A 57,671-nucleotide genomic window follows, 5' to 3' on the forward strand; every position below is an offset into this window, starting at 1 on the left:
ACTGTTTCCGGGAACCTGCGCAGCGTGCCGGGAATGCCGCCATGCACAACCAACACGCCCCATTCCGGCAGGCGCAGGAACGGTATGGCCGTGGCAAGGAAAGCGCGGTCGGCAACGGACAGTTCGGCGTCCAGCGCCGGCAGCTCAAGCGCATCCGCGGCCATCTCACGGGCCACTTTCGGACGCTCGATCGTGTTGATGTGATAGCGCCTGTGCCTGTCTTCATGATTGCCCTCGATGAGGATCACCTCAAAGGGGGCTGTCTCGCTCAGCTGTCGGACAAATTTGACCACGCCTGCCGGGTCCGGCCCCTTGTCGACAAGGTCTCCCACAAAGACCAGCCGGTCACCGGCGCCAAGCCTCAGCTTCTCCACCAGCGCGTCCAATGGCCCGAGCGCTCCGTGCACGTCTCCGATGATGGCTGTATTCACTTGAGTGCCCTTCTTCAGCCTGGACGTAGCAGCCTCAGCGAGCCCCGTGAAGTACGGGGATCAGCCTGTCGTTGAAGCCGAACGATCACATACCCCACGAAAGTTGAATGATGGAGAAATCGCCCTCCGAAAACCATCCGGCAGCGCTTCCATAATGTATTTTATTCCACATAATAAAAAGCTCCTCCGGATTGGAGCATGAAATGAAACCCGGCCTGATAATCGCCTCGCTTGCTGCCACCGCGTTGACTGTATCGGGATGCGCTACGAAGTCTGAACGCACCTTCCGTCAACCCGGCTATGCCGAGCTCCAGGTCCCGCGATCCATTGGCGCCGACTATGTGAAAAGCGGCGACCTGCGCAAAGGTGACTGGATGGGCCGCGGACGCCGCTCAGCAGGCATGAACGGAGTTGCGCGAGAAAAGATACTTATCCTGAACGCTGCGCCTTATATCAGTGAAGACTCTCGCGCCTTGCTGAGCGAAGCGCGGATTTTGGCTGCGCCAGCACCGGACGGGCTGTCAATCCGGACTTCACTTGCCGAAATTGCTGACCCCGTCTCCGGCGCATTCGTAGGCGCCGGTCTTGTTGCCGAAGCGTTTGCAGAAGACTGGCCCGACATGCGCGGGTGTGAGGGAGACCCAATCGGAGGGCTTGTCTGCGGCTTGTTCATCACCTCGGTGATCGTCACCGTCGCGGCCGGTGCAGCGGTCGGCGCCGCTGTCGGCACTGCGGAGATGGTGGAAGAGAACAACCGGAAAAACCTTGCCGAAGATATCAAACGGGATCTGGGAGATATCCGCCCGCTCGCTGAACTGATTGCCAAACTCGAGACCGAATTGGCGTCTCTTCCTCAGGACGCTCCTTCCGTCGACACCGGGCACCCGGGAGAAGCAGAACCGGCGTTCGTTCGTAGCAAAGCCTACAGTCAATGGCTGGTCGCTGGCACACCTGTGATCGGCGCGGACCAGCTTTCACCCGAGGCAACCCTGTCCAAAGCGGCCCTCTCCGCAGTTCCGCCGCCGGGAGAAGAGCACGGACCGGTACTTGCTGTGGGCATCGACAAATTCGGCCTCTACCCTGTGCGCGAAGACGGAAAGCTGTACTACAGCCTGGCAATCGTCTCTGAGCTGACTTTCGCAAGGCCCGTCACCCAGGATTTTCCGGCCAAAGGAGATGAGATCGTACTGACCGGAGGGCAGCATCCCGGGGCGGTGGACTATGTGATCCAGCACCGGAAGTTTCCAGTGATCCAGCCAACATACAGTCTCGAACACTGGCGGGACAAAGGCAGCCCCCTGTTCGCATCGGAACTGGAAGATGCCTTGAAAAGAGCGGCCGAAAGGATGGTGGATTACACCGCCCGGCTCTATCGGCACAGTACCAGAACTGAAGGAGGGACTGCCTATCGCCTTGTTGCGGTGGCGCCGTCCAACAAGGTCGCGACGTTTGGTGACGATCTGGTCTGGGCGCTGAACCCGCTTAATGCATCGGGCACCCCGCCATCGGACAAAAGGTTCAATCCCAGCGCATGCGTGCCAGCGCGTGTTGAGACCAACACGCCATCGTTCAGCTGGCAACCGGTACCCGCAACTCGCAGTGGTGACACGCTTGCAGTGCCGGAGGGTTCGCTGCAGTACGACTTCCGCATATTCGACGATGGCTTGCGGGAAGTTCACCGGGCAGACGCTCTCGACACACCCGACTACATCCTGCCCGATCCGCTTGAGGCAAAAACGGTTTACTACTGGACCGTCAGGGCACGTTTCGAACTGGATGGTGAAACGCGCGTGACGGACTGGGCAATGTGCGGACAGCACTCAGACTATCCGCACGTCCTCGATGAGGCGGTCGAACTCTACTACCCCATCCGGATACGCTGACGGCAGCGGTAACAGTCGCAAATTACAGCGGAATGTTATCGTGCTTCTTCCAGGGGTTTTCCAGCTGCTTGTTCTTCAGCGTGCGCAGCGACTTGGCGACGCGGCGGCGGGTTGAGTGCGGCATGATGATGTCGTCGATATAGCCCTTGCGCGCGGCGACATACGGGTTGGCAAAGTTGTCTTCGTACATCTTCGTGTGCTCGGCGATCTTCTCGGCATCGCCGATGTCTTTGCGGAAGATGATCTCGACCGCGCCCTTGGCGCCCATCACAGCGATCTCAGCCGTCGGCCAGGCATAGTTCACATCGCCGCGCAGGTGCTTGGAGCTCATCACGTCGTACGCGCCGCCATAGGCCTTCCGTGTAATGACGGTGACTTTCGGCACGGTCGCCTCGGCATAGGCGAACAGCAGTTTCGCGCCGTGCTTGATGAGACCACCATATTCCTGCTTGGTGCCCGGCATGAAGCCCGGCACGTCCACGAAGGTGACGATCGGGATGTTGAAGCAGTCGCAGAAGCGCACGAAGCGCGCGGCCTTGCGCGAGGCATCGATGTCCAGAACACCGGCCAGCGTCATCGGCTGGTTGGCGACGAAACCGACGGTCGAGCCTTCGATCCGGCCAAAGCCGCAGAGCACGTTGGCGCCGAATTTCGGGCTGATCTCGAAGAAGTCGCCTTCGTCGGCCACCTTCTCGATCAGCTCACGCATGTCGTAAGGCGAGTTCGGGTTCGGCGGGATCAGCGTGTCGAGGCTCTCGTCGATGCGCTCCACATCGTCGAACACATCGCGGACCGGAGGGTCTTCGCGGTTGGAACCCGGCAGAAAGTCGATCAGGCGGCGCATCTGCACCAGCGCTTCGATGTCGTTCTCGAACGCGCCGTCCACCACGCCGGACTTGGCCGCGTGCACGGAGGCACCGCCGAGCGTCTCGTGGGTGACTTCCTCATTCGTCACGGTTTTCACGACGTCCGGGCCGGTCACGTACATGTAGGAGGTATCTTTCACCATGAAGATGAAGTCCGTCATGGCCGGGGAATAGACGTCACCGCCGGCGCACGGGCCCATGATGACAGAGATCTGCGGGATCACGCCGGAGGAGAGCACGTTCTCCATGAAGATGTCAGCATAGCCAGCCAGCGAGTCGACGCCTTCCTGGATACGTGCGCCGCCAGCATCGAAAATGCCGATGACCGGCGCGCCGACACGGGCCGCAGCCTGTTGCACCTTCACGATCTTCGCGGCGTGGGCCTTGGAGAGCGAACCGCCGAAAACGGTAAAGTCTTTAGAAAAGACATAGACGAGGCGGCCATTCACGGTGCCCTGGCCGGTGACGACACCGTCACCCGGGATGCGCTGGCTTTCCATGCCGAAATCGGAGCACTGGTGCTCCACGAACATGTCGTACTCTTCGAAGCTGCCTTCATCGAGCAGGACAGAGATCCGCTCGCGGGCTGTCAGCTTGCCTTTGGCATGCTGGGATTCGATCCGCCGCTCGCCGCCGCCGAGGCGTGCCTGTTCCCGTTTCTGCTCCAGCGCTTCGATCACGTCCTGCATCCGACCCGGTTCCTTGCCAAAAGAGTGTCACATGTATTGTCCGAAGTGCTTGATAGTCGCACCACATGACTTGGCAAGGGCATGCTGTCGGCTATCTGGTCGCTGCCCTCGCGGATTGCCCTTGCGTCAGCGCTATTTGGCCAGATTTCCCGGCGGATACAATCGATCCACATCGTCAGGAACAATTGCCCAACCATCCGCATTTCCGGCGCGGCCAGCCTGGCGAATGGAAGGCGATTGCCCGCGTTTCGGTCAACCCAGAGCAAATACAGCATTCACTTTAAATCGACGAACAGGGTTTGCGCGTCATTTGCCCCCACAATCCGTTACGCAAGGGAAAGCCGGATTAAGCCGGTCGCGGGTACCAAAACGCCCCGGATGTTCGGTCCGGAGCGTTTCAGCTGTTTTGGTGCGAGGCATGGACGAGATTTAATAGCGCCTTCTGCGTCCTTCAGAGCGAGGTCCACCACCGCGGTGGGGTATCCCCTGAATGTCCGTCACCCAGCCATTTCTGACGGTGCAGCTAACGCTCCTGTCGAAATCGTGCCGCCGACCTTCGAACTCCACCTCGCGGAAGCGAACCGTGTAACCGCGCCGTCCGAAAGGCTGGGCCCAGGCACGACTGTCAAAGTCAACATCACGGAATCCCAATCTGTATGCTTCCCTCTTGATGCCTTTCCGGCATGCCTGGATCGCATCTCGGCTCATACGGTCACGATAGTTGGGAGCGTAACCACGTGAGGCGCCGCGATAACTATATGCGGCCGGACGATAATCATCGCCGCGGTGTCCGATTTCGATGAAGAGCGTAGAATTGTCACCGATACTGGTGCCGATGGCAGCACGGACCGGCGGGCTTTCCGCTGCAGCGGGCAGAGCGAGGAGGGACGACGCAGCAAGGGCAACGGCGGCCGCTCCAGAAGTCATGACGTGTTTCATCATGGCTCTCAGAAATCATACCGCACCAGAACCGTGTCTGAAATGAGCGTTCATTTCCCGTTGTCGGATGAATTTGGTATCGCCGCTTTCGTTTCGCTACCGAAACCTACTGCTTCATCCAAATTCGTGCATCAGGCGAACAAAGCAGCACGTAAAGGACGCAGAACTGCAATTTTTCAAACCATTCCGATAATTAAGGTGACGAAACTCCGTGACACAGGCATGCGGGTGACTAAACCGACAATCCAGAACGGATGGTGGAGCCATGAAGAAATCATTGGCCTGGAAAGCTACAGCTGTATCCCTCGCGGTACTGATGACTGCATGCGGCGGTGGCAGCAGCGGCACGAGCAGCGGTGGAGACACCGGCGGCAGCGTAACAACGCCTATTTCTCCACCTCCCCCACCTCCTCCGCCGCCTCCGCCACCGCCGGCCACGCAGGGAGATTCCGGCTTCGCGACACCGGAAAGCACATCCCGCTTTCTGACCCAGGCAACATTTGGCCCGACAACGGAAGATATCGACGCGTTGACCGGCACCAGCGCCTCGGACTGGCTCGTCAAGGAATTCGCCAAGCCAGCGAGTCTTAACCTGAACTGGGTCATCAACTACATGGAAGTGCCCAGCTCTCGAACGGTCGAAGGCTACATCAATGGTCGCGGCGGTGCCGCACCAACACACTCTTTCTGGATCAACGCAATAACGGCCGACGATCAGCTGCGCCAGCGGGTGGCCTACGCCCTTTCACAGATCATTGTGGTTTCCCACCACGACACCTCCACCATGACCCGCAATCGCCCGCGCGCAGTCGCCTATTACCAGGACATCCTTACACGGAATGCCTTCGGAAACTACCGGGATATCCTGGAAGAGATCACCTACTCTCCCGCCATGGGCCTCTATTTGACCTATTTCCGCAGCGAGAAGGAAAACCCCGTCACACAGCGCATGCCAGACGAAAACTATGCGCGCGAAATCATGCAATTGTTCACGATTGGACTCAACGAGTTGAACCATGACGGCACGGAAAAGATCGGCGCCGATGGCCAGCCAATCCCGACTTACGACAACACCGACGTTACCGGTCTCGCAAAAGTGTTTACTGGCCTCAGCCTCAATACCAACGACTTCTACGCCTCCCTCTGGAATGAACCCGAGAGCCTTCAGTCGACACCCATGAAGATGTTCCCTGCCTATCATTCCACATCGGAGAAAACTTTCCTCGGCACCACGATTCCGGCCGGCACGAGCGGAACGCAAAGCATTGAGATCGCACTCGACACGCTGTTCCAGCACCCGAACCTCGGTCCCTTCCTCAGCCGCCAGATGATACAGCGGCTGGTGACCAGCTCCCCTTCACCTGCCTATGTCGACCGGGTGGCAACGGCATTTGAAACCGGGCGGTATACGCTGCCGGATGGCACTGCCATTGGCGACGGCCGGCGCGGCAACATGCAAACCATGGTGGCAGCCATCCTGATGGACGCTGAAGCACGGTCAGATCAAATGCTTGCCTTCGACACATTCGGCAAGGTCCGGGAGCCTGCCATTCGCTTTGCCCAATGGGCACGCGCCTTCGATGCCTCTGCGGTGACGCCGCAGGATTCTTTCGATCCCTTCACTCCGGCAACAAGCGCCGAACTCGGCCAGTCCCCTTATGAATCCCCCTCGGTGTTCAACTTCTATCGCCCCGGATATGTTGCACCAGGCAGCCTCACCGGCTCTGCGGGCATGACCGTACCGGAACTCCAGATCACGAACAGCGCAACTCTGGTAGGATACGCTAACTTCATGGCGTACTACGCCTTCGCCGAAGCGCTCAACGGCAAAGCCCAATACAGCTCGAGTTTCATTCCGAATTACGCAGACGAGCGGGCCCTGGCCAACAACCCCGCAGCCCTGTTGGATCACCTCGATCTGCTATTGGCATCCGGTCAGCTGAGCGACACAACCAAAAACAATATCGTTCAGACGGTACAGTCCATACCGCTGACCAATGAAAACGTTGCCGGTTATGATGGTCCATTGACCCGGATCGGGACCGCCGTCCTGATGGTCATGACGTCCCCTGATTATCTCGTGCAGCGCTAGGAGACGGACATGAAGCTTTCCCGCAGGCATCTCCTCAAGGGTATCGGCGCTGGCGCTTTTGGCGCGGCAACCCTCACAACGCTCGGCAATGCCATGAACGGCTTCCAGGCCGCGAATGCAGCTGAGGTTACGGGTTACAAAGCGCTCGTCTGCATATTCATGCTGGGCGGATGTGACACGCACGACGTGCTGTTACCCTATGACCAGAGCTCCTATGACAGTTTCCGGAATATCCGCACATCGATGTTCAGCGGGTACAATGGCAGCCGCGACCGGAACCAGTTGCTGCCGTTGTCACCGGTCAATTCCGGGGATTTTGGCGGACGCCAGTTCGCAATGCCGCCTGAAATGAGCGGCCTGCACGGTCTGTTCCAATCCGGCGATGCGGCGTTCGTTGCCAATACCGGCCCTTTGATCCGTCCGCTCAATCGAACACAATGGCAAAACAACTCAGCACAGATTCCCAAGCGGCTGTTTTCACACAACGACCAGCAGTCCACCTGGGTGGCGAGCGCCCCTGAAGGAGCCCAGTACGGATGGGGCGGGCGCTTTGCCGATGCAGCGATTGTGTCCGGAGCAAACTCGAATCGGGAATTCAGCACGATCACAGCCGTGGGCAACGAACTTTTCCTCACCGGGCAGGAAGTACTTCCGTACCAGGTCGGCCTCAATGGTGCCGACGAGATCGGACTACTGACCGAGTTCAATAATTCCAACACGTCGAATCTTCTTCGCCGGCATTTCTCTGCAGCAGACTACGACCAGAGCAATTTTATTGGCCGGGACGTTGCCAGGATTGCCGACAAGTCGGTGGTTCTGAATGAATCCTACAACCAGGCTGTAAAGAACCTTGTCCCGCTTTCCACGCAATTCCCGAAAACCTATCTCGGGTCGCAGTTGCGTGCGATTGCAAACGCAATTGCGATCCGTGACAGCCTGTCAGTACGCCGCCAAGTCTTCTTTGCCGCTACCGGTGGATTCGACACACACTCCTCCCAGGCAGCAAATCTACCGGAACGCCTGTCAGAGGTCTCTGAGGCGATGACCGCATTCCATTCCGCCATGCAGGAGCTGGGGATCGGAAACAGCGTGACGACATTCACAGCCTCGGACTTCGGGCGCACATTGGCTGCAAACGGAGATGGTACAGACCACGGATGGGGCTCGCACCATTTGGTGGTCGGCGGGGCCGTCCAGGGACAACGCATCTACGGCGATGTTCCGCCCCCTGCGTTTGATCATGAGCAGGATTCCGGCCATGGACGCCTGATCCCGACGATATCCGTGGAACAGTATGCTGAACCGATGGGAAGGTGGTTCGGATTGAACGACAGCGAAATCGCCGCGGCATTGCCGAATCTGAGCAATTTCACCGCCGCCAATCCGGCCCGGAATATCCTGTAATATGATCTTTAAAGCAGATAGTGATCGCCCGCAGCCCGAACGGTGACTTCCCCGACTGATACGCCCCATGGCTGGTCTATGGCGTGCAGCACTTCGCGCGCAATAAAGGCCGGGTCGAGAACCAGATAGTCGATATTCTCCGGATCGAGTGCCAGGCCATCAAGCTTGCCTTCGCGCAGAGCGCCAACAGCCGTGCTGAATTCCATGATGTTCTGACCGACGATACCGACAACCGCGTCAGGATTGATCACGCCGGCACCAAGCCCGGTCCCCGGCACGCCCGTGGGCTTCACAATCGTCACCTTGATCCGGCCACGAGACTCCATGCGCAGGGATTCCGAGAGGAAGTTCACAGCCGCCTTGGTAGCACCGTACACGCCGGCTCCGACGACCGGGAAGTTCCCATAGATCGACGAGACATTGATGATGTGCCCGCGTCCCTGCGACAGCATCTGGTCGTGCACCGCCACCATGCCGTTCAGTACACCTCGGAAATTGATGTCGATGCAGCGGTGCCAGGCGCCGAGCGCTTCCTTGTGATCGGCAAAGAACGCAAGCGGCATGATCCCCGCATTGTTTATCATCACATCGATCTGGCCAAACGTCTCGACCGCTTTCGCCGCCAGCGCGGCCATATCCTCGGCGGACGTCACATCTGCTTTCACAGCGATCGCTTCACCTCCGGCAGAGCGCACCAGCTCTGCCGTTTCTTCAGCCGCCTCGATGTTGATGTCGGCGCAGACCATTTTTGCGCCGCGCTCGCTGGCCTGTTGTGAAATCAGGCGTCCAAAGCCGCCGCCGCCGCCCGTAACGACGATGACTTTTCCGTCCACATATCCATTGTCCGCCATGTTTTCCTCCCATGCGGTTCAAATTGTCTTGTTTGAAATTTAGCGGAGCCCCCGCATCCAGGTCTCCAGAGCGCGCGCTTCCTTGCGGCGCGCTTCTGTGGCGGCTTTGGCTTCCTCATCCTCGCCCCACTGCTCGATCTGCCATGCCTCGTCGACGCGGGAGACTTCGAACGCGTCCGCTGCGGAGAGCTGGCCTTCGGCTACCGCCAGCGCGAGTAGCGCAGACCCGAACAGACCGCAGCCGAACAATGTCCCGGTCAGGCGGAAATCATCCATTTCCAACGCGACCATACGCGCGGCCTCCAGAGATGCATCCGGCTGCGGCGAGGCCAGAAGGCCCTCCACCGGCACGAGGAGGATGTCCAGTTCCTGCCCGGCCCAGTCGCGGACAGGGCGCCAGTAGGCCTCTTCCCGCTCGATCAACTCTTCCGGTCCTTCAGCGATATGGCACAGAAGGTCCGTCTCGCAGTAACGCGCCAGCTCGTCGGCCATTTCCTCACGCGTTTCCGGCGTGCGGTCGATGGCGACATTGGCAAGACGCGTCAGGTGCATGGCGGCAAGATCGATGATCTCGCCCTGCGCGTTCCACTCAGCGGCGATGGCACGGGCCAGCCGCTGGCTGGGCACGCAAAGCGCAGCGCGGGCGGGTGTCTTGATGGTGCGCCCGTCGAGGGCCACGGTCCAGCCACCTGGCATCTGCTCGGCGGCGGCTTCTTTGTAAAAGCGCTTAGGCTTGTCGGAAGGAGAAATCGTCATGGCCCGGCATGTACGCCGTGCGGCCACGGTTTCCAAGAGGCAACGGTGTCCCGGTCTACCGTTCCGCCGGAGCGGGAGCGAAATTCAAGACGCTCTCCTGCAAGGTGTTGAATTCATGGTGCACTTCGTGCGCGCCGGCCTCTTCCAGCTCATGCGCGGCACCAAAGCCCCAGCTGACACCAAGTGTGCGCACGCCAGCAGCGCGCCCCATCGCGATGTCATGGATTGCGTCGCCGATCATGAGGCTCGCATGGGGTTCCATGCCGAGCGCATCCATTGCCTGCAGCACCATGTGCGGGTGCGGCTTGCCGGGGCCGTCATCGGCACACCAGATCGTGTCGAAGAAATGCTCCAGCCTGTGCCGCTCGAACAGGCTGGCAATGCCCGCCCGCGTCTTGCCGGTGGCCATGGCGATCAGCCAGCCTTCGGACTGCAATGCTTGCAGCGTTTCCAGCGCGCCTTCGTAAAGCGGCTCATGAAAGTCGGCCCGGCCACGGGCCCGGACCCAGCTTTCCCGGTAGACCTGAACAAGGCGGTCAAGCTCGGCACCGGCAACTCCTGGCGCCAACTGGCTGCAGGCTTCATGCAGACTAAGACCGACTATACGACGTGTATCGTCATACTCCGGCGGGGTCAGTCCGGACTGGCGGAAAGCCTCCGTCATCACATTGTGGATCGTCTCGCGGCTATCGACGATCGTTCCGTCGACATCCCAGATGGCAAGGCGAAGATCTGTCATCGGCTTCCCGTATCAGACGAATGGAGCGAGCGGATCCTTGCCCGCCTCCTGCTCCAGGAAGCCGAGCGCTTCGAAGGTCTGCTTCATGTGCGGCGGCAGCGGCGCCACGACTTTCAGCGGCTTGCCGTTCGGGCGGGGAATGACCAGCGCGCGGGCATGAAGGTGCAGGCCGGGCGCGAGGCCCTGCGGCACTTCACGGCGGCACTGGTACTTGAAGTCACCCAGAATGGATGTGTTCATTTCCAGCATGTGGAAGCGCAGCTGGTGCATACGGCCGGTCGACGGTTTCAATGCGACCCAGGCGGCGCGCTGACCCGCGGTAGAAATGACCGCATAGTCGGTGATCGAGTGTCGCGCGCCTTCAACGCCCTGCGCGGAGCGGAACATTCGTTCGCGATCAGCATCCCGGCGGCCGCGCGCTTTCGGGTTCACGACGCGGTAGCCGTCTTCGTCGTTTTCATCCGGTACGCCTTTGACCATCCAGCAGCGGATCTGGCCGAAGGGGGGATTGGGGACGCCGACCGTCACCGCCCAGTAGATCTTGTCCATGTCGCGGCTGCGGAAGAGCTCAGCCAGACGGGCGGCCGATGCGGGATGTTTCGCGATCAACAGAACACCAGACGTGTCCTTGTCCAGACGGTGCACCAGAACCGGCCGGTGCGTGCCGTCGCTCAGCGATGCCAGCATGCCGTCGATGTGCTTGCCCTGCCCCGATCCGCCCTGCACGGCAAGACCGGCAGGCTTGTTGAGGGCGATCATGTCGTCGTCTTCGTAGAGGGTGATCTCGCGCAGGAAATCGCGGTCTTCCTTCGACACTTTCGCGGTCTTGTCGGGCGCCGGACGCGCCTCATCGGTGCTGAGGATGGGCAGGCGCACCTGCATACCCGCTGAGAGACGAGTGTTGGATTTCGCCCGCGCGCCGTCCACCCGGATCTGCCCGGTACGGAGCAATTTCTCAATCTGCCCCTGGGTCAGCTGCACGCGTCGCTTAACCCACCGGTCAAGACGCGCGCCCTCCTCCTTGGAAGTAACAGTTTCGGTGATGACCTGACCGCTCATGCGAACACCTTCCGGGCCAGCCACAAACCAATGAACAGTGCGATCAGGCCCAGGCAGACCGACAGGGCGGCATAAGCCGCCGCCCGGGTCATATCCCCAGCGCGGACGAAGTTCGCCACTTCAAGCGAAAAAGCCGAAAACGTGGTAAAGCCGCCAAGCAAACCGGTCGCCAGGAACAACCGGAGCTCCTGTGGTCCACCCTGCCCGCGAAACGCAAGCCAGCTGATCAGGAAGCCCATGAAAAAGCTGCCAATAATGTTCACGGCAAACGTGCCGTAGGGCCAATGGTCCGGCATGTGACGCACCGCAAACTGGCCCACCCCATGGCGCATGGCTGCGCCGAGGGCGCCGCCTGCCGCGACTGCAAGAAATCCGTTCATGGCCCGCCTTCTAGCCGCATCCGGCCCCGGGCGCCAGCGGCATGCCCAGCCCTCTTGCGCCGCAGCAGAAACGGGCTCAAATACCCTTCGGCGCGCGGGTGTAGCTCAATGGTAGAGCAGCAGCTTCCCAAGCTGACGACGAGAGTTCGATTCTCTTCACCCGCTCCAGTTTTTCTTTCATTATTTCAATGAGATAGAAGCCAGCAATGCTTTGGCCACGGAACACTTTCCTGTTCCAGCTAGAAACCAGCTAGAAAAGCACTTCTATCGATGGCCAATGGTAGGAAAGATAGAGAACCAAAGGCACATGCCAGACAGCAGCACGCCAATAGCTCCCTGTCCGGCTTCTCCGGCCCCAGCCAATGCTCAAGTGGAAATCCCCGGCGATTGACGCTATGAGGGAGAGAAGGATGCGGTGCGTATTGAACTCAGCTCAATCGCACTCTGGTCCGGACCGATCAGGATTGCCGGATGAAGCAAAGGGGGAAGTCCGTATGATCAGATATGCAGTTTTCGCCGGATCACTGGCACTTGCTCCTCTGGGTCTTGTGTCCTGTGCGCCAGCCTCACCCGTTTCACAGGAAGAGATCGCAGATCCGGATGCACTCGGAGCCGCGCTCGGCCCGAGGGTCGCACCAGCCTTTGGGTCGATCCTTTCGCTGGATTCCGCAAACCGAACCATCGAGATCACTCACACTCCGGTCAACGAAACCGGCTGGCCGATCATGCAGATGAACTTTTCCGTCGCGCACCATGTCGATGTCAGCGGATTTGCACCTGGCGACCCGGTCGAGTTCATTTTCGATTACTCGAATGAAGATGTTCCCGAGATTGTTGCCATAAGGCGCGTCAGCGCTCGCGAAGTAATCGAGGCACTGGTCCCCGACGACGAAGAGTCCTCCGGCAATGAGCCGAACTGAGTCAGACCTGAGGGTCTTGCTGCGCGAATGCGTAACAGTAGCCAACACGAATTGTTGGATACCGATATGCTTTCAAGACGACATCTGCTGCACTACACGCTGGGAGCAGGCGCTGCTCTCGGGGTAGCTGGTATGCTTCCAGCGTGGGCCCGCTCCTCCAGTGACGGAAACCTGGGAATTACTTCGGCCTCAGGTACCGCCTTCGATCTGGAGATTGCAGAGTTTCCGGTACGCATCAACGGTAAGACCGGAAAGGCCGTCGGCATCAATGGACAGCTGCCGGGCCCGCTGCTTCGCTTTCGCGAAGGCGAGACGGTGACGTTGAATGTCACCAACAAGCTTCAGGAAGACACGTCTGTTCATTGGCACGGCCTGCTTGTCCCGTTCCAGATGGATGGTGTACCGGGTGTTACGTTTCCAGGCATAAAACCTGGCAAGACATTCCGCTACCAGTTTCCGGTCCGACAGAATGGCACGTACTGGTATCATTCCCATTCCGGCCTGCAGGAACAACTAGGGCATTATGGCCCGATCATCATCGAACCGTCAGAGAGGGATCCCATCGCCTACGACCGGGAATACGTTCTGGTGCTCAGTGACTGGTCCTTCACAGACCCGCACCGGATTTATGCAAAGCTCAAGAATAATGCCGAAAGCCTGAACTTCCAGCGCAGGACCCTTCCCGACTTTTTGAGGGATGCCGCCAATAACGGATTCAGTGACACGCTGGAAGATCGCGCCATGTGGGGCAAAATGCGTATGTCCCCGCGCGATCTCGCAGACGTTGGGGCACCGACCTACACCTATCTCATAAACGGTCATTCCACCGCTGAGAATTTCAATATGGTGTTCCAGCCCGGCGAGCGCGTCAGACTGCGGATTATCAATGCATCAGCCATGTCGCTCTTCAATGTGCGCATTCCGGGTCTTCCAATGACCGTTGTGCAATCCGACGGTCTGAATATTCAGCCAATCGAGACGGACGAGTTCCAGATGGGCGTCGCAGAGACTTATGATGTTATCGTTGCTCCCGAAGATGATCAGACCTACGCCTTCGTCGCCGAGTCAATTGACCGTTCTGGTCAAGCCGTCGCCACCCTCGGCCCTCGACCCGGCCTGCGTGCGGCGGTTCCGGACCTGCGGCCTGTCCCATCACTGACGATGAAGGACATGGGCATGAGCCATAAGAGCATGGCCGGCATGAGCGATATGGAAAACAGGCCCACCATGTCCGACATGTCTGGTATGTCGAGCATGGATCACATGACACATGGGGATATGCCACGTACGGCTATGGGCCCGGATCCGCACGGCCCTCCAACGCAACTGGCGAGTGTTGAAGCGTCTCTCAAAAAGGGACCTGGCGTTGCAAACATTGCGGCCATGCCCTCAAGCCGGCTTGATGAGCCGGGCATTGGATTATCCGATCAGCCGCACCGTACACTGACCTATTCTCAGCTTCGCAGCCTCGAGCCGAATCCCGACTCCCGATCACCGCAGAGAGAAGTCGTCATACACCTCACCTCCAATATGGAACGCTATATGTGGTCATTCGACGGCGTGAAGTTTTCAGAAGTCACGCAGTCCATCCGGTTTCGCGAAGGCGAACGTGTCCGATTGACCCTCATCAACGATACAATGATGCCACACCCGATCCATCTCCATGGGATGTTCTTCGACCTCGTCAACGGAGGAGGAGATCATAAGCCGCGCAAGCATACCGTGGTCGTCAAACCCGCAGAAAAGCTGAGCGTTGACGTTTCGGCAGAACATGTCGGCGACTGGGCCTTTCACTGCCACCTGCTCTACCACATGCATGCCGGCATGATGCAGGTCGTGTCCGTCCTGCCGTCCACGGACAAGATGCCAATGGACCATGACATGATGGGGCATGACATGCCTATGGAGCACGAAATGCCGATGGATCACGATATGATGGACCACTCCGCCATGGGCCATGACAAGCCTGAGGAGATGAAGTGATGCGCAAGGTGATGTTCGCAGCGCTCGCCGCAATCGCCGTTACGACAAGCGCATCAGCGCAAGCACATGATGATCAGCCGCCGTCTTCTTCTGAAAAGCCCTGGTCACAGGCCGACGCCTATTACGGAAAGGAAACAATGGCTGATGCCCGCAGGGCGGTTCAGGCCGGAGGCGGCGCACAGAATTCCTTTTATGTTCTGTTCAACCAGCTCGAAGCGCAGTTTTCTGACGAATCGGAATCCCTGTACTGGAACGGCCAGGCCAGTTGGGGCGATGATATCAACAAGCTCTGGATAAAGTCCGAGGGACGTACTTCCCTGAATGGCGACGGTACCGAAGACGCCGAGCTCCAGGCGCTGTATTCCCGCGCAATCTCTCCCTATTGGAACCTTCAAGCCGGCGTGCGGCATGATTTCGAACCCCATGGCCTGACCCATGGCGTACTGGCGCTCCAAGGATTGGCACCCTACTGGTTCGAGATCGATGCCTCGGCTTTTCTCAGTGAAAAAGGTGACCTGACAGCCCGCTTCGAAGCAGAATACGAGTTTCTGCTGACGCAGCGTCTGATTCTGCAGCCCCGCATCGAGGCGAACTTCTCCGCGCAGGACATTGCCGAACGCGAGACCGGCTCGGGCCTGAATTCGATCGATGCAGGCCTGAGGTTACGATATGAATTCGTCCGGGAACTGGCGCCTTATGTAGGCGTCGAGTGGCAATCTGAATTTGGCGGTTCCCGAGACTATACCAGAGTAGCTGGCGGAGACCCGGACCAGGTGGTCGTGGTGGGCGGTATCCGCACTTGGTTCTGAAGCAGACCGGAGGATCGGATGGCAAACATGAATCACTGGATGCCCGGCGGTGTCGGCGGCCTCATCGTCTGGGGCGGAATCATTCTTTTTGCCGGTCTCCTGCTTCGCTCGCTCCCAGGCCGGAGGCGCGATCCCCCGTCTGATCCGGAAACACCGCTTGAAATTCTCAAACGCCGTTACGCCAGGGGTGAGATCAACCGGGACGAGTTCGAAAGGCGCAAACGCGAGCTCGATGATGCCGGGTGAACCGGTTTCGAGGGACATGTGCATCCGGCGCGTATCACCTGCCAGAATGAATGGGTTGCCGGCCGCATGCCGAAAGCCCTGACGACCCGGCAACAAGACAGGAGCCTTTCTTGGACGGCCTCATAGAACCGAATATTCACCCCATCCTGGTCCATTTTGCCTACGCCCTCAGCATGACGGCCGCCGCATCCTACCTCCTGTGTCGCGTGTTCCCTTCCGGCCGCTGGACCCAATCCTTGTGGCCCGCGGCAGACTGGTTGCTGGCTTTTGCGGCCGCTTCGATCGTGGTGACCATCGCCGCGGGCTTCCAGGCCTATTATTCGGTCGATCATGATGAGCCGTCGCACATTGCCATGACGACACACCGCAACTGGGCGGTGCCGTCGGGATCGGCCATTCTGCTCCTTGCGGTGTGGCGCTGGCGAACCCGCGCAAAATCTGCGTCGGTCCTGTTTGTCGGCGCACTTTCTGCCGCCGCCCTCGCGCTGACCGCGACAGCCTGGTGGGGCGGGAAGATCGTTTACGGATATGGACTTGGCGTGAGGAGTCTGCCCGAGGTCACAGGCCAAGGCCACGATCATCATCATGGTGGCAAGACAGATGAGGCGGCCATCGCTGCCGGGCATGATGAAATGGCGTCTGCGCCAGGCCATGAGCACTCCGATGACGAGATGGACGACGGGCACCATGACGAGATGGCGGAAGGCGGCCACATGGACGGTCCCGGCAGCCATCATGAGGCAGATGCCGGGAGGGTGTCCGGGGCAGCCCAGACCGGCACGCCCGAATTCGTGGCCGATGCCTTCTCGGCCGCCTTGCGGTCAGGTGATGAAGATGGCTTGCGCGCCATGATGGCACCGGACGCGGTCATCGCGGAGGGCGGACAGGCCGAGCTGTCCTTCGAGGAATATGCCGGCCATCACATGAAATCCGACATGTCCTTCATGACCATGATGAATGTTCAGCTACAGGACCGGAAAGTCTTCCAGGCAGGCGACATGGCGACCGTCATTTCGCAATCGGAGATGAACGGTACATACAAGGGTGAGGCCGTCCACCTCCGGTCCATGGAAACCATGGTTCTCATGCGGAATGAGGACGGTTGGAAAATCACGCATATCCATTGGTCTTCCAGCCCCCTGGATGAAAGCCATGCACACTGACAGGAACTCAACTCGGGGCAACCTGCCGTATCACAAAGGCTGACCCCGGAAAACTCCCATTGGGAACGGGACGAGGGCCACACGTCATGGAAGGAATGCCACAGGTGTTCCAAAGAAAGAGAAGGAGACAGCCATGAAAATCAAACCACTGGGGCATGCCCTATCCATATTCCTGGCCATGACATTTACCCTATGTATTGCCTGGGGCCTCGTCACACCTGCAAGCCTTCACATGCATGCTGCATGGGAATCCCTGCTGCCCGGATTTTCCTTTATTTCCGTTCCGGGTTTCTTCCTTGGACTGATCGAGTCCTATCTCTATGGCTGGTATATCGCGCTGGTTTTTGTCCCGCTCTACAATTATTTCAATCGCGGCAATGTGCGTTCCGGCTGAGAACAACTGCGGAGACTGGAAAGGTACGACACCCGTATTGCTTCCCGGTTCGAAAGACAGAGCGTGGCCATTCGCCGCCGCCTCGATTTTCTTTGGGAACACTGTAGTGTTGCGCCAAGAGAGGGTTTGAAAGGATGACGTCATGAAAAAATGGATTGGGGGCCTGTTGGGCGCCACGCTGGTTGCGCTGATTTCGGGACTGGCATGGCTGGCCATTAACTCCGGGACCGCCAGGGCCGAAACGATGACCGTCTACAAGACACCCTGGTGCGGCTGCTGCACAGCCTGGGTCAAACATCTCCGGCGGGACGGATTCGAAGTGCGTGTAGTCGAGCGGGAAGATCTCGCCCCCGTCCGCGCGTCGCTGAGCGTGCCGGACCGGCTTGCCTCCTGCCATACGGCGGAAATTGCCGGATATGCGATCGAAGGACATGTGCCGGCTGCGGACATCAGGCGCCTGATGTCAGAGCGCCCCGCTGCAGCTGGCCTGTCGGTTCCCGGTATGCCTCTGGGCTCTCCCGGCATGGAAATGCAGGGCCCTCCAGATGCCTATGATGTTATTCTGTTCGGAAGCGGAACTACCAGCACCTATTCGAGCTATGTCGGACGATTCCCGGCCAGCGAGACCAGCGAGCCATGACACCGGAGACTTATAAGGAAGGGTCGCTCAGTCTGGCCGGAACCGTTGCCATGGGCACCGGTGTGATGATCGGCGCAGGCATATTTGCCCTGACCGGACAGGTCGCCCAATATTCCGGCCCGGCCTTTCCGCTCGCCTTCCTCCTTGCGGCGGTCATCAGCGGGTTCAGCGCTTACACTTATATCAAGATGTCGGACAAATATCCCTCGTCCGGCGGCATCGCCATGATCCTGCAGAAGGCCTACGGGCCTACAACGGTCGCGGCCGCCAGCGCGCTCCTCATGACGATGTCGATGATCATCAATGAAAGCCTTGTCGCCCGGACCTTCGGCGCCTATTCGCTGCAATTGTTCGACATCGAAAATACGGACACGCTCGTCCCGCTCCTTGCCGTCGGGTTGATCGCGGTTGCATTTCTCGTCAATATTGCCGGAAATAGGATCATTGGCGGCGTCTCGAAGATTGCAGCCGTCCTGAAGGTTGGCGGCATACTGATATTTTCCGGTGCCGCCCTCTGGGCGTCTGGATTTTCCTTCGAAGCCGCGAGCTCTGCGACGGAAGATGGGACCGGTCCCGCCGGCTTCCTCGCCGGTGTCGCACTGGCGGTCCTTGCCTTCAAGGGATTTACGACAATCACCAATAGTGGTGCAGAAGTCAGGAACCCCGGCAGGAATGTCGGACGCGCCATCATGTGGTCTCTGGCGATTTGTCTTGTCGTCTATATGTCCGTCGCCTTTGCTGTGGGGTCGTCGCTGACGCTGGAAGAGATCGTCGCCGCAAAAGATTTCTCGCTCGCCGAAGCCTCACGCCCCGCCTTTGGTGATCTCGGGGTGGGTTTCACCGTGATTATCGCAATTATCGCGACGGCATCGGGCCTGCTCGCCAGCGTGTTCGCGGTTTCCCGCATGCTGGCAATGCTGACCGACATGAAACTCATTCCTCACAGGCACTTCGGCATGCCGGGCGGGATTCAGAAACACATGCTGGTCTACACCGTTGTTATCGCGGCCATTCTTGCCGCCTTCTTCGACCTCGGCCGGATCGCATCACTTGGGGCGATCTATTATCTTGTCATGGACATTATTATTCACTTTGGCGTGTTGCGCCATCTGCGCGCGGATGTTGGTGCGCGGGCCTGGATCCTTGTCTCGGCAATCCTGTTCGATGCGGCAGCACTCGGCGCTTTCATCTTCATAAAGGCGATAAGTGATCCCGCGATTATCCTCATTGCCATCGGATCCATGACGGCGATCTTTGCCCTGGAGGCTCTCTATCTTGGCAAGGTCCGCAACAAGGAAGTATCAGGTCATGAAAGTTCGCATGCCCATTAAGCCAGCCTGCCTTTATGGTGTATTCTCCCCATGATGTTGGCCATCTTTCTTACGGCCGCAACATTTATCCTGTCCGGCGCCCTTCACTACTGGATCATGTCCCGCTTCATCCGGCATGCTGATCGAATAACGCTTTCTCCTGGCGGCAGGCTCGTGCTCGTGCTCTGTATCTCGGGAATTGCACATCTTTCAGTCGTTGCACTTTATGCGGCCACCTATGGGGCTGGACTGGCGCTGCACCTTGGCAGCTTTGCCGAACTCAAGCCCTTGCGCGCGATGGATGTGTTCTATTTTTCACTCGTCAGCTATACCTCACTCGGTCTTGGCGACATCGTCCCAACCGGTCACCTTCGGCTGGTAGCCGGCGTAGAGGCCTTGAACGGCTTTCTACTGATCAGTTGCTCGGCCGCCTACCTGTTCCTGTTCATGAGCCATCAGGGCAAGGATGGCGCCAGATGATATCCGAGATTTCATCCGCCCTGACCACGGATAAGGAAAAAATGGTCGCAGCCCGGTCTTTCCGTCTGGGGCCGCAATTGCCCCCGGATCGTACCAGGCTTGCACAGGTTTCAGGATGCCTCGTTGTCGTGGGGACGATCCAGTACCCGTTCACTCCCCAGGCGTACAGCAATCGCCGTAGGCGCTGATGGCAGATACAGTCGAAATTCGAGTAACGGCTTTTGTCAATGACGATGTGGATCGCAGTTCGCGAAGAGTTGTAAGGAAGAGTTAGATATGTGCCTGTCACCAGAAGTCAGTTTCGTCGCCGCAGCCGGCCTGATTCCCGCAGGCATGGTCAGTATGCGTCAGGCGTGGCGCACGGACCGCCATTATCTTCCGCTTGCAACCTTGCCGCTCCTCTTTGGTATTCAGCAATTGGCTGAAGGGGTAGTCTGGGTTGCCGGCGCTGGCCAGAACACGGACCTTATCCTGAACGCCTCACTCGTCTACATGTTCTTTTCCTGGCTCGCCTGGCCTGTCTGGATTCCCGTGTCGACGTTCACACTGGAGCCGCCGCGCCGGAAGCCCTTGTTCCTCATCTTCGTCATTGTCGGCGCAATGCTCGGAGCATTGCAATATGTGCCTTACTTCGCACATGATGGCTGGCTCCACACACGCTTCCTGCCACATGTGATCGTTTATGAAGGCACCGAACTTCTGGATTTTGTCGGGCGGCGCGAATTCACTTATGTTGTCTATATTTCCGTCGTCATCCTGCCGCTTCTGATCTCGTCCATCCGCGGTGTCCGGATCTTCGGTCTGCTGGCGCTCGGTGTCCTGATTACGACGTATACCTTCTTCTCCTACGCCTATGTGTCGGTGTTCTGCTTCGGCGGCGCCGTCATGTCGGCCTACCTGGTCTGGATGATGTTCAAGGGCGATGGGTCCCGGCCATGGCCTCCCGCATTCCATCCGGTTTCGTAGACAAGGGACCGGCCGTGGAAGACCCACCTGTGATCATCGCGGGGGCCGGGATTGCCGGCCTGACCTGCGCGATCATCCTTGCCCGGGCGGGCCGGCAGGTAATCGTCCGGGAGTGGCACAATTCTGTCGGCCATCGCTTCCACGGGGACTTCCAGGGGCTCGAAAACTGGAGTCGCAGCGAGGACGCGATCGACTGGTTCGCGCAGACAGGGATTGAACGGAATTTCAGCACCCACGCAGTTCATGAAGGTGTAGCATTCGACGCCCAGGCAACGGCCTATCCCATTCGAAGCGCCCGCCCGCTTTACTATCTGGTTCGGCGCGGAAGCGAGCCGGGCTGTCTTGATCATGGACTGTTGCAACAGGCCCTGATGGCGGGTGTGGATGTCCGGTTTGGCGACCGGGTCACGGATGCCGGCGGCCAGGACGTGCTTGCGATCGGACCGCGGCGCGCCGATGTCATCGCTGCCGGCTATGTTTTCGAAACCGATTGCCCGGATGGCAACTATCTAGCGCTCAACAATTCCCTCGCACCCGGCGGATACGCCTATCTCCTGATACGTCAGGGTCGCGGCACGCTCGCCAGTTGCATGTTTAGCGGGTTCAAGCAGCAGGCTGAATATGTTGCGCGAACGGCAGCGTTCTTTGCCGAAGCCACCGGCCTTGATATGCGCAATGCCCGCCCGTTTGGCGGGTTCGGCAATATAAGGGTTCCGCGCACCGCGATGCAGGGCAAACGCCCCGTTATTGGCGAGCAAGCCGGATTCCAGGACGCGTTGGCCGGATTCGGCATGGGATATGCGCTTCGCTCCGGACAACTCGCCGCTCAAAGCATCCTCACCGGGGCTGCTTATCGGACGCTCTGGCGCCGCGACCTTCGGCCCATGCTGCGAACAGGTATCTCCAATCGCTGCCTGTACGAACTGGCAAACGAGCGCCTGCGCCGCTGGGCCCTGAACCGGCTCAGCAGGACAGACGCCGGGCGCAAACTCGGATCGCTCTACAGGCCCTCCCTCCTGACACAGCTTGTCTATCCCGTCGCAAGATGGCGGCTCGGCAAAGCGCTGAACGATCCGAGCTGCGATCACGAGAACTGCACTTGTGTCTGGTGCCAGCATGGGCTGGGTTAGCGTTCCGGCAGATTGCAGGCTGGCCAATTGAACGCACCGCCCGGCGGTCGGCGACGCGAGTACAGCGATCCCTGTCGCGATGACGCAGCAGACCAGGTTTCATTCAGCTCCCCCTGGGGGCTGACTTAATGTCTGCGCCGTAAAATGTGATCGTGCGCCTCGGCTGCGTTGAGCTCCCGCGTTGAATTACCCAGACGGACGAAATATTTCGATGTATCCGACAGAAGCAGGAAGACCGGCGTGTCCGAACGCTCAACCAGAACCCAGCAGATCGTCTTTCCGTCGATCGTCAGAAACCTGCTGCGCACGAGTGGACAGACAGCGCTGCCGAGATAGGTCCTGACGATCCCGATCAGGGCACGTTCGAATTCATCCGCCGTAGGGTTCCGAAGTGTATTCAGATCCGGATCAATCCCGAGAAGTTCGCCGTCATCCGCAACACCTATGAGCAAGCGTCCGCCTTCATGATTCATGAAGCCCGCAATGGTTTTGGCGATCACCTGCTCGAGGCTTCTGTTCGTTCGCGATTCCCGGATATCCCAGCGCAAGGTCGACTTGAATTCCGTCCGTTCGTTCTCGCCTCCGGCAATCACGCCGGGCAGAGCCATCTGAAGGTCTTCCAGCAAGGCTTCGGTCGTGCGCGCCTGCCGTGAAAGTGCAAGGGTCAGCACCGAAAATACGAGCCCCATAATTGCGCCCAGGGCAGCAAAAATGACATTCATGGCCATGAGGTGGAGCAAGGGCGCGGCGCTGACACGTTCCCAGGCGAACTGGCCGAACCCGGAATACCTGCCTGAAAACAGGGAAGCATACTCCATCCAGACCACGAGCGAGTTTACCGGATGCAGCACCAGAACACCGATGATCCCGCCAAGGGCGGCATAGATCACCAGGTGACGGATTTGCCGGGCTTTCTGGCTCATCCTCTCGTCCTTGAGTGATAGCGGTTCATGCGTCCTCCTTGCCGGAACAGGGATGAGGTTCCTGCAGCATGAAACTGCCGCCTGTGTGCTCCCGGAGCCGGGCGCACAACCGTCTCAATCGGAGCATGCGAGGATGGCAGGCTGGCTGTGTTTTCCATGTCCATCCCCGGCTTCCAGGTGAATGTCTGGCGCTGCCTGCTGATACGGCCCTGACCGCGCGCGCCCTCAATAGAAACTCCAAGCCGGTGAATTTCATGCAGGCGTGTAACGTCTCGGCATCATTCCCGTCTGTTGACCTGGCACGTACCGGGGCGACCAGGCCTGGCCTTGCCGAAAGGGTCATCGAGCAATGAGGGAACAGATGAACGAACGTCCGGATCGCACGCCCGCCCCCGCGCATAATACACCGGAAGGCCGCAAGGGGCCTCCCGCGCCCTTCTTCGGGATATTGTCCACAGTCGCCGCATTCGGGCTCGGCGTGGGTGTCGCCAGCTATCTCAGGGACATTGCGCTCCTGGTCGTCCTGCTCGCCCTGACCGCGACCGTCATCGCTCTGGCGAGAATCACTCGCAGGAGCTCTCCGCGGCCCTTGTGGATGGACGGGATCTACTGGACCAGCTGGCTCATACTGGCGGGCCTCGTCATTCTGATCGCAAGAAGTATCCTGACCTGATCCATTCGCGGCGCACTACCGGGCCAGCCGGTCGAGCCTCTGTCCCGGATTATCGATCACGACGGCCGGGTCGACCGCAGCGACGGTCTTGTCCGTCTCCGGACAGTCGATGGACCGGATAATATGTCCGAGGACGTTCAGCCTTGCTGCACGCTTGTCATCTGTACGGACCACATACCATGGCGCATGCTCGAAATCCGTCTTCAGGAACATCTCGTCGCGCGCGTTCGTATAATCATCCCATTTTTGCAGGGCCACTGCATCGATCGGACTCTTCTTCCATTGTTTGAGCGGGTCCCGGTCGCGGTCTTCCAGCCGGGTTTCCTGCTCGGTCCGGCTTATGTCGAGATAGTATTTGAGGATTTGCATCCCATCATGGACGAGCATCTGCTCGAACGCGCCGACCGTCTCCAGAAACGCAGCCACCTCGGCCTTCCGCGCGAATTTCATCACGCGTTCCACACCCGCTCTGTTGTACCAGGAGCGGTTGAACAAGGCGATCTCTCCATCGGCCGGCAGATGCGGCACATAGCGTTGGAAATACCAGCTCCTCGTGTCCCGGTCGGAGGGCTTGCCAAGGGCAACAACCCGCGTATCCCGCGGGCTGAGATGCTCTGAAATCCGCTTGATGACGCCATCCTTGCCGGCTGCATCGCGCCCTTCGAAAAGAATGAGGATACGATGCCCGTGCCGGATCGCCCGCCTCTGGATCTTGACCAGCTCTACTTGCAACGCCCGGAGATCATGCTTGTAGGCTTTTTTTGATACGCCCCTGGCGTCCTGTTCGTCATCGGACATTCTGGTGGCGCCTTTCCTCATTCAGGCAGGATTTCGTACGCTTTGAAACAGGTATCGGATCTGGCTGATACAGGTAATCCCGCGTCAGCGGAACCGCCTCCTGCCGCTTGCCGAGCTGGAGCTGGAACACATTGTGGACACCGTGCCGGAATGAAAGCTCGCTGCATACCAGGTAGAATTCCCACATCCGTACAAAGCGCGCATCGTGCAAGGCTTCGGCCTCAGCAGCGCGCGCCAGAAAGCGCGCCCGCCAGGCTTTCAGCGTTTCGGCATAGTGAAGGCGGAGGACTTCGATGTCGAGCACCGTCAGACCCGCTTGCTCGATTGCCGGCAGGATCTCCGACAGGGCCGGAATGTAACCGCCCGGAAAGATGTGCCTTGCGATCCAGGGATTGGTTGCACCCGGCCTGCCCGCTCGGCCGATCGTATGGACAAGGGCAACCCCGTCCGGGCTCAGGCGCGCTGCAATCTGTCTGAAATATTCCTGATAGTGGGGCACTCCGACATGCTCGAACATTCCCACCGAGACGATCTTGTCATACTCATCCGTAAGAGACCGGTAATCCTCGATCCGGAACGTGGCCTGGTCGCCGAGCCCTTGATCCGCTGCACGCTTGCGAGCTAACTCGTATTGCTCGCAGGAAAGCGTCACGCCTTCCACGCGAACGTCCTCCGACCGGCAAAGATGCAGGGCCAGGCCGCCCCAGCCGCAACCGATGTCCAGCACCCGGTCGCCAGGTCTGAGGCAAAGCTTGCGGGCGATATGTTCTTTCTTGAGTTCCTGGGCCTGCTCCAGCGTGACCTCAGCATCCGGGAAATAGGCGCAGGAATATTGCATGTCCTCATCCAGGAAGAGGCGATAGAGATCATTCCCGATGTCATAGTGATGAGCTACATTGCGCGCGGATCGCTCTTGCGGATTGAATTGCGCAATCAATCGGGCGCTCTTCCTGAACAGCGCCGGCAACCGTGCTGCCGGAAGTCCGTCTGCCAGGAAGTTCACCCAGAAGAGATCCAGCAGGTCGTAAAGGTCGCCGAATTCAATGGTCAGGCCGCCTGCCATGTAAGCCTCGCCGACCTGCAGTTCCGGATCCAGAAGGATCCGCCGAAGCCAGGCATTCGAGGCGATAGCGATCCGGACCGGCCGGACGCGATAGGATCCGTATCTCGCTGTTTTTCCATCCGGAAACCTGACCTCGAGGCATCCCTTGCGGATCGCCCGTTCCAGCCTGTTTCTTGCGATCGCGCCTATGAGTGCCATGCCAGATCTCCGTTGGAGTCCACCTGCCGGTCGCCAGGCGGAACTTATTGACTGATACGGAGAAGACGCCCCGCTCCCTCAACCGTTACAGTCGGGCGGGCGCCACGGACGCCCGATAAGGGGCATGCCGGCCGGATGCGTATGAATATGCAGACTGCCCGCCGATCCCGCGAAAGGAACCAAGGGATGACATCTGACAAGGCGCCATCAAGGCAGCGCAGGCGGGCCGTTGAAGCCGCTCTGACCGAGTCGCACCAGGACCTTTACCGCTTCCTGAAACGGAAGATCGGCAATGACGCGGATGCCAGGGACGTGTTGCAGGACTTCTACGTGAAAGCCCTGACGCGCTTTTCCGACCTGAAGGATGAAGACCGCTTGCGCGGCTGGCTCTCTCAGGTTCTGCGCTCGACAATCGCGGACCATTTCCGTGACAGGAAACGTACCAGCGATTTGCTGGCCAGCTATGCTGCCAATGCGGAGCTTCTCTTCGGCGAAGAGGAACTGGACTTCGTGATCTGTGCCTGTCTCTATAAGATGCTTCCGACGCTCAGTCCCGGCTATGCAGACCTAATCTGGCGGGCAGATCTCATCGGAGAAGAAAGATCCGCCATCGCTGAAGACCTCGGCCTCAGCGAAGCCGCCCTTCGGGTGAAGCTGCACCGGGCCCGCCGGGCTATGCGCGAACGCCTTGAACAGACCTGCCATACCTGCCTCGAACACGGATACTTCCAGTGCGCCTGTCAGGGATCCGGCAGCAAGGTGCACAGGTAGGGCCTCGACGCCTGGACCGATCATGCGCCTCCCGGTGCTGGCAACCGCCCACAAGTCCGGGCAATCGGCTTTTGAGGGGTCAGCATCGCCGACACGTATTTCTGAAAAGCAATCCGGCAACCGCCCTGCACGGGGAAACAAAGCGCATGCAGCGAAGGAAGACCATGATCATTGATCCTGAGATGTCCACACGCACCAAGCCAGGATGCAGGATTGCAACCCGCGCCTGCCGACCCTGTCCCATTACGGAAAAATAGTCAGAATCATGGACCACTCGACCCACACGCATCAGGCAGCCGCCTCTCCCGAAACGGCTAATCCTCACAGCCATCACGCTCACAATGGCGCAGGGCATGCCCATGAGGGTCACAATCACGAGGGCATGATCGCCGATTACCGCCGCAGGTTCTGGATCGTCCTGATCCTGACCGTGCCGATACTGGCTCTGGCTCCGATGATACAGACCTGGCTCGGTCTTCAGGACAGTTTACGCTTTTCCGGTGACCGGATCCTTCTCGCCGCGCTCTCAAGCCTTGTCTTCTTCATCGGCGGCTGGCCCTTCCTGAAAGGATTCTGGCAGGAAATAACCGGGCGCGGGATCGGAATGATGACCCTGATTTCGGTCGCGATCACCACCGCTTATGCCTATTCAGTCGGCATGGTCGCGATCGGCAGCGACGAGACCTTTTTCTGGGAACTTGCCACGCTGATCGCTGTCATGCTGCTGGGGCACTGGATCGAAATGAAATCGGTTCTCGGTGCCGGGCGCGCGCTCGAGAAGCTCGCCAGCCTCATGCCAGATGAAGCCCACCTCCTCGCCGACGACGGCTCTGTCAGGGACGTGTCCGTGTCGACACTGCGCGGCGGCGAACAGCTGCTGATCAAGCCTGGCGAAAAGGTTCCGGCGGACGGCATCATCGTTCATGGCGACTCTTCGCTGAACGAATCCATGCTGACGGGCGAATCGAAGCCTGTATCCAAGAGCATTGATGACCGGGTGATTGGCGGGTCCATCAATGGAGAAGGCTCGCTGACCATCCGGGTCGACAAGACCGGAGACGAGACATTCCTGTCGAGCGTGATCAAGCTCGTCAAGGAAGCCCAGGCCAGCAAGTCCCGGACACAGGACCTCGCCAACTCGGCAGCGAAATGGCTCACCTTCATCGCACTCGGCGGAGGCCTGTCGACCTTCCTGTTCTGGACATTTTTTACCGGACAGGGTTTCGGGTTCGCCATGGCCCGCGCTGTCACGGTCATGGTGATTGCCTGTCCGCACGCGCTCGGCCTTGCTGTGCCGCTGGTCGTTGCGCGCTCGACGGCCATCGCCGCAGGCAATGGGCTGCTCATCCGTGACCGGACGGCGTTCGAGGAGGCCCGCAACATAGATGCCATCATATTCGACAAGACAGGCACACTGACCCGGGGCGAGTTCGGAATCACCGATACGCTCGTCTTCGATACCACCCATTCCGAAGAAGAAATCGTCGCCTATGCCGCTTCGATCGAGGCGCATTCCGAGCACCCGATCGCCCAGGGGATTGTCCGCGACTCAAAACAGGCCTGGCCGGTCGAAAAATTCCGGGCGATCCCCGGCAAGGGGGCCTCCGGCGAGGTGAAAGGACACGAGGTAAAGGTCGTCAGTCCCGGCTACCTGCGTGACCAGGGCATCGGCATGGAAGACCCGCGCTTTGAGGAACTGAGCCGGCAGGGAAAGACCGTCGTCTTTGTCCTGATTGACGACCGGCTCGCCGGGGCCATCGCGCTGGCCGATATCGTTCGTGAGGAATCCCGCGAGGCCATCCGGCACCTTCGGGACATGGGCATCAGATGTATCATGCTGACAGGGGACAACCGGCAGGTGGCTGAATGGGTTGGCCGCGAGATCGGGCTGGACGAAGTCATTGCCGAAGTCCTGCCGGAAGAAAAAGCCGCAAAGGTCCGGGAAGTTCAGTCGCGTGGCCTGATCGTGGCCATGACGGGTGATGGGGTCAACGACGCCCCTGCCCTCGCTCAGGCAAATGTCGGCATTGCAATCGGCGCCGGAACAGACGTTGCCATCGAGACGGCAGACATCATTCTCGTGCGTTCAAGTCCTGCAGACGTCGTCGCCATCATCGAACTTGCACGGGCGACCTATAGGAAAATGATGCAGAACCTCGCCTGGGCAACCGGATACAATACGTTCGCCATTCCGGCAGCCGCAGGCCTTTTCTTCCCGTGGGGCGTGATCCTGACCCCGGCAATCGGCGCCGTGTTCATGTCCGCCAGCACGGTAATCTGCGCCGTCAATGCCCAGCTCCTCAAACTGAACCGGCAGCGGGCAGGCACATGACCCAATTATTCCAGGCGATATCGCGTCGAACCGGCCGCACGCGGTCCAGTGCGCAGTCCTGATGGCAGAGGAGAAACGCCATGCAGAAGGATAATAGATCATTTCGGAACCATCACCCCCGGGGCGGACGCCTTTGGTTGCCGATTATCGCCTTTGGCGGCCTGATCGCCTTCTTCCTGCTCTATGAACACCGGGCGCACATCCCGGCCAACGCGGTCTTCTTTCTGGGGTTCCTGCTCTTCTGCGGCGTGATGCACATGTTCATGCATGGCGGACACGCCGGGCACGGAGCCGGCCATGGCCGGCATGAAGATCGTTTCCTGCCCCCATCGGACAACCAGGAAGGACCCGGCCAATGAACCCGTCCATGGCACAGTCCGAATACGGGCTCTGGTTTCTCGTCGTCCTGAACTCTTTGGTCTTCATTATCTTCGCTTTCAGTTTCGCCAAACCGTCGAGATCCAGGGACTGGACCTCTTTCGGCGCCTTCAGTGCCTTCATCATCGCGCTGTTTACGGAAATGTACGGCTTCCCGCTTTCGATCTACTTTCTTGCGCCCTGGCTTGAATCGAAATTTCCCGACATCAACTGGTTCGCCCACGAGTCCGGACATTTCTGGGAGATGATATTTGGCTGGAAGAGCAATCCGCACTTCGGCCCATTCCACTGGGCGAGCCTCGGTCTCATATTTCTGGGCTTTAGCGTCCTGTCTGCCGCATGGCCTGTCCTGCACGGCGCGCTGCGCTCTGGCACACTCGCGCAAACAGGTATCTATGCCCGTATGCGGCACCCGCAATATGCAGGCTTCGTGCTGATCATGTTCGGTTTCCTCCTGCAGTGGCCAACCGTCCTGACCCTGATCATGTTCCCCATTCTCGTATTCATGTATGTCCGCCTGGCATTGAGGGAAGAACGCGATGCCGAAGCGCAATTCGGAGAGGCGTACCGCGCCTATGCGGCTGTTACACCCCGCTTCTGGCCACGCTGGGGACACCTGCAGGACATCGAGCGTGCCCCGCACGAATAAGTGTTGATCACGGCAGGCTCGAATCCATGCTTTTCGCGAAGGGACGGCGTATCAAATGGAAATCGTGACGATATTGCCGTTTTGATAGATATATTCCGGAACGGGAAGGTTGAGAGGCGCCGGTCCCTTCCGGATCCGGCCGGACGTATCATAATGTGACCCATGACAGGGACAATACCATCCGCCATAGTCTCCGACATTTCCCTGATTGGGACCAAGCGGAACGCAGCCAAGATGCGTGCAGACGCCAGAAGTTATCAGAATGGCGGGATTGAGGCCCCCATCCTGATTGGGACGCAGGCGCTCTTCGTCGGTCTCCGGGTCGCGAAGCCGCGAAATATTGACCGCACGGGCTTCGGCGATTTCAACTTCCGTCCTGTGCCGGACGAAAAATGGCTTGCCGCCGATCAGGACCCTCAGCTCGCTACCGACCCTTATCTTTGTAATATCGACATCCAGGGAACTGGAGGCTCGCGTATCCCCGGCGGGGTTCATCTGGTCGACCAGCGGCCAGGCCGCCATCGCGGCCCCACCAAACGCGACAGCACCGGTCGCCACAAAAATGAAGTTCCGCCGCTCGTCGCTTGCAGACATCTCGTCGGTCATTCGGACCACTCCCTTATCCGGCCCGCAGACCCCTTTGCGGTGGCAGGCCTCAGGTCTTCACGATCCCGATCTCGGTTATGCTTTGCCCCGGAGGGGCGGTCCTGCAATGCACCGGGATCGTGGGGGGAAGGACGCACGGGAACATTGCAGGACCTGACGGCAATGTGTGGGACCATTGCCGCTGTCTCTGTTTTTGCGCCAAACGGTGCCTCATCTCTTGAGGACGAGGTCCGGAGCGGACGCAAGATTGCGGTCTGTTGGCCGGGCCTATTAAGTCCCGTCACCGCCCCCCTGACCCTCAGTCTTCGGACAGTGATCGGCGGGGTCATGTTCCTTTGCTTCATGCTTGGCATCGCAATCATCGGCGCCCATCTGGTTCATCTTCGTACCATCCTGGCCCATCATCATGCCATCGCCGTCCATTTTCATGCCGTCATGGTCCATCATCATGCCGTCGCCGCCCATTTTCATGGCGCCGTGATCCATCATGTTGCCGCCTTGCGTCATCATCTGGCCACCGGTCATCTGGCTCTCCATACCGGCCTTGCAATCAGGCATGCCTTCATGGCCCGTCATGCAGGAAGCTCCGCCAGCAGCACCGGATTCGGCGGCGGGCTTGTCGCCATGATCGTGAGAATCGTGACCGCCCTGAGCCAGTGCCACGGGCGATAGGGCGAGCATTGCAGCCGCTATCCAGACAGGTTTCATGAGTAAACTCCTTTTTAAACCTCGGGAACGCAAGGGGATGTGCGCTCCTGGAACGTATTACGTCGCATGTGCGTGCGCCCCTCAGGCAGACAGCCTTGCGCACTGCAAATATGTTTCCTGACCGACCAAGGGGTTCCATGACCGGCCCGCACGCGCTTGCCATCCTCGTTATGCTCCTCTGGGCCGGTTGTTATCCGTTTATCGCAATGGGCCTGTCTGATGCGCCTCATCTGACGTTCGCCGCCTTGCGCGCCCTTCTTGCAGGAGGCGGCCTTCTTGCCATTGCCGGTGCACGGAAATGCCGCCTTCCTTCCAGCGCTGCGGAATGGGGGTGGATCTGCCTGACGGGGCTCAGCATGACCAGTCTTGGCTATTTCGGCATGTTCCACGCTTCCGAATTCGTGTCTCCGGGGCTGGCCACCATGATCGAAAGCCTCCAGCCCATGATGACGGCCCTGCTTGCCTTCCTGTTTCTCGGGGAGCGCCCCCGCCTCGTGAACTGGACGGGCCTCGTTCTGGGGGCTGTCGGCGTTTCCCTGGTCGCTGCCCCGAAAATCCTTGCTGCAGGGGGTGACCAGGCCCTGAACGGCATGGGCTTCGTCATGATTGCCACAGGCGGTGTGGCGGCAGGCAATATCGCGATCAAGAATGTGTCCGCCAGCGTCGATGCATCCATGGCCATGGGATTGCAGCTCGTGATTGGCGCCGTGCCTCTGGCCCTGCTTGCAGCATTCGGCCCGGACCCGCTCGCCATCACCTGGTCCGCACGCTTTGCGCTCTCCCTGACAGTCCTGGCACTTCCCGGTACCGCACTGGCCTACTGGCTCTGGCACAAGGTCCTGCAATCGCTGGACGTCTCAGAAGCGGCCAGTTTCAGCTTCCTGGTACCGCTGATCGGCGTCAGCGCCGGCGCAGCCTTCTTCGGGGAAACCATCGGAGGAAATGTCGCGCTTGGTGCGATGCTGGCCGCGCTTGGACTATATCTCGCGTCCAGCCGGAATCCCCGGACGTCACCCTTACCTGGGCGGCGCGATCACTGATCGGCGGACTCGACCTGCGCCTGGAGGATTTTTCTTGCCCGGTAGACGCGCGTCTCGACGGTTTTGACCGATACGCCGAGAATATCTGCGACCTCGATCTGCGGCAGGTCCTGCAGGACCTGCAGCGTGAACGCCACCCTCAGCTTCTCCGGCAATTCGTCGATCATGGCGGACACGCGTCTCAGCTCATCGTGAATTTCAAAACCGCCCGGGATGTCCGCCCCGTGGTCCGCGATATCCGGACGGTCCGGAACGTCGAGCGGCGCGGCCTGGAAGAAGAAACTCCTTACCGCACGTTTCCTTCCGTGATCGCGCACCTTGTTGAGGGCGATATGATAGATCCATGTCGAAAACTTGCGTGACGGATCATAGCGGTCGATTGACCGCCAGGCGGCCGTGAATGCGTCCTGGAGCACGTCATACGCGTCCTCATCCCCGCGCATGGACCGGTGAATGTAGCGATAGAGCGGCTCCTTGTAGCGGCGCATAAGCTCGGTGAAGGCGCGCTCCTCGCCTCCCGCCGCCGCAACGGCAAGTTCCGCGTCTGTTCGCTCATTATGGGCCACGCGACTATGTCTATTGCTCCTTCAGTGCCCGAACGATTTCCTTGTCGAACGCCTTAGCCTGCTCCTCATCCAGTATCTCGCGCATCTCGAACACATGCTCGATGGTGAGCTTCTGCAGCTCCCCCATGGCCTCGTGAAAATCATCAATCGCCGCCTGGACAGCGGGGGAATTCGCCTTGTCGGTCTCGATCGCGTCGGCGAGCGCGAGATTGGCCGCTCGCAACCTTGTTTCAAGCGCCTTCTTGCGCGCCGCGAACTTGCGTTCAACGACTTCAAGGCGCTGCTCCTGTGCGTCGGAGAGCTCAAGGTCCTTGTGGATCAGGTCATGTAGCCCCGAAGCCCGCTGGACCTCCGGCGCCGGGGACCAGTTTCCGGCAAGAAAAACGCCGGTCATGCCTGCGCACAGCGCAACAAAGGCAACGATGATCCAGTGTTCAAGCCGCATAAGCTTTCCTAGCGCAATAATCCGGAAGGTCCGTACGACGCCTCAACCGAAAACACCGAAAGCTCGTTCGGTCCGGAAGTTCTGGGAACAGAGATGACCCCGACGAAGAGACCGACCGCAAGCGCAACGGCAATGCTGCGGGAGAGCACAGGCATGGCGGAAACCTGGCCATTGGTTGCAACGCCGAAAAGGCCTCCCCTTTGTGTTCCCGTGGCCCGTGCATCGACCCGGGCCCAGACTTCGGGCTCGATATGGCTGAGGTCGCGATCGGCCGGCAGGGCCTTGATCCCCGCGATGAGGGCGTCGAGATCCTTGTTCATGGCGCTCTCCTTTCAGATAGCAAGATTAGGGAGGATTACGTATTGCCCTGTACGCGGCAGTTTCAACACCCCCTCATGAATCTACTGCTAATAATTGGTATGCATCGACAAGCGTCCTTGCAATCAGCTGACTGCACGGGCTGTACCGAACCGCCAGATTGCCTGTTTGCAGGAATTTCGTCGCTTGGCGAGAGGGAGACATGACGCAAATGAGGAAAAAAATCACAGAACTCGACCCGGCCCGCAGGCCACTGCGATTTGCCCTCTCCTATGTCCTCGTCCTGACTGTCGTCAATCTCGTCTGGGAAATCGCGCAATTGCCGCTTTATACAATCTGGACCGAAGCCTCGTTGGCCGAAAAGACTTTCGCGATCCTTCATTGCACGATCGGGGACGGGCTGATCGGATCAGCAACGCTTGCCCTGGCTCGGCTTGCCTTCGGCGGGCGGCACTGGCCCGCGGAGTACTACTGGCGCGTTGCGCTAGCAGCGACGCTTCTGGGGATTGCCTATCTCATTTTCAGTGAGTGGCTGAATGTCAGCCTGCGCGGCAGCTGGGCCTATCGGGACTCTATGCCGACGGTCGGTCCCCTGGCCACAGGCCTTGCCCCGATCCTGCAATGGGTCATCCTGCCACCATTGGTTTTCCTGCTGACGCGCAAGGCGCGGCTTTTCTGAACGACTGACGGTCTGCACAAGCGGCTGTTGCCTGGGAATTGCCCTGTTTTGGTCCGGTACGGGCGGGATCTGGTCCGGAAACCTTTTGCTACCCGGCATGAGGGGAAGAGGGAGGCACGGCGTATGTGTGATTGTTGGCGGCGCATGAGGCGCACAAGGCAATTGGAACCCGGTAAATCATGACAGCACATTGGCAGGACGGATATGGCGTGATCGTCCACACGGAAGAAACCCGTCTGCGCCTTGAAGACATTCTGCATTCGGCCCGGCGCGGCGAGCTGGCCCTGACCGAGCCGCAGGCAGAAAGCGTGCTGGCAGCAACTGACCGCCTGGCAAATGCGGCGATGTGGCTCGTCGCGCACATGACTTACGCCTGCCGGGTCGATCTGTCCGGAACCCCTCTTTCTGCCGAGGACTTCAAGCCGTCTCCCGAAGGCCACACCGGCGGCTCCCTGAACATGGCGATCGCCTTTGCGGGCTACCTTGCAGCCAACGCCCTGAGCGGACACACACGTGCCTGGACACTTGGCCAGGGCCATTGCGTGGCCGCGATCGAAGCGGTCAACACACTCACGGGCGATGTATCCGCTTCGCAGCGCGGCCGGTATGACCGCAGCGAAGCCGGACTGACCCGGCTCGTCCGCGATTTTTACAGCTATGCCATGACGTCCGATGGAAAGCCGGCCGTTCCCCTTGGAAGCCACGTTAATCCAAATACGGCCGGCGGCCTCTCGGAAGGCGGGTACCTCGGCTTTGCAAGCCTGCAATATATCCATATGCCGTTGCCTGGGGAACGCCTGGTGGCCTTTCTGAGCGATGGCGCGTTCGAGGAGCAGCGCGGATCCGACTGGGCACCGAGATGGTGGCGCGCCTCCGACAGCGGCTTTGCCGTTCCGGCGATGGTCCTCAATGGGAGGCGGATCGAACAACGAACGGAAATCTCCCAGGAAGGCGGTCTCGACTGGCTGGTTCGCCACCTTGAACTGGGCGGGTTTGACCCGATCATCCTGGATGGTCACGATCCCCTGTCCTATGCCTGGGGCATCCTTGAAGCCGAAAAGCGGCTGGCCGGACTCTCAGAGGCTGACGGCCCCTATCCGGCAAGGCTCCCCTATCTCATTGCGCCGTGCGTAAAGGGCTACGGTTTCCCGGGCGCTGGGACCAACCGGGCCCATAACCTCCCTCTCGCCGGCAACCCCCATACCGACCCCGCAGCGCGAGCGGCCTTCAATGAAGGGGCAAGGGCACTCTTCACACCACATGACGTTCTGGATAACGCAATCCGTTCACTGAGCACCCACAAGGCGCAAGGGCGAGTGCTGGAAAGCCGGAACGCCTGCGCCGTTCGGAATGTACCGGGCCCGCACCTTCCTCCACACGCAGCGGCAGGGTCCGGAAGCGAGCCCCCGGACTGCGCCATGGACACCATCGACCGGTGTTTCGCCGGCATTGCGCGCGCCAATCCGCACCTGCGCATCCGGGTTGCGAACCCCGACGAGCTTCGCTCGAATCACATGCCGCTCACGCTGGAACTGCTGAAGCACCGGGTCAATGTCCCCGAACCCGGCACGCCGGAAGACATCAATGGTTCGATCATTACTGCGTTGAACGAAGAGGCCGTCATCTCGGCTGTGCTGGGCAACAAGGCCGGACTGAACCTGGCGGTCAGTTATGAAGCCTTCGCCATGAAAATGCTGGGCGCCCTGCGGCAGGAAATCATCTTTGCGCGCCGCCAGAAGGAACTCGGCCAGCCCCCCGGCTGGATCAGTGTCCCCCTGATCGCGACATCCCACACCTGGGAGAACGCCAAGAACGAGCAATCTCATCAGGATCCGACCCTGCCCGAAGCCCTGCTCGGCGAGATGTCCGATACGGCGCGTGTCATCTTTCCGGTCGACGCAAACAGCGCCGCGGAAGCCCTCCACAGTGTCTATCGCGGACGTGGCGAAATCGCCTGTCTTGTTATTCCCAAACGGCAGGTCGGCGATCTGCTCTCTCAGGAACAGGCCGCCGATGCTCTCAGGATCGGCGCCATCCGGATTGCCGGAGACCTCGAATCCGCACGCGTCCAGTTCGTCGCCATCGGCGCCTACCAGGCGGTCGAGGCGCTTGCGGCCCATGACCGGCTGGCCGGGCGCGGCGTGGCCTCCTGCGTCACCCTGGTGCTTGAACCCGGTCGGTTCCGTTCCGGCCGGGACCCGATCGAAACGGCCAGCACCGCACCGGATCATATTGTCCGCGCCCTGTTCCCGGCCGGCCTGCCCCGCATACTCCTGACCCATACCCGGCCGGAACCCATGACCGGCCTGCTCAGACGTATCGACGAAGGCCCCGGCCGGCTGCGGGCGCTCGGATATCTCTCACGAGGCGGTACACTGGATGTACCAGGAATGCTGTTTGCCAATCGCTGTACCTGGGCCCACGCGGTCGACGCGGCCATGGCGATCGCCGGTCTCCGGCAGACCGGCCTGCTCACGGAAGATGAGCACCGCGCCATTGAAGGTAACGGCGACCCGTCCGTGCTGAAACAGGTTTTACCCATCCACCGAACGGAGACCGTGCAATGACTCTGACCCTGACGAGCCTTGGGGGAGCGGGAACCGTTACAGGTTCGCGCCACCTTCTCGAACATGACGGACAGCGCCTGCTGATCGATTGCGGCCTGTTCCAGGGATTCAAGGGCTTGCGGGAGCGCAACTGGGCGCCCTTCCCCGTCGACCCGTCCTCGATCGACGCCATTGTCCTGACGCACGCCCATATCGACCATAGCGGCTATCTGCCAAAACTGGTCAGGGAAGGCTATCGTGGCCCGATCTACTGTTCCGGGGCGACGAAGGACCTTTGCGAAATTCTTCTGCGCGACAGCGCATATATATCCGAGCGGGACGCCGAACGCGCAAACCGCTATCGCTACACAAAGCATGAGCCGGCAAAGCCGCTTTACACGGTGGCGGATGCCGAAGCTGCAATCGCGCAATTGGTGCCGGTTGCGTTCCATACAGATATCGCGCTCGACATCGGAGCCCGCGTCTACATGCGGCGCGCAGGCCATATTCTCGGCGCCTCCACGCTGGAAGTGAAATGGGGCGGGAAGACGATTGTCTTTTCCGGGGACCTCGGACGATATGATGACCCGTTCATGTTCGATCCCGAACCCGTCCGCAAGGCCGACTATGTCGTTATCGAGTCCACCTATGGGGACCGGACCCACCCAAAGACCGACCCCATGGAGCAGCTTGGCGAGGTCATCGGCCGTACCGTCGGCCGCGGCGGGACGGTCGTCATTCCGGCTTTTGCCGTCGGACGCGCCCAGCTGCTTCTCTATCATATCTGGATGCTGAAGAAGGCCGGACGCTTTGCAAACGTCGCGATCTATCTCGACAGCCCCATGGCCATCAACGCGACCGAGCTTCTTTGCGCCCACCTCGATGATCACAGATTTACACCCGATGTGTGCATGGAGACCTGCAACATTGCCAGTTATGCGCGTGACGTCGAAGCCTCCAAGGCGATCACAAGCGACCGCATGCCAAAGGTGGTGATCGCAGCGAGCGGCATGATGACCGGCGGCCGGGTCCTGCATCATGTCGAAGCCTTTGGCGGGGACCGGAAGAACACGATCCTGTTCGCGGGCTACCAGGCGGCCGGGACGCGCGGCGCAAAGATCCTCGAAGGTGCCAGGTCAGTTCGCATGTTCGGCAAGGAAGTTGAGATCAGAGCGGAAATCGCCAGCCTCCCCGCCTTGTCAGCCCATGCCGATGCCGATGAACTGATGAAATGGCTGGATGGCTTTGCGGCCCCGCCAGCCAGGACATTTATCGTTCACGGGGAACCGGAAGCCTCCAGCCATTTCCATGACAGGATACAGGAGGACCTGGGCTGGCCCAGCGATGTTGTCCGCATAGATCATACCTACGATCTCGCAGGAGACGCTTGATCGTGCCCGGCGATCATGTTCCCGGCGGCCAGCCCCTGAAGGCCCGGCGCCTGAAATGGCACACCCAGGACGATGCCATCATCCTCATGCGCACCGACTGTCCGGTCTGCCGCGCCGAGGGCCTGACATCACGTTCCAGAATCCTTGTCACCTGTGGCACAAGATCGGTGATCGCCACGCTGCACCAGATCGAGGACGACTGGCTACCTATTTCTGAGGCGGGGCTTTCGGAAGCCGCCTGGAAGCGGCTCGGCGCTGTCCCGGGTGCAGACCTCAGCATTGCCCACGCACCGACGCTCCCATCCCTGTCCGATGTCCGCCAGCGGATGACCGGAAGACGGCTTGGCGCGGACGCTTTCGACAGGATCATCTCGGATATCGCATCGGGGAAATATTCCGATGTGCACCTAGCCGCTTTCATATCCGCCTGCTCCACCCTGAAGCTCGATCTCGGGGAAATGAAAGCCCTGACACATGCCATGGTCGGGGCGGGCGAACGGCTGAGCTGGGATGCGGACCTGGTAATCGACAAGCATTGCATCGGAGGCCTGCCCGGCAATCGGACAACGCCGATCGTTGTGGCGATCCTTGCCAGTCAGGGCCTGACAATACCGAAGACCTCGTCGAGAGCCATCACGTCTCCAGCCGGAACCGCCGACACAATGGAAACTCTCACTCGCGTCGATCTGTCGATGTCCGAGATCCGCCGGGTTGTCGAAGCAGAGGGTGGATGCCTTGCCTGGGGCGGCGCCGTCCAGCTGAGCCCCGCCGACGACGTGCTTATCCGGATCGAGAGAGCTCTCGATATCGATGCCGAAGGCCAGCTGATCGCGTCCGTCCTGTCGAAGAAGATCGCTGCGGGCGCAACCCATGTCGTACTCGACCTGCCGGTTGGGCCGACCGCCAAATTGAGAAGCCGGCCGGATGCTGAAGCATTGATCGAACACATGACGGCGGTCGCCGGGGGGTTCGGCCTGCAGACCCGGTTTGTATTGAGCGACGGCAACCAGCCCGTCGGCCGCGGGATCGGTCCGGCCTTGGAAGCATGGGATGTCCTGCACGTCCTCCAGCGGCAACCGGCCGCGCCTCTCGACCTGCGGGCGCGCGCGATTACCCTTGCCGGGGCAGCGCTTGAACTTGCAGGCCGCGTGGCGGAAGGCCAGGGCGGAGACGTAGCCCGCGAGGCGCTTGATGACGGATCGGCCTGGTCGAAATTCCAGGCCATATGCGAAGCGCAGGGCGGGCTTCGGTCCCCCCCTGTCGCGGACCACTCAGCCCCTCTCCTCCCCCGCCTTGCTGGCAGGCTGACGCGCATCGACAACCGCAAGCTTGCGAGACTCGCAAAACTTGCCGGCGCGCCAGAACGACCTGCCGCCGGCGTTACCCTTCACAAGCGCCTTGGAGACTGGCTGAACCGGGACGAACCCATTGCCACCATCCATGCCGAGGCGCCGGGCGAACTTGCCTATGCCAGGGATTATGCCCGCAGCCACACCGACATGTTCACCATTGAAAGCTCTCCAGAATGACGCTCTATATTCCCCTTCCAGGCAACACCGCCATGGCCAGCGAGCTCGCCCGGCTGACGGGGGGTGAACTGGGCACTCTTGCGGTCCGCCGGTTTCCCGATGAAGAAACCTATGTCCGCATTGAAACCGATGTCAGAGGAAAGCATGTCGATCTGGTCTGCACGCTTGCGCGCCCCGACCCTCAGTTGACCGGGCTCCTCTTTGCCGCCGCGACGGCCCGCGAGCTCGGCGCAGAATCCGTCGGACTGATTGCCCCCTATCTCGCTTACATGCGCCAGGACCGGCGATTTTCCGAAGGAGAGTCCGTGTCAGCACGGCATTTTGCCCGGATGCTGTCGAGCGTTTTCGACCGGCTGGTCACCGTGGATCCGCATTTGCACCGGATACATGATCTGGGAGAAATCTTCCCGATCGCCACACGGGTTGTCCATGCAGCACCTGCCCTTGCCGACTGGATCTGGCAGAATGTTGAAAACCCCCTCGTGATCGGACCCGATTCCGAAAGCGAGCAATGGGTATCCGATGTGGCCTCCCGGGCGGGCGCGCCTTACCTGGTCCTTTCCAAGACACGCCACGGCGACCGTGATGTCGAAATCGCGGCGCCTGGCCTCGCCGATTGGGCCGGACGGCAACCAGTCCTGATCGATGACATCGTCTCTTCCGGACGGACGATGATCGAGGCTGCCCGGCATTTCCAGTCAGCTGGCTTCCCGAAGCCCGTCTGCGTCGTGGTACATGCAATCTTCGCCGATCAATCCTATGCGAGCCTTCAAACCGTCGCCTCCCGGATCGTCTCCACCAACAGCGTCCGTCATCCGTCTGCTGAAATATCCATCGCGCCCCTCCTGGTTGAGACTGGCAAGGCAAACACAGGCGCCTTCGGGTCGCACTGAAGACCGGCAGGAATTGCTGGCGGTGTCCCCCAAGGGAACGAAGCCTCGCATATGTGGAAGATCCAGAGAGGGCGAGACGGTCTGCCTGAACTGCAAGGCGGATCCTACCCGCCATCCCGGTCGTTCGGCCTCCGCGGGCCGGGCTCTTCCGGTGGAAGGCTCTCGGCACTTTTTTTGAGGGGTCATGCTACCAAGTGCGTAGTGGAGGCAGATGATAAATACCTGAATCGAGGGGGTGAACCATGACCTGCGCCAAATATCGATCTGTGGCCCTTGCGACAGTGGCCCTGATCGGACTGCCGGCACTTGCCCAGGAGACACAGGAACAATCCCCTCCCGATCCGCAGACAGCCGCGCTTCTGGAACGGATCGAACAGCTGGAGGCCGAACTGGCGGATCTTCGCGGTGTGGTCCTGCAATCGACCGAAACGGCCAGCAAGGCGGAAGCTGCGGCCCAGGACGCAGTCGACCGGATTGCCGAGGTACAGGATCAGGCATCTCCCGCTCCGTCCTATGCCGTCTCGCCCGGCATGCCCGACACGAAGTGGCACCTTGCCGGTTATGCCGATGTCGGGTTCGTCGGCGGTGACACGCCCGGACCGGATAGCTTCGTCAGCGGCAAGTTCAATCCCGCCCTACATTTCCAGTACAAGGATTTCCTCCTCTTTGAAGGAGAATTCGAATACGCGACGACTGGTGATGGCAAAACGGAATCGGAACTCGAGTACTCTCAGATCGATCTTGTATTGAATGACCATGCCGTCCTGGTAGTTGGTAAGTACTTAAGCCCGATCGGCCAGTTTCAGGAACGGCTTCATCCAAGCTGGATCAACAAGGTACAAGGCGCACCCGCCGGGTTCGGTCATGATGGCGTTCAGCCGACGAGCGACACCGGTGTCCAGCTGCGGGGCTCGATCCCGGCCGGCTCCACCCGCCTGACCTACGCTCTGGCTGTCGGCAACGGCCCCCGCACAACGTCTGAGGGCGGTGTCGAGCTTATGGGGATGGGGAGCGACGACAATTCAAATAAGTCTGTCGGAGGACGGGTAGGATTTTTCCCGATGCCGGCCCTGGAGGTCGGCGGCTCCTACCTGACCGCACGCGTCGATGGCATCATGAACCCCGACATGCCTGTTCCTTCCGGCTCCGGACTACCGCTCGATGCCCGCTTTCAATTGTGGGGCGTTGACGCGGCCTATACGAAGGGACCGCTTGCAGCCCGTTTCGAATACCTGAAATCCGAACGCGGCAAGCTCTTCACGGTAACAGATGAAGAGCCTGACGGTGTCCTGTTGCCGGATCTGGAAATGGAGGCCTGGTATGGGCAATTGTCATACCGACTGTCCGGCTTCAGTGACTCCGAAATCATCCACAGGCTGGAACCTGTCGTCCGGTACGGGGAATTCAGCATCAGCGGGCACCCCGAACTTGAAGAAGAAAACGCCCAGAACCGCCTGAACGCCGGACTGAACTACTGGCTGGCACCGACCATTGTCGCCAAAGCGGGCCTGGAGTGGCGGGATTACACGGTGCCCGGCGTCCCGGACGAAACGCTCATCCAGTTTCAGCTTGGTTACGGGTTCTGATCTCGAAGAAAGGAGGACATGATGAAGTCCTGCATAATACCGGCATTTACCCTGGCAGCCATCCTCCTGACAGGCGGGTCAGCGGCCATTGCCCAATCAGTGAGCCAGTCAGCGCCTGAAGAAACGCCCGCAACTGAAAGTGCGGCCGAGACCGATCCGATGCAGATCGTACGCGGAGCGAAAGCCTGGAACGAAACCTGTTCGCGTTGCCACAATCTCCGCTCACCCAGTGAGCTGACGGACGAGGAATGGGACGTTTCGGTCACGCATATGCGGGTGCGCGGCAACCTTCCTGCCTCCGACGTGCGGGACATCCTGGCCTTTCTGCAAGCCAGCAACAATCAATAATCCCTTCTCTTAAAGGATGCGTCTCATGCCTTTCCCCAAAAAGACCGCACGTTTCGGCCTGTCCGCCCTGATGGCTGTCATGGTCCTTGCGGCGCAAGCAAGCGCGCAGGAAGACCCCGATCCCGCGCGTGGCAAGAGGGTCTATCGCGGGACATGTATTGCCTGCCACGGCCCGACGGGCAAGGGCGGCATCCCGGGAACCCCCGACTTCACGAAGGGCAATGGCGTCCTGTCACAGGATGACAGTGTTCTGACCGATCACATCCGGAACGGATTCCGGAGCAAGGGGTCGACCATGCCCATGCCGGCAAAGGGCGGAAATCCGAAACTGACCGATCAGGATATCCAGAATGTCCTGGCTTACCTGCACGAGGAGTTCGGCGAGGAGAATTGATATGCGCCGGCGCGGCCTTTCCAGCGGCAATCCGATCGCATCCGCGGCCCCGGATCTCCGGGTCCTGTCGCCGACCGGACCCATCCTCTGCCTCTGACGCTCGAGATCGTCCGTACAGAAACCCGAAAACCGGAGAAAAGGCCCCGTGAAATATAGACACCTGCTTGCAGCGCTCCTTCTGGGCAGTGCGATAGCCTTTCCATCGGGCGGCCTTGCACTTGCGCAAGCGCCCCTGACCCTGCCGGAAGCTGTCGACATCGCGCTCGGTGCCGATGATCCGAGCGTCGCAAGGCTGGAACAGGAAGCGCTTGCCTTTGACGACAAGGCGGTCGCCGAGAGCCAGTTGCCCGATCCGGTTGTCAGCGCCCAGATCGCCAATGTCCCGTTTCCCAGCCTCGACTATGACCGGGAACCGATGACGCAGCTGAAATTCGGCGTGCGCCAGGCGCTTCCAAAAGGTGAGACGCTTGCCCTGACGCGTGAAAAACAGACGGCTCAGGCACAAAGCGCACGGTTTCACAAATCCCTGCAGGAACAGCAAATTACTCTTGAAGCGCGCCAGACCTGGCTTGAGCTCTCCTATTGGCGCGATGCGCGAAGGCTCACGCTTGAAAGCCAGCGCAAGGTCAGCGAACTTGGCGGCGTCGCCCAGGCCGACTATGCCAGCGGCCGGTCTTCCCTGCAGAATGTGCTGCGCATTGATCTGGAAACCTCTTCGCTGGACGCGCGGCTTGTCGACATCCAGCGCAATGAAGACCGGGCCAGGGCAGACCTGATCCGGCTGATCGGCCCCCTGGAAGGGGCGAGGCCGCTTGCATCAGGCGCCCCCTTTCTCCCCCCGGTCACCGGTGAAGATCTCATTCGGGAACGCCTTGCCAGCCATCCCTCGCTCCGGGCTCTTGACGCCAGCGTCACATCGAAGAGCCGGGACGTCGACATTGCTGCGGAACAATACAAGCCGGGTATCAGTTTCGATGCCCAATACGGCATCCGGGACTCGCGGTCGGACTTCGGATCCGTCGGGGTCGCCGTCTCGCTCCCCCTCTTTTCGAAAAAGAACAAGGATTATGCCCTGCGCGCGACAAAGCGGCTGCGCGAAGCGGAGAGACTGGCGCGGGACACACAGGCCCTGGAACTCGAACGTGCGCTGCGCCGGGACTGGGCGCAATATACGCGCCTGGGCGAACAGATAGAGGTCTATGAAACCGATGTCCTCGATCGTGCCCGGGACACCCGCGAAGCAGCCATGGCCGCCTACGGCAACAATCTTGCCGATTTTGCCGAACTCGTCCGCGCAGAACTCGCCGTTCTGGATACGGAACTGACGCTCAGCCGGCTGAGAGTCGACCGGCTGCAGGCGCAGGCAAACCTTCTGTTCCTGAGTGGAGACTAGCATGCGCAACACAAAGCTTATTCTGCTCGCGGCCACATTCGGTCTTGGGCTTGGCGCCGGGGCCGTGGTCATGAGCCTGGCCAGCGGTAGCGCCGATCAGGCATCCGGGAAGCAGCCTTCAGCAGAAAGGAAGCCCCTCTACTGGGCCGCGCCAATGGACAAGAGTTACCGCAGCGACTCTCCCGGCCTGTCGCCCATGGGGATGGAGCTTATTCCGGTTTATGCCGATGACGAGAGTGAGGGCGACGATCGCAACCTCGTCAGGATCAATCCGGCAGTCGAGAACAATATCGGGGTCAGGACAGCGATTGTCGCCACCAGCGAAGCGCTTCCCGCTGTCGAAACCGTCGGCACGGTCCAGATCGATGACGACAATACCTCGGTTGTGGACGTTCGGACCGAAGGCTGGATCGAAAACATGCCCGTCAAGGCGATCGGCGACGAGGTGAGAAAGGGACAATTGCTGTTCCAGATCTATTCGCGCCCCCTCGTCAGTGCGCAGGACGAGTATCTGCAGGCGACGCGCATGGGCAACCAGAACCTGATCACGGCCACAAAATCACGGCTGGTTTCCCTCGGCATGAGTAACCGCGCCATCGAGAGCCTGAAGGAGAGCGGCCAGTCCGAGCGCCTGCTGAATGTCTATTCTCCGAGAAGCGGCATCGTCACGCAGATGGGCGCTGGCGAAGGTGGGTTCGTCAAACCCGGCATGAACGTGCTCAAGATCGCCGACCTCAGAACGGTCTGGGCAATTGCCGATGTCTATGAAGACCAGGTCCACCAGGTCCGTCCCGGTCAGGAAGTCACCATGCGGATGAGTGGGATGCCCGGCCGCGAATGGAAAGGCCTCGTTGAATATATTTACCCGACCGTCAACGCCCGGGCGCGGACCGTTCAGGTCCGGATCAGCTTTGACAACAAGGACGGGCTGCTGAGACCGGACATGTTTGTGCGTCTCAGGATCGAAACCAGCTCCGACGTTCCGTCCGCAGACGCATCGGACAAGGTCGTCATTCCGCGCGAAGCGCTCATCCGGACCGGACGCACCGAACGCGTCATCCTGGCGCTGGGAGATGGCAGGTACCAACCGGCCCAGGTGGTGTCCGGCCGTGAAATCGGGGACGATATCGAAATCTTGTCCGGTCTGGCCGCCGGGGAAAGAATTGTCGTCTCATCGCAATTCCTGCTCGACTCCGAAGCAAGCCTGCGCGGAACCATGCTGAGGCTGACGGCCGGCCAGAACGAAGGTGCGTCCATGGATATGGGTTCGTCATCCGAAATGCGGCAGGAAGGCGCGCCAGAAACACAGCCCGCCGATACGGCGCAGACTCGCGGCATGGTCGTATCTGTCATGCAGGCGCATGGCATGGTGACCATCGAGCACGCCCCGGTCGAAGCCCTCGGCTGGCCATCCATGACCATGGCGTTTGTGACGGATCCGGCTCTGCTGAAAGACATCGGCAAGGGAGACAATGTCGACATTACAGTCAGGGCCGCGCCGGACGACAATGGAAATTACGTCCTCTCGGACATCCGCAAGATCTCGCCGGCCCGGGTGGACGCACAATGATTGCAAGTCTTGTCCGCTGGTCCATCGGGAACCGGGTCCTGATCCTCCTGCTCGCCGCACTCCTGGCCGTCTGGGGCGGCTACACCCTTAAAAAGACGCCCCTGGACGCCATTCCGGACCTCTCCGATGTTCAGGTCATCATCAAGACCACCTATCCGGGCCAGGCGCCTCAGGTCGTGGAAGACCAGGTGACCTATCCGCTGACGACGGCCATGCTGGCCGTGCCCGGCGCGGTCACGGTCCGCGGGTACTCGTTCTTCAATGACAGTTTCGTCTATGTCATCTTCGAGGACGGAACCGATCTCTACTGGGCCCGCTCGCGGGTTCTTGAATACCTCTCCCAGGTCGCACCGACATTGCCAGCGGCCTCCCGCTCCGCGCTGGGTCCGGACGCAACCGGGGTCGGCTGGGTCTATCAGTATGCCCTTGTCGACCGGACCGGCCGGCACGACCTCTCCCAGCTCCGCTCCATACAGGACTGGTTCCTGAAATACGAATTGCAGACGATCGACGGGGTATCCGAAGTCGCAACGATCGGGGGCATGGTCAAGCAATACCAGGTCGTCGTCGATCCGGAGAAACTCCGCACCTACGACATTCCGCTGGACAAGGTCCGTTCCGAGATCATGCGCGGCAATCAGGAAACGGGTGGCCGCGTCATCGAAATGGCCGAGGCCGAGTACATGGTTCGCGCGTCCGGCTACATCAAGGGCATCAAGGACCTCGAATCCATTCCCCTGTCGGTGACTGACAAGGGCACGCCGATCCTTCTGCGGGATGTTGCCCAGATCCGCCTCGGCCCGGAACTCAGGCGCGGAATCGGCGAACTCAATGGTGAGGGCGAAGCGGTCGGCGGCGTGATAATCATGCGCTACGGCGAAAACGCCATGCGCACGATCGACCTCGTGAAAGAGAAACTGGAAACCCTGAAGGAGAGCCTGCCTGAAGGTGTCGAGATCGTGACAACCTATGACCGGTCTTCCCTGATCGAGCGGGCCGTCGACACATTGAAGGAAAAGCTCGTCGAGGAATTTATCGTCGTGCTCCTGGTCTGCGCCCTGTTCCTGTTCCACGTCCGCAGCGCGGTTGTCATCCTGCTCAGCCTGCCGCTCGGAATCCTGGCGGCGTTCATCGTGATGAACGCTCAGGGCATCAATGCCAACATCATGTCGCTCGGAGGGATCGCCATCGCCATCGGCGCCATGGTCGACGCCGCGATCGTCATGATCGAGAACATGCACAAGCACATTGAGCGAACGCCTCTGACGAATGAAAACCGCTGGGCGGTCGTAACCCAGGCGGCAATCGAGGTCGGCCCTGCGCTTTTCTTCTCCCTGCTGATCATTACATTCAGCTTTCTCCCGATCTTTGCACTGGAGGCCCAGGAAGGACGGCTCTTCCATCCCCTCGCTTTTACCAAAACTTATGCGATGGCCGGCGCGGCGATCCTGTCCGTTACGCTTGTGCCGGTACTCATGGGTTACTTCATCCGGGGCCGGGTTCTGCCCGAACACAAGAACCCGGTGAACCGTCTGTTGATGGGGATCTACCAGCCCTTCATCAACATGGTTCTCAGAGCGCCGGTTCTGATGATCGTGATCGCATTCGCGGTCATGGCCAGCGCGATCATCCCCCTCAGCCGGATGGGGTCGGAGTTCATGCCGGATCTCGACGAAGGCGATCTGCTCTATATGCCGAGCGCATTCCCGGCGGTCTCGGCCGGGAAAATGTCCCAGATATTACAGCAAACCGACAAGCTGATCATGACTGTTCCGGAAGTCGAGACAGTCTACGCCAAGGCGGGACGGGCAGAGACGGCGACCGACCCTGCACCGCTCACCATGGTCGAGACCACGATCCGCCTGAAGCCAAAGGAAGACTGGCGTCCCGGCATGACAACCGCCAAGCTGAAAAAGGAGCTGGATTCGATCGTCCAGGTTCCCAGTCTCACCAATGTCTGGATCATGCCTATCAAGAACCGGATCGACATGCTTGCCACCGGCATCAAGACCCCGATCGGGATCAAGGTTGCCGGACCCGATCTCCAGGTCATCGGCGATGTCGCCCAGCAGATCGAAACGGTGATCAAGGACGTTCCCGGAACATCTTCGGTCTATGCCGAACGGGTGACCGGCGGACGCTTTGTGGATGTTGATATCGAGCGTGAGGAAGCGGCCCGGTTCGGACTGAATGTGGCAGATGTGCAGGACCTGGTGAAGACCGCTATCGGCGGCATGACGGTCACCCAGTCCGTCGAGGGGCTGGAGCGCTATCCCGTGAATGTACGCTACCCCCGGGAATATCGTGACTCTCTGGAACGGCTGGAAAACCTCCCGGTCGTGACGAAGACCGGAGCACAGATCCCCCTCTCGCGCCTTGTCGACATTTCCATTTCCGGCGGGCCGGGCGTCATCAGGAGCGAGAATGCCCGCCTGAACGGATGGATCTATGTGGACATATCCGATGTCGACATCGGAACCTATGTCAGGAATGCCAAGAAGGCGGTCGAACAAATCGACCTGCCCGCAGGTTATTCCCTGTCCTGGTCGGGCCAGTATGAATACATGCAGCGCGCCAAGCAGCGCCTCAGCCTCGTCGTTCCGCTGACCCTGGTCATTATCCTTCTGCTGCTCTTCCTCAATTTCAGGCGGCTTGTGCCAGTCTTCATCATCATGGGGACCCTGCCCCTGGCGCTCGTCGGCGGGCTCTGGTTCCTGGACATGCTGGGTTACAACATGTCGGTTGCAGTCGGTGTCGGATTCATTGCGCTCGCCGGGGTATCCGTCGAGATCGGCGTTCTGATGATGGTGTATCTGGAGCATGCTCTGGAGGCCAGAATCGAGCAGGCGCGGGCCGAAAAGCGCGATCTGACCAGGTCTGACCTTCGCGCGGCGGTCATTGAGGGAGCATTGCTTCGCGTCCGCCCCATCATGATGACGGTCGCGGTCGTGATTGCCGGCCTCCTCCCGATCATGCTGGGTTCCGGAACCGGCTCTGAAGTCATGCGCCGCATTGCCGCCCCGATGGTCGGCGGAATGACCAGCGCAACCGTACTGACATTGCTCGTCATCCCCGCCGCATTCCTGATCTGGCAGACACTTGCCCTTAAACTCCCGAAAGAGACATTGGGGACAGAATGAACCTGGGCCATCTGCCACATTGGCCGGTCAAAGGCCTGGAAGAGGTTCTGGGCGGCCACCTTGAGCTCCCGGCCCTCGCCGTCGGTCATATCGCCCTGCACCTGCGAGGGAGGCGCCAGCAGACATAATCTTCTCGCCCCTCCCGCCTCGCCGCGCATTCTCGCCGCTACTGCGCCCTCATGCGCAATATATTGCCATGACAAGCAGCGTTCCGGGTTTGTCCGTGCCCAGATGTATGGTCAGCCCGATACCTGGCCGTTCGTGGTCGTTTTGACCTTGAGCCATCCGGCCCTGAACGCCCTTCTGCGCTGAATTCTTGGGCAATTCGCACGGCGCAGCGCACCAGTTTTTGGCAGGGACAATTTCGAGACAAAAAAATCCAAATCCCGGACTTGCAAGCTGTATAGACAGGTCTATAGTTTTCGAACAAGGTCCAAGAAACGGGGAAAGGGAATAATCAATGTCTCCAGCAAAAAATCGCATTCTGATGGGTGCCGCCATCGCGCCGATCGTTTTGTGGCTCTATGCCCAGCCTGCCGCTGCACAGGAGTCCTCCGGCGAGGACGGCGCGAAAGTCGAAGAAACAGTCACAGTCACCGGCAGCCGCATCAAACGAAAAGACCTGACCAGCGTCGGCCCTGTCACGGTCCTCGACAGCGTCCAGATCGAACAGACCGGCATTTCGAACCTCGAAACGCTGCTTCAGCGTCTTCCGTCCTCTGCCGGATTTGGAGGTAACTCCAACAGCGCCTATTGGGTCTCCAATGGCTGGGGCACGCCCCAGATCAACCTGCGCGGCCTTGGCGTCAACAGGACCCTGGTCCTTCTGAATGGCCGCAGGCTTGTCTATGGCGGAACCGGGGCGAACAGCGCGGTGGATCTCTCCATGATACCCATGTCGCTCGTATCCCGCGTCGAAGTGCTGAAGGACGGCGCGTCGGCAACCTATGGCGCAGACGCCGTTGCCGGCGTGATCAACTTGATCACCAAGGAAGGGTATGACGGGTTCGAAGCATCGGCCAAGTATGGCATGACCGATGAAGGGGACGGCGAGGAAACCCTCCTGGAAATGAGCTGGGGCAACTCAACGCCCGCCGGCGACATCATGTTCAATGTCAGCTATCAGGACAATGGAGCCGCCCCTCTCTGGGACAAGAGCCGCGCGCCTTGCCCCGGTACGCCGACGCCAAACGGCTTTGTATGCGACGGGCTGAGCTCGTCGACGATCGGCGGCCGCGGTACAGTTCCGGCCGGATATGTCATGCCGGATGGCACGGTCCTGACCGGACCGACACGGATCAATTTCAACCAGGACCCGAATGGAGATGGCGACTCTTTCCATATCTATGACGGTGCGCTGGACGGGTTCAACTACAACCGCTACTTCAATGCGTCCAATCCGCTGGAACGCCTGAGCTTTGCGACCTTTGGCACCTATCACCTGACCGAGCATGCCGACCTGTTTGCCGAACTGCTCTATACGAAGCGCTGGTCAAGCCAGCCGGCCTCTCCGGCGACGCTGGTGAATGTTGCATTCGATGCCTCTCACCCGACCAATCCAACCGGGATCGATTTTGTTCTCGAACGCCGCCGTCTGCTCGAAAATGGCGCGCGGACGTTCGAGCAGGAAACCGATACGTTCCGTATCGTTACAGGTGTCAGGGGCTCGCTCGGTGGCTCCTGGAGCTATGAGGCCGCCCTGAACTGGGGCCGCAATACCGGTTCGGACTCCATTCTCAACAATATCAATACCGGCAGACTCGCCCAGACACTCGATCCCGCAACCTGCGGAACCGGGGGCATTCCGTGTGCTGACCTGTTCGGATACGGAGACGTCACCCAGGACGTGCTGGACTATATCGTGTTCACCCAAACTGGTCTTGGCGGAAATGAGCAAAAGGCAATCAGCGCGAGCATGAGCGGCGAGGCCTTCCAGCTTCCGGCCGGACCTGTCGGCGTCGCGTTCGGTGCTGACTGGCGGGAAGACAAGGGTTGGCGCAATCCCGACTCTCTCGCAGTTGCCGGCCTGGCGCTCGGAAACCAGGAAGACCCCATCTCCGGATCCACCAAGGCAACCGAGGTCTTCGCCGAAATCGACGTGCCCCTGTTGAAGGACAAACCCTTCATCGAGGCGCTCGATTTTGACGGTGCGATCCGCTACTCCGACTATGACCTGTTCGGAAGCGACACCAATTACAAGGCCGGATTGAACTGGCGGATCAATCCCGCGCTCAAGTTCCGCGGCACCTATACAACTGCCTTCCGCATCCCCAACATACCGGAACTCTTTGGCGGGGTTTCCGAAGGCAACCTGACGACGGTCGATCCGTGCTCGAACTGGTCATCCCTGTCTCCGTCAAGCAACATTTACCAGAACTGCCAGGCTGCCGGGGTACCGACCAATTATGTCCAGCTCGGCAATACGGTCCTGACAGATGCCGGCGGCAACCCGGATCTCCAGCCGGAGTCGGCAGAATCCTTCACCCTGGGGACGGTCTTCCAGCCAATCGAAGGTCTGTCTCTGACACTCGACTATTTTGACATCCAGATCGACAATGCGATCCGGACCACGCCAGGTTCCACCAAGCTCCTGTTGTGCTACGAATCCGTCAACCTGTCGCACGAGTTCTGTGGCCCGCAGCATCACACCCGCAACCCGCTCAATGGTGACGTCAATTATCTCTCCACGCAGAACGCCAATACCGGTAGCGAGACGATGAAGGGCCTGGACATTGGCGTCGTCTATTCTTTCGAGAAGTTTGGCCTCGACCACGCGCTTGATCTGAAAGCGACCTATCTCTCCGAATATGAGACGGTCGCGTTTGATGGCGACACACCGACGGTCATCGACGGCCATATCGGCGGCGGGAATGGCGGCTATCCGAACTGGCGCGCTGTCGGATCGTGGACGACCACGGCCCGGAAATGGAGCGGAACCTATTCCGTTCAGATGATCGGCGAAGGCGATGATTTCTATGCCACCTCCGGTCCGGGCTCCAGTATTCCCGCCCAGTTCTACCACAATGCACAGCTGTCATATGATCTCAGCGACGCGCTTCGCCTGAGTGTCGGGATTGACAATATCTTCCAGAATGACCCGCCCTTCGTGGCCAGCTGGACGGACGGCAATACCGATACGATGACCTATGACCTGCTCGGTCGGCGCGGTTATCTGCGTGTGACCTACAGACGATAGCGCAGGCTTTCAGGACCCCCATCGGCAGGCTGCCTACCGATGGGGGTCCGGTTTTCCCCTTCCCATACCGGATCAATGTGAGGTGCCGGCCATGGCCAGAGCAATCGCCTTCAATGTACGCCAGTGGCACAAGTGGGTTTCGCTATTTGTCGGAATACAGGCCATGCTCTGGCTGGCATCCGGCCTCTACATGGTGATCATCAACCTGAACTTCATTCATGGTGATCATCTCGTCCGCAACATGTCCGATACGCTACCGCCGGGCTACACGCCGGGCTTCGGATTCGAAGAGGTCATGTCAAGCTATCCGCAAGCTGAACTGATTTCCCTCGAAACATGGCTCGGCAAGCCGTATTACCGTGTCCAGACGATTGATGGCCGGGTCCTTGTTGATGCGCAGACCGGAATCCAGCGGTCTCCTCTCGACCGGACCGACGCGATCGCCGTTGCCCAATACCACTATGCCCGCCCGGGCGAGGCAAAATCCGCGCAGTTGCTCGTGGATCAGGCCAATGCGCCAAGCGAAATACAGGGCCGAAAGCTGCCTCTGTGGAGAATCGATTTCGAGGACCCGGGCAGGACGTCCTTCTACGTCTCACCGGACGATGGGGCGCTTGTTACCCGGCGGCACGATTATTGGCGGATTTTCGATTTCGTATGGATGCTGCACATCATGGACTACAAGGACAGGGCCGATGTGAACAACACACTCCTGCGCGCATTTGCCGGTCTTGGACTCATCCTCTCGATTGCAGGTATCTGGTTGCTCTGGTTCAGCTTCAAACACCGCCGCGGAGTCCGTTGACCCATGACAATCATTCGGGAAGTTCATAAATGGATTGGCCTTCTGCTCGGACTGCAGTTGCTGCTGTGGATGTTCAGTGGTCTGGGCATGGCCATTCTGCCGCACGCGAAGGTCGCCGGCGACCATCACAGGGTGGATTCAGAACCAGGACTGCTTCTGGCGGAGGTTACTGAGCAGATCGCTCCGCCACTATCCGGGAGTGCTTCGGATGTCCGCCGGGTCGAATTGCGCCTCCTCTCAGATCGAGCCGTCTTCCAGGTCGATACCGGAGGGGGGGCATACCTTTTGGACGCAGCAAGTGGATCCCCGATTGCGATCGATGAAAGCGGTGCCCGGCAAATTGCGGCGCGCGATTATTCCGGCGATGCAGGAATTTCGACCGTCAGACATCTCGAACATCCGACGCTGGAGATCAGGGACCATGCCGGCCCCGCCTGGCAGGTCAACTTCAGTGATCCGGAACGTACAAGCCTCTATGTGTCTGCCGAAACGGGCGACATACTTGAAAGGCGGAACAATTACTGGCGAACATTCGATACGCTCTGGATGCTCCACATCATGGACTATTCCAATAGGTCGAACTTCAACAATCCACTCGTCATCCTGTCGGCCCTTATCCTTTTCTGGCTCGGCCTGAGCGGCCTTGTGCTCTGGTGGGACAGCTTCCACCGGGAGGATTTCCGCGCCATCGTCTCCCGCTTGACCGGCAAGAAACCGGTCCTCCTGTCCGTGGCAAGCCCGAGCGGGGACCTGCTGAAGACTGTCCGAACCCCGGGACACCAGACCCTTTACGCCGCACTGGAGGCTGAAGGCTATGCACTTCCCTCTTCGTGTGGAGGGGGCGGGTCCTGCGGGCTCTGCAAGATCAAGACGAGTCCTGATTCGCCGGCAACAGCCGCCGATCGCAGGCAGATACCGGAAGCGGATCTTGACCGGGGTGTCCGGCTGGCCTGCCAGCATCGTCTGTCATCTGACGTGTCCGTCACGCTTCCCGACGGCCTGCTTGACGCGAGACGCCTTGACGGCGAAGTCGTCTCTTCCAGACGTCTCACGCCGGACATGTTTGAAATTCGCATCGCCCTTCCGGCGCCCCTGGAATTTCGCTCTGGCAGCTATATCGAAGTGGAAATTCCGCCCTACAGTACGGACCTGGACCAGATCAACCTTCCGGATCCGGTCAAATCGCTGTGGCGGACATCCGGAACGGACGAGCGCATCCAGTCCGCTCGTCCGCTCGTTCGCACCTATTCCCTTGCCAATGCGCCAGGCGAGACCGGCAGCGAAGTGACGCTGAATGTCCGCCTCGTTCTGGCAGGTCCCGAACATGCCGGAGCGCCCGTTGGTCTCGGATCGGCCTATATGACCTCGCGCCGACCGGGCGATACCCTTTCCCTGAGGGGCCCGCTCGGGGATTTCCATGTGGGCGAGCACGAGGAAGAGCGTGTCTTTATCGGCGGCGGTGCCGGCATTGCCCCCCTGCGCTCGATGATCCGGAACCAGTTGCTCAACAAGGGTTCGACGTCCCGGATGTGGCTCTGGTACGGCGCAAGAACCCCGGAGGCGCTGGCATACCGGGAGGAATTCGAGCAATTGGCCACGGACTTCGACAATTTTTCATGGCAAGTCGCACTCTCGCATCTGGAGCCTCACCAGGAATGGGAAGGGCACAAGGGGTGGATCCACGAGATCTTCCGGGACAATTTTCTCGCCACACACCCGGACCCCGGGCGCTGCAGCTTCTACGTATGCGGACCGCCGCCTATGCTGGAGGCCGTTCTCAACCTGCTGCGAGGAGCGGGAATCAGGGAAGAAAAGATTGCATTTGATGATTTTGGCATCTGATCCGGCTCACTCTCCAGCCCGGGGCGGCAATATTTCGGCCCTGCAGCTCCCGCAGCCCGCAGCGCCGGATTAGCCCGGCCCGACAACACATGACAGATAGCCCTGGCCTCTTCCGCGCGTGCGATCATGGCGCCTTGTGCCTGAAAGCACTTGAATCCTGACGCTCTTGGATGGAAAGGACACCTGCACTGGACACCGCGGAGGCTGTACTTGTCACATTCTTTGCTCCTGCCTGCCACCCGAAGTGTTCCCTGTCACCCGCACGCCGACGTCGATCAGCCGGCCCTTTTGAAGAACCTGGATAATACAGATGTCACCTGCCCCACTCTATGAACAGATCAAGCAGCATATCACTGATCTGATCGAAACCGGTGAACTGGGCCCGAATGACCGCCTGCCGTCCGAGACGGATCTGGCAGCGGAATTTCAGGTCGCCCGGATGACCGTTCACCGCGCCATCAAGGAACTCAAGGATTCAGGGGTCGTGACCCGAATCGCAGGTGTGGGCACATTTGTCGCTGAAACCCAGTCGAGCGGGCAATTGATTGCGGTCAACAACATTGCCGATGAGATCCGCTCACGGAACAGCGCCTACTCAGCCGTGATGGTTCAGAATGCAAGAGAGCGGGCCTCTAGAGCCGTTGCGCAACAACTGGAGATCGACCCGGGCTCACCGGTATTCCACTCGATCGTTGTCCACATGGAGAACGGGACTCCCCTTCAGCTGGAAGAGCGTTTCGTGCCGCAATGCCTGTTGCCAGGATATGGCGATGTGGATTTCAGCCGAACAACGCCAAACGAATATCTGATGAAACATGCCCCGCTCCAGAAATTCGAGCACAGGGTCAAATCCGTACTAGCCGAACCGGACGTGCGCAAACTTCTGAGGATCAACAAGGATGAACCCTGCCTAGTCCTGTTGCGCCGTACATGGAGCCGTCGGCGAGTCGTCTCCTTTGCCCGCATGACGTATCCAGGTTCGCGCTACGAATTTCTCGATCGTGTCGCCTCCGCCTGAAAGGGCTGAAGGCGATCCATCGCCGTCGTTGAGGGACCGAACCGGGCAGGCCTGCCGGGCCCGTTCAGCCCCTCCTTGCATGCCGCTTCCCGACCTGGCCGCCAAGAGTGATTGCCTACAGGATGCCGGGAAGGTCCAGCTCATACTCGCGCGCGCAGTCGAGGGCGGACTGGTAACCGGCATCGGCATGACGCATCACGCCGGTCGCCGGGTCGTTCCACAGGACGCGGGCAATCCGCCGGTCGGCGCTTTCCGTGCCGTCGCAACAGACCACCATGCCCGCATGTTGCGAAAAGCCCATGCCCACACCGCCGCCATGATGCAGCGAGACCCAGGTCGCCCCGGATGCGGTATTGAGGAGCGCATTCAGAAGCGGCCAGTCGGATACAGCATCCGATCCATCCCGCATGCCTTCCGTTTCCCGGTTCGGTGACGCGACAGAGCCGGAATCCAGATGGTCGCGGCCGATAACGATGGGGGCGGACAATTCTCCCTTTCGCACCATCTCGTTGAAGGCAAGACCTAGTCTGTGCCTGACCCCAAGCCCGACCCAGCAGATCCGCGCTGGCAGCCCCTGGAACGAAATGCGGCTTCGCGCCATGTCGAGCCAGTTGTGCAGGTGCGGATCATTGACAAGTTCCCGAACTTTCGCGTCGGTCTTGTAGATATCTTCCGGATCCCCCGACAGGGCGCACCAGCGGAAGGGCCCGATGCCACGGCAGAAGAGAGGCCGGATATAGGCAGGTACAAATCCGGGGAAGTCGAATGCAGTGGAAAGCCCCTCTTCCTTTGCGACCTGCCGGATATTGTTGCCATAGTCGAACGTCGGGACACCGGCATCCCAGAAATTCACCATGGCCTCCACATGGACCTTCATACTCGCACGTGCGGCAAGTTCGACGGCCTTCGGATCGCTTTCCTGACGTTCACGCCACTCGGCAACACTCCATCCCTGCGGCAGATAGCCATGAACCGGATCATGCGCGCTGGTCTGATCGGTTACCATGTCCGGTCGGACACCGCGGTCGAATATTTCCTGGAATATGTCGGCGGCGTTACCAATCAGGCCGACCGACTTCGCTTCACCGGCCGCTGTCCATTTCGCAATCAGGTCGAGCGCCTCATCGAGCGAATGAGTCTTGTGGTCGACATACCCCGTTCTCAGGCGAAAATCGACACGCGTCTCGTCGCATTCCACAGCCAGGCAAGAGGCGCCCGCCATGACCGCGGCCAGGGGTTGGGCGCCCCCCATGCCTCCAAGACCGCCCGTCAGGATCCAGCGCCCCGACAGCTCGCCGCCATAATGCTGGCGGCCCGCCTCCATGAAGGTTTCGTACGTACCCTGCACGATCCCCTGGGACCCGATATAGATCCACGAGCCAGCCGTCATCTGGCCGTACATGGCCAGCCCCTTCCGGTCCAGTTCGTTGAAATGATCCCAATTGGCCCAGTGGGGCACCAGGTTCGAATTCGCGATCAAGACGCGCGGTGCGTCCTCATGCGTCCGGAAAACGCCGACAGGCTTGCCGGACTGAACAAGGAGCGTTTCATTGTCTTCAAGACGCTGGAGCGTCTCGACAATGCGGTCAAAATCCTTCCATGTCCGGGCAGCCCGCCCAATCCCGCCATAGACGACAAGTTCGTGCGGGTTTTCTGCCACATCGGGATGAAGATTGTTCATCAGCATGCGCATTGGTGCTTCCGTCTGCCAGCTTCTTGCGGTGATCTCCTTTCCCGTGGGCG

51 protein-coding genes and 1 tRNA gene (2 of these 52 only partly in view) are annotated in these 57,671 nt (G+C 59.9%); 36 read left to right on the forward strand and 16 right to left on the reverse strand.

Translation table 11 applies throughout. The annotated features are described in order from the left end of the window. Positions 1-431, reverse strand: partial view of a metallophosphoesterase family protein gene (locus tag R3C98_RS09305; protein ID WP_371313833.1) — the 5' portion only. The gene continues 388 nt to the left of window position 1, outside the view; the window shows 431 of its 819 coding nt (coding positions 1-431); it begins with the start codon at positions 429-431; the stop codon falls past the left edge of the window. 203 nt (positions 432-634) lie between these two features. On the opposite strand from R3C98_RS09305, the gene R3C98_RS09310 reads away from it, so the two are divergent. Beyond that, positions 635-2,314 carry a hypothetical protein gene (locus R3C98_RS09310; protein ID WP_371313834.1) on the forward strand — a complete coding sequence of 560 codons (1,680 nt, stop codon included), beginning with the start codon at positions 635-637 and terminating at the stop codon, positions 2,312-2,314. 22 nt (positions 2,315-2,336) lie between these two features. Here the strand turns inward: R3C98_RS09310 and R3C98_RS09315 are convergent, their stop codons facing one another. Beyond that, the gene (locus R3C98_RS09315; protein WP_321489958.1) at positions 2,337-3,869 is read right to left on the reverse strand and encodes an acyl-CoA carboxylase subunit beta; all 1,533 of its coding nucleotides are present in this window, start codon (positions 3,867-3,869) and stop codon (positions 2,337-2,339) included. A gap of 1,204 nt (positions 3,870-5,073) precedes the next feature. Here R3C98_RS09315 and R3C98_RS09320 point away from each other — a divergent pair. Next, the gene (locus R3C98_RS09320) at positions 5,074-6,900 is read left to right on the forward strand and encodes a DUF1800 family protein (RefSeq protein ID WP_371313835.1); all 1,827 of its coding nucleotides are present in this window, start codon (positions 5,074-5,076) and stop codon (positions 6,898-6,900) included. 9 nt (positions 6,901-6,909) lie between these two features. Then, positions 6,910-8,304, forward strand: coding sequence for a DUF1501 domain-containing protein (locus R3C98_RS09325; protein WP_371313836.1), 1,395 nt, complete (start codon positions 6,910-6,912; stop codon positions 8,302-8,304). 8 nt (positions 8,305-8,312) lie between these two features. Here the strand turns inward: R3C98_RS09325 and R3C98_RS09330 are convergent, their stop codons facing one another. The 5 genes from R3C98_RS09330 to crcB are packed head-to-tail and all read right to left on the reverse strand — an operon-like array spanning position 8,313 to position 12,089. Beyond that, on the reverse strand, positions 8,313-9,155 hold the full coding sequence (locus R3C98_RS09330) for an SDR family oxidoreductase (RefSeq protein WP_371313837.1): 843 nt from the start codon (positions 9,153-9,155) through the stop codon (positions 8,313-8,315). 39 nt (positions 9,156-9,194) lie between these two features. After that, entirely contained in the window at positions 9,195-9,911 is a 717-nt protein-coding gene (locus tag R3C98_RS09335; RefSeq protein WP_371313838.1) for an ATP12 family chaperone protein, read from the reverse strand. Between the two features lie 55 nt (positions 9,912-9,966). After that, the gene (locus R3C98_RS09340; protein WP_371313839.1) at positions 9,967-10,650 is read right to left on the reverse strand and encodes an HAD-IA family hydrolase; all 684 of its coding nucleotides are present in this window, start codon (positions 10,648-10,650) and stop codon (positions 9,967-9,969) included. Positions 10,651-10,662: 12 nt separating this feature from the next. Continuing rightward, positions 10,663-11,709 (reverse strand): RluA family pseudouridine synthase, encoded by a 1,047-nt coding sequence (locus R3C98_RS09345; RefSeq protein WP_371313840.1) that lies wholly within the window; start codon positions 11,707-11,709, stop codon positions 10,663-10,665. Next, a complete protein-coding gene (gene crcB, locus R3C98_RS09350) occupies positions 11,706-12,089 on the reverse strand; it encodes a fluoride efflux transporter CrcB (RefSeq protein WP_371313841.1) in 384 nt (127 codons plus the stop codon). The genes R3C98_RS09345 and crcB overlap by 4 nt, the downstream gene beginning before the upstream one ends. A gap of 94 nt (positions 12,090-12,183) precedes the next feature. Between crcB and R3C98_RS09355 the strand changes: the two genes are divergently transcribed. From R3C98_RS09355 to R3C98_RS09410, 12 genes are all read left to right on the forward strand, one after another. Then, positions 12,184-12,257: transfer RNA gene (locus tag R3C98_RS09355), tRNA-Gly, on the forward strand. 326 nt (positions 12,258-12,583) lie between these two features. Further along, the gene (locus R3C98_RS09360) at positions 12,584-13,009 is read left to right on the forward strand and encodes a copper-binding protein (protein ID WP_051600085.1); all 426 of its coding nucleotides are present in this window, start codon (positions 12,584-12,586) and stop codon (positions 13,007-13,009) included. A gap of 66 nt (positions 13,010-13,075) precedes the next feature. Then, on the forward strand, positions 13,076-14,992 hold the full coding sequence (locus R3C98_RS09365; protein WP_034767289.1) for a copper resistance system multicopper oxidase: 1,917 nt from the start codon (positions 13,076-13,078) through the stop codon (positions 14,990-14,992). Further along, positions 14,992-15,801, forward strand: a complete 810-nt coding sequence (locus R3C98_RS09370) for a copper resistance protein B (RefSeq protein WP_051600086.1) — start codon at positions 14,992-14,994, stop codon at positions 15,799-15,801. The genes R3C98_RS09365 and R3C98_RS09370 overlap by 1 nt, the downstream gene beginning before the upstream one ends. Before the next feature lie 18 nt (positions 15,802-15,819). Continuing rightward, positions 15,820-16,047: an SHOCT domain-containing protein gene (locus tag R3C98_RS09375; RefSeq protein ID WP_051600087.1), complete on the forward strand. Its 228-nt coding sequence runs from the start codon at positions 15,820-15,822 to the stop codon at positions 16,045-16,047. Between the two features lie 110 nt (positions 16,048-16,157). Beyond that, positions 16,158-17,210 carry a nuclear transport factor 2 family protein gene (locus tag R3C98_RS09380; RefSeq protein WP_065383084.1) on the forward strand — a complete coding sequence of 351 codons (1,053 nt, stop codon included), beginning with the start codon at positions 16,158-16,160 and terminating at the stop codon, positions 17,208-17,210. A 133-nt stretch (positions 17,211-17,343) separates the two neighbouring features. Continuing rightward, positions 17,344-17,604: a DUF5676 family membrane protein gene (locus R3C98_RS09385; RefSeq protein ID WP_034767291.1), complete on the forward strand. Its 261-nt coding sequence runs from the start codon at positions 17,344-17,346 to the stop codon at positions 17,602-17,604. Positions 17,605-17,746: 142 nt separating this feature from the next. Beyond that, positions 17,747-18,244, forward strand: a complete 498-nt coding sequence (locus R3C98_RS09390; RefSeq protein WP_034767293.1) for a DUF411 domain-containing protein — start codon at positions 17,747-17,749, stop codon at positions 18,242-18,244. Beyond that, positions 18,241-19,575, forward strand: a complete 1,335-nt coding sequence (locus R3C98_RS09395) for an APC family permease (protein ID WP_034767294.1) — start codon at positions 18,241-18,243, stop codon at positions 19,573-19,575. Before R3C98_RS09390 ends, R3C98_RS09395 begins: the two co-directional genes overlap by 4 nt. Before the next feature lie 30 nt (positions 19,576-19,605). Next, positions 19,606-20,034: a potassium channel family protein gene (locus R3C98_RS09400; RefSeq protein WP_034767296.1), complete on the forward strand. Its 429-nt coding sequence runs from the start codon at positions 19,606-19,608 to the stop codon at positions 20,032-20,034. 276 nt (positions 20,035-20,310) lie between these two features. Continuing rightward, complete coding sequence (locus R3C98_RS09405) at positions 20,311-21,000, forward strand: DUF6629 family protein (protein WP_051600089.1); 690 nt, start codon at positions 20,311-20,313, stop codon at positions 20,998-21,000. Next, on the forward strand, positions 20,970-22,130 hold the full coding sequence (locus tag R3C98_RS09410) for an NAD(P)/FAD-dependent oxidoreductase (RefSeq protein ID WP_034767298.1): 1,161 nt from the start codon (positions 20,970-20,972) through the stop codon (positions 22,128-22,130). The genes R3C98_RS09405 and R3C98_RS09410 overlap by 31 nt, the downstream gene beginning before the upstream one ends. A gap of 125 nt (positions 22,131-22,255) precedes the next feature. Here the strand turns inward: R3C98_RS09410 and R3C98_RS09415 are convergent, their stop codons facing one another. After that, complete coding sequence (locus R3C98_RS09415; protein ID WP_034767300.1) at positions 22,256-23,053, reverse strand: helix-turn-helix domain-containing protein; 798 nt, start codon at positions 23,051-23,053, stop codon at positions 22,256-22,258. Positions 23,054-23,414: 361 nt separating this feature from the next. Here R3C98_RS09415 and R3C98_RS09420 point away from each other — a divergent pair, with 361 nt between their 5' ends. Continuing rightward, positions 23,415-23,726: a hypothetical protein gene (locus R3C98_RS09420; RefSeq protein ID WP_034767302.1), complete on the forward strand. Its 312-nt coding sequence runs from the start codon at positions 23,415-23,417 to the stop codon at positions 23,724-23,726. A gap of 15 nt (positions 23,727-23,741) precedes the next feature. Here the strand turns inward: R3C98_RS09420 and ppk2 are convergent, their stop codons facing one another. Both ppk2 and R3C98_RS09430 read right to left on the reverse strand, forming a co-directional pair. Continuing rightward, positions 23,742-24,524, reverse strand: coding sequence for a polyphosphate kinase 2 (gene ppk2, locus R3C98_RS09425; RefSeq protein WP_051600090.1), 783 nt, complete (start codon positions 24,522-24,524; stop codon positions 23,742-23,744). After that, complete coding sequence (locus tag R3C98_RS09430) at positions 24,514-25,785, reverse strand: cyclopropane-fatty-acyl-phospholipid synthase family protein (protein WP_051600091.1); 1,272 nt, start codon at positions 25,783-25,785, stop codon at positions 24,514-24,516. The genes ppk2 and R3C98_RS09430 overlap by 11 nt, the downstream gene beginning before the upstream one ends. Positions 25,786-25,971: 186 nt before the next feature. Here R3C98_RS09430 and R3C98_RS09435 point away from each other — a divergent pair, with 186 nt between their 5' ends. The 4 genes from R3C98_RS09435 to R3C98_RS09450 all read left to right on the forward strand — a co-directional run bounded on the left by R3C98_RS09435 (position 25,972) and on the right by R3C98_RS09450 (position 29,915). Continuing rightward, a complete protein-coding gene (locus tag R3C98_RS09435; protein WP_034767304.1) occupies positions 25,972-26,556 on the forward strand; it encodes a sigma-70 family RNA polymerase sigma factor in 585 nt (194 codons plus the stop codon). A 265-nt stretch (positions 26,557-26,821) separates the two neighbouring features. Continuing rightward, positions 26,822-28,888, forward strand: coding sequence for a copper-translocating P-type ATPase (locus tag R3C98_RS09440; protein WP_034767306.1), 2,067 nt, complete (start codon positions 26,822-26,824; stop codon positions 28,886-28,888). 80 nt (positions 28,889-28,968) lie between these two features. After that, positions 28,969-29,247 carry a DUF2933 domain-containing protein gene (locus R3C98_RS09445; RefSeq protein ID WP_081814501.1) on the forward strand — a complete coding sequence of 93 codons (279 nt, stop codon included), beginning with the start codon at positions 28,969-28,971 and terminating at the stop codon, positions 29,245-29,247. An 8-nt stretch (positions 29,248-29,255) separates the two neighbouring features. After that, positions 29,256-29,915 (forward strand): isoprenylcysteine carboxylmethyltransferase family protein, encoded by a 660-nt coding sequence (locus tag R3C98_RS09450; RefSeq protein WP_371313842.1) that lies wholly within the window; start codon positions 29,256-29,258, stop codon positions 29,913-29,915. A gap of 51 nt (positions 29,916-29,966) precedes the next feature. Here R3C98_RS09450 and petA read toward each other — a convergent pair whose 3' ends face one another. Further along, positions 29,967-30,521: a ubiquinol-cytochrome c reductase iron-sulfur subunit gene (gene petA / locus R3C98_RS09455; protein ID WP_371313843.1), complete on the reverse strand. Its 555-nt coding sequence runs from the start codon at positions 30,519-30,521 to the stop codon at positions 29,967-29,969. 270 nt (positions 30,522-30,791) lie between these two features. Further along, a complete protein-coding gene (locus R3C98_RS09460) occupies positions 30,792-31,229 on the reverse strand; it encodes a hypothetical protein (RefSeq protein ID WP_371313844.1) in 438 nt (145 codons plus the stop codon). 137 nt (positions 31,230-31,366) lie between these two features. Here R3C98_RS09460 and R3C98_RS09465 point away from each other — a divergent pair, with 137 nt between their 5' ends. After that, complete coding sequence (locus R3C98_RS09465; protein WP_371313845.1) at positions 31,367-32,269, forward strand: DMT family transporter; 903 nt, start codon at positions 31,367-31,369, stop codon at positions 32,267-32,269. Here R3C98_RS09465 and R3C98_RS09470 read toward each other — a convergent pair. Genes R3C98_RS09470 through R3C98_RS09480 form a run of 3 tightly spaced genes read right to left on the reverse strand, consistent with a single transcriptional unit; the run spans position 32,263 to position 33,600 of the window. Then, positions 32,263-32,835: an RNA polymerase sigma factor gene (locus tag R3C98_RS09470; RefSeq protein WP_034767315.1), complete on the reverse strand. Its 573-nt coding sequence runs from the start codon at positions 32,833-32,835 to the stop codon at positions 32,263-32,265. The genes R3C98_RS09465 and R3C98_RS09470 overlap by 7 nt on opposite strands. Before the next feature lie 10 nt (positions 32,836-32,845). Continuing rightward, the gene (locus R3C98_RS09475) at positions 32,846-33,280 is read right to left on the reverse strand and encodes a Spy/CpxP family protein refolding chaperone (RefSeq protein WP_034767318.1); all 435 of its coding nucleotides are present in this window, start codon (positions 33,278-33,280) and stop codon (positions 32,846-32,848) included. Positions 33,281-33,288: 8 nt separating this feature from the next. Continuing rightward, positions 33,289-33,600 carry a hypothetical protein gene (locus R3C98_RS09480; RefSeq protein WP_034767320.1) on the reverse strand — a complete coding sequence of 104 codons (312 nt, stop codon included), beginning with the start codon at positions 33,598-33,600 and terminating at the stop codon, positions 33,289-33,291. A gap of 209 nt (positions 33,601-33,809) precedes the next feature. Here R3C98_RS09480 and R3C98_RS09485 point away from each other — a divergent pair, with 209 nt between their 5' ends. The 15 genes from R3C98_RS09485 to hutC all read left to right on the forward strand — a co-directional run bounded on the left by R3C98_RS09485 (position 33,810) and on the right by hutC (position 55,928). After that, positions 33,810-34,277, forward strand: a complete 468-nt coding sequence (locus tag R3C98_RS09485) for a hypothetical protein (protein ID WP_051600094.1) — start codon at positions 33,810-33,812, stop codon at positions 34,275-34,277. A 179-nt stretch (positions 34,278-34,456) separates the two neighbouring features. Beyond that, positions 34,457-36,844: a xylulose 5-phosphate 3-epimerase gene (locus tag R3C98_RS09490; protein ID WP_371313846.1), complete on the forward strand. Its 2,388-nt coding sequence runs from the start codon at positions 34,457-34,459 to the stop codon at positions 36,842-36,844. Beyond that, the gene (locus R3C98_RS09495; RefSeq protein ID WP_371313847.1) at positions 36,841-38,214 is read left to right on the forward strand and encodes an MBL fold metallo-hydrolase RNA specificity domain-containing protein; all 1,374 of its coding nucleotides are present in this window, start codon (positions 36,841-36,843) and stop codon (positions 38,212-38,214) included. Before R3C98_RS09490 ends, R3C98_RS09495 begins: the two co-directional genes overlap by 4 nt. Positions 38,215-38,216: 2 nt before the next feature. Further along, on the forward strand, positions 38,217-39,743 hold the full coding sequence (locus R3C98_RS09500) for a thymidine phosphorylase family protein (protein WP_371313848.1): 1,527 nt from the start codon (positions 38,217-38,219) through the stop codon (positions 39,741-39,743). Continuing rightward, positions 39,740-40,636, forward strand: a complete 897-nt coding sequence (locus tag R3C98_RS09505) for a ribose-phosphate pyrophosphokinase (RefSeq protein ID WP_290937786.1) — start codon at positions 39,740-39,742, stop codon at positions 40,634-40,636. Before R3C98_RS09500 ends, R3C98_RS09505 begins: the two co-directional genes overlap by 4 nt. A 242-nt stretch (positions 40,637-40,878) precedes the next feature. After that, entirely contained in the window at positions 40,879-42,222 is a 1,344-nt protein-coding gene (locus R3C98_RS09510; protein ID WP_371313849.1) for a hypothetical protein, read from the forward strand. An 18-nt stretch (positions 42,223-42,240) separates the two neighbouring features. Continuing rightward, positions 42,241-42,570: a cytochrome c gene (locus R3C98_RS09515; protein ID WP_290937790.1), complete on the forward strand. Its 330-nt coding sequence runs from the start codon at positions 42,241-42,243 to the stop codon at positions 42,568-42,570. 25 nt (positions 42,571-42,595) lie between these two features. Next, positions 42,596-42,964, forward strand: a complete 369-nt coding sequence (locus tag R3C98_RS09520) for a cytochrome c5 family protein (protein WP_158531453.1) — start codon at positions 42,596-42,598, stop codon at positions 42,962-42,964. 145 nt (positions 42,965-43,109) lie between these two features. Beyond that, a complete protein-coding gene (locus R3C98_RS09525) occupies positions 43,110-44,357 on the forward strand; it encodes a TolC family protein (RefSeq protein ID WP_371313850.1) in 1,248 nt (415 codons plus the stop codon). A 1-nt stretch (position 44,358) separates the two neighbouring features. Beyond that, entirely contained in the window at positions 44,359-45,927 is a 1,569-nt protein-coding gene (locus R3C98_RS09530) for an efflux RND transporter periplasmic adaptor subunit (protein ID WP_371313851.1), read from the forward strand. Further along, complete coding sequence (locus R3C98_RS09535; RefSeq protein ID WP_371313852.1) at positions 45,924-49,067, forward strand: efflux RND transporter permease subunit; 3,144 nt, start codon at positions 45,924-45,926, stop codon at positions 49,065-49,067. Before R3C98_RS09530 ends, R3C98_RS09535 begins: the two co-directional genes overlap by 4 nt. Positions 49,068-49,527: 460 nt before the next feature. Continuing rightward, entirely contained in the window at positions 49,528-52,263 is a 2,736-nt protein-coding gene (locus R3C98_RS09540) for a TonB-dependent receptor (protein WP_081813149.1), read from the forward strand. A 91-nt stretch (positions 52,264-52,354) separates the two neighbouring features. Further along, the gene (locus R3C98_RS09545) at positions 52,355-53,068 is read left to right on the forward strand and encodes a PepSY domain-containing protein (protein WP_034767330.1); all 714 of its coding nucleotides are present in this window, start codon (positions 52,355-52,357) and stop codon (positions 53,066-53,068) included. A 3-nt stretch (positions 53,069-53,071) separates the two neighbouring features. Further along, complete coding sequence (locus R3C98_RS09550) at positions 53,072-54,910, forward strand: PepSY domain-containing protein (RefSeq protein WP_371313853.1); 1,839 nt, start codon at positions 53,072-53,074, stop codon at positions 54,908-54,910. A gap of 310 nt (positions 54,911-55,220) precedes the next feature. After that, complete coding sequence (gene hutC, locus R3C98_RS09555) at positions 55,221-55,928, forward strand: histidine utilization repressor (RefSeq protein ID WP_034767335.1); 708 nt, start codon at positions 55,221-55,223, stop codon at positions 55,926-55,928. A 115-nt stretch (positions 55,929-56,043) separates the two neighbouring features. Here hutC and hutU read toward each other — a convergent pair whose 3' ends face one another. After that, positions 56,044-57,671 carry the 3' portion of a urocanate hydratase gene (gene hutU / locus R3C98_RS09560; RefSeq protein ID WP_035578334.1) on the reverse strand. 37 nt of this gene lie beyond the right edge of the window, so 1,628 of the gene's 1,665 nt are visible here — the last part of the coding sequence; its start codon lies beyond the right edge, outside the window; the stop codon is at positions 56,044-56,046.

Source organism: Hyphomonas sp. (genome assembly GCF_041398465.1).
Lineage (GTDB): Bacteria > Pseudomonadota > Alphaproteobacteria > Caulobacterales > Hyphomonadaceae > Hyphomonas.

Excerpts from the sequence above, each read along its gene's own strand:
- R3C98_RS09415 (WP_034767300.1), bottom strand. The coding sequence starts at position 23,053 with ATGAGCCAGAAAGCCCGGCAAATCCGTCACCTGGTGATCTATGCCGCC.
- R3C98_RS09390 (WP_034767293.1), top strand. The coding sequence starts at position 17,747 with ATGAAAAAATGGATTGGGGGCCTGTTGGGCGCCACGCTGGTTGCGCTG.
- R3C98_RS09330 (WP_371313837.1), bottom strand. The coding sequence starts at position 9,155 with ATGGCGGACAATGGATATGTGGACGGAAAAGTCATCGTCGTTACGGGC.
- R3C98_RS09445 (WP_081814501.1), top strand. The coding sequence starts at position 28,969 with ATGCAGAAGGATAATAGATCATTTCGGAACCATCACCCCCGGGGCGGA.
- R3C98_RS09540 (WP_081813149.1), top strand. The coding sequence starts at position 49,528 with ATGTCTCCAGCAAAAAATCGCATTCTGATGGGTGCCGCCATCGCGCCG.
- ppk2 (WP_051600090.1), bottom strand. The coding sequence starts at position 24,524 with ATGTCCGATGACGAACAGGACGCCAGGGGCGTATCAAAAAAAGCCTAC.
- R3C98_RS09375 (WP_051600087.1), top strand. The coding sequence starts at position 15,820 with ATGGCAAACATGAATCACTGGATGCCCGGCGGTGTCGGCGGCCTCATC.
- R3C98_RS09475 (WP_034767318.1), bottom strand. The coding sequence starts at position 33,280 with ATGCGGCTTGAACACTGGATCATCGTTGCCTTTGTTGCGCTGTGCGCA.
- R3C98_RS09535 (WP_371313852.1), top strand. The coding sequence starts at position 45,924 with ATGATTGCAAGTCTTGTCCGCTGGTCCATCGGGAACCGGGTCCTGATC.
- R3C98_RS09550 (WP_371313853.1), top strand. The coding sequence starts at position 53,072 with ATGACAATCATTCGGGAAGTTCATAAATGGATTGGCCTTCTGCTCGGA.
- R3C98_RS09505 (WP_290937786.1), top strand. The coding sequence starts at position 39,740 with ATGACGCTCTATATTCCCCTTCCAGGCAACACCGCCATGGCCAGCGAG.
- R3C98_RS09465 (WP_371313845.1), top strand. The coding sequence starts at position 31,367 with ATGACCGGCCCGCACGCGCTTGCCATCCTCGTTATGCTCCTCTGGGCC.
- R3C98_RS09370 (WP_051600086.1), top strand. The coding sequence starts at position 14,992 with ATGCGCAAGGTGATGTTCGCAGCGCTCGCCGCAATCGCCGTTACGACA.
- R3C98_RS09360 (WP_051600085.1), top strand. The coding sequence starts at position 12,584 with ATGATCAGATATGCAGTTTTCGCCGGATCACTGGCACTTGCTCCTCTG.
- R3C98_RS09340 (WP_371313839.1), bottom strand. The coding sequence starts at position 10,650 with ATGACAGATCTTCGCCTTGCCATCTGGGATGTCGACGGAACGATCGTC.
- R3C98_RS09520 (WP_158531453.1), top strand. The coding sequence starts at position 42,596 with ATGCCTTTCCCCAAAAAGACCGCACGTTTCGGCCTGTCCGCCCTGATG.
- R3C98_RS09410 (WP_034767298.1), top strand. The coding sequence starts at position 20,970 with ATGGCCTCCCGCATTCCATCCGGTTTCGTAGACAAGGGACCGGCCGTG.
- R3C98_RS09545 (WP_034767330.1), top strand. The coding sequence starts at position 52,355 with ATGGCCAGAGCAATCGCCTTCAATGTACGCCAGTGGCACAAGTGGGTT.
- R3C98_RS09510 (WP_371313849.1), top strand. The coding sequence starts at position 40,879 with ATGACCTGCGCCAAATATCGATCTGTGGCCCTTGCGACAGTGGCCCTG.
- R3C98_RS09495 (WP_371313847.1), top strand. The coding sequence starts at position 36,841 with ATGACTCTGACCCTGACGAGCCTTGGGGGAGCGGGAACCGTTACAGGT.
- R3C98_RS09385 (WP_034767291.1), top strand. The coding sequence starts at position 17,344 with ATGAAAATCAAACCACTGGGGCATGCCCTATCCATATTCCTGGCCATG.
- R3C98_RS09460 (WP_371313844.1), bottom strand. The coding sequence starts at position 31,229 with ATGAAACCTGTCTGGATAGCGGCTGCAATGCTCGCCCTATCGCCCGTG.
- R3C98_RS09440 (WP_034767306.1), top strand. The coding sequence starts at position 26,822 with ATGGACCACTCGACCCACACGCATCAGGCAGCCGCCTCTCCCGAAACG.
- R3C98_RS09480 (WP_034767320.1), bottom strand. The coding sequence starts at position 33,600 with ATGAACAAGGATCTCGACGCCCTCATCGCGGGGATCAAGGCCCTGCCG.
- R3C98_RS09325 (WP_371313836.1), top strand. The coding sequence starts at position 6,910 with ATGAAGCTTTCCCGCAGGCATCTCCTCAAGGGTATCGGCGCTGGCGCT.
- hutC (WP_034767335.1), top strand. The coding sequence starts at position 55,221 with ATGTCACCTGCCCCACTCTATGAACAGATCAAGCAGCATATCACTGAT.
- R3C98_RS09405 (WP_051600089.1), top strand. The coding sequence starts at position 20,311 with ATGTGCCTGTCACCAGAAGTCAGTTTCGTCGCCGCAGCCGGCCTGATT.
- R3C98_RS09320 (WP_371313835.1), top strand. The coding sequence starts at position 5,074 with ATGAAGAAATCATTGGCCTGGAAAGCTACAGCTGTATCCCTCGCGGTA.
- R3C98_RS09345 (WP_371313840.1), bottom strand. The coding sequence starts at position 11,709 with ATGAGCGGTCAGGTCATCACCGAAACTGTTACTTCCAAGGAGGAGGGC.
- R3C98_RS09365 (WP_034767289.1), top strand. The coding sequence starts at position 13,076 with ATGCTTTCAAGACGACATCTGCTGCACTACACGCTGGGAGCAGGCGCT.
- R3C98_RS09490 (WP_371313846.1), top strand. The coding sequence starts at position 34,457 with ATGACAGCACATTGGCAGGACGGATATGGCGTGATCGTCCACACGGAA.
- R3C98_RS09315 (WP_321489958.1), bottom strand. The coding sequence starts at position 3,869 with ATGCAGGACGTGATCGAAGCGCTGGAGCAGAAACGGGAACAGGCACGC.
- R3C98_RS09420 (WP_034767302.1), top strand. The coding sequence starts at position 23,415 with ATGAACGAACGTCCGGATCGCACGCCCGCCCCCGCGCATAATACACCG.
- R3C98_RS09450 (WP_371313842.1), top strand. The coding sequence starts at position 29,256 with ATGGCACAGTCCGAATACGGGCTCTGGTTTCTCGTCGTCCTGAACTCT.
- R3C98_RS09530 (WP_371313851.1), top strand. The coding sequence starts at position 44,359 with ATGCGCAACACAAAGCTTATTCTGCTCGCGGCCACATTCGGTCTTGGG.
- R3C98_RS09400 (WP_034767296.1), top strand. The coding sequence starts at position 19,606 with ATGATGTTGGCCATCTTTCTTACGGCCGCAACATTTATCCTGTCCGGC.
- crcB (WP_371313841.1), bottom strand. The coding sequence starts at position 12,089 with ATGAACGGATTTCTTGCAGTCGCGGCAGGCGGCGCCCTCGGCGCAGCC.
- R3C98_RS09310 (WP_371313834.1), top strand. The coding sequence starts at position 635 with ATGAAACCCGGCCTGATAATCGCCTCGCTTGCTGCCACCGCGTTGACT.
- R3C98_RS09335 (WP_371313838.1), bottom strand. The coding sequence starts at position 9,911 with ATGACGATTTCTCCTTCCGACAAGCCTAAGCGCTTTTACAAAGAAGCC.
- R3C98_RS09430 (WP_051600091.1), bottom strand. The coding sequence starts at position 25,785 with ATGGCACTCATAGGCGCGATCGCAAGAAACAGGCTGGAACGGGCGATC.
- petA (WP_371313843.1), bottom strand. The coding sequence starts at position 30,521 with ATGACCGACGAGATGTCTGCAAGCGACGAGCGGCGGAACTTCATTTTT.
- R3C98_RS09485 (WP_051600094.1), top strand. The coding sequence starts at position 33,810 with ATGAGGAAAAAAATCACAGAACTCGACCCGGCCCGCAGGCCACTGCGA.
- R3C98_RS09395 (WP_034767294.1), top strand. The coding sequence starts at position 18,241 with ATGACACCGGAGACTTATAAGGAAGGGTCGCTCAGTCTGGCCGGAACC.
- R3C98_RS09435 (WP_034767304.1), top strand. The coding sequence starts at position 25,972 with ATGACATCTGACAAGGCGCCATCAAGGCAGCGCAGGCGGGCCGTTGAA.
- R3C98_RS09515 (WP_290937790.1), top strand. The coding sequence starts at position 42,241 with ATGATGAAGTCCTGCATAATACCGGCATTTACCCTGGCAGCCATCCTC.